This window comes from Domibacillus sp. PGB-M46, from assembly GCF_022668875.1.
Taxonomy (GTDB): Bacteria; Bacillota; Bacilli; order Bacillales; family Domibacillaceae; genus Domibacillus.
Genome location: NZ_JAKGCR010000002.1, coordinates 57,672 through 114,469, shown reverse-complemented (window position 1 = coordinate 114,469; position 56,798 = coordinate 57,672). Strand labels below are relative to the sequence as shown.

Genomic DNA, 56,798 nt, shown 5'->3' with positions numbered 1-56,798 from the left:
GAGTCCGCTTCTGCAAGGGGATATGAAAAAGAACCGTTCTTTGTTTCGATCACAATTTGGGAAGCGCTGTCTGACGGCACCGCATTTTTTAAAAAGGGTGAAAGCGGCACGCCAAATGTGCTGGTGAGCACTTTTTCTTTTTCATATTTTTTTTCAGATTTAATCGTCGGCGGAAAAACCGCACCTTCCCGAATTTCTTTTTCCCAAAATTTTGATGTGCTTTTTATGTATTCTTGCTCTGTGTCCCGTTCAGGCTGAGGTGATGAGGAAAAAAAGTCGTCTAAATCAATGCGGCGGTCGTCGAAAATCCACACACCGGGGTCAAGAGTGAGCGGAAACGAGACGTTTCCTTTGATGGGAATGATTTGCTCCATCGAATCATATCTCCTTTATGTAAGTGAACTATGTTTCCTCATAAGTATAGCGTGAAAATTTTGTGTTGTCAGTCTGCCTGTTAAAATTCCTTGCAAATTCCCTGTATTAACGATAAAATCTTTTAATATACAGTGATTCCATTCTTGGAACAGGGGGAGAAATTATGGCATCTGAAATGAAAATAGACCATCGGGAAAAGGCCTACTCTCTGTTGCAGGCGGATGCGGAAAAAATTTTGCGTCTCATCAAAGTGCAAATGGACAATTTAACGATGCCGCAATGTCCTTTATACGAGGAAGTGCTTGACACTCAAATGTTCGGCTTATCCCGTGAAATAGACTTCGCTATACGTCTCGGACTGGTAGATGAAGCAGATGGCAAACAGCTGATTGACTCGCTTGAACAAGAACTTTCAGCATTGCATGAAGCATCCGTTGACCGGTAAACAGACAGAAAACTCAAACAGCTGTTTGAGTTTTTTTAACTTAACGAGTATCGCTTATCGGTAAGCGCATGAATGGAAGGTTTGTATGTGGAAAAGAAATTTAAAATCATATGATTATCCGTTGGCGGCCGTGTTTTGTATTTTATGTTTATTTGGGCTGATGATGATTTTTAGTGCAAGTTCAGTAATGGCCGTTCAGCGGTGGGGACTTGAAAGTGGTTATTTTTATGATAAGCAGAAGATACATATTGTTATGGCTTTTATCGCTTTTGGCGTTGTATCCTTTTTTCCGTATCAGCGTTTAAGAGCGAAGCGGTTTCAGCAATGGATGCTGGCAGGCATGTTTGGAATGCTGCTTTTACTGTTTGCATTTGGACATGTATCAAACAATGCCCAAAGCTGGTTTCAAATAGGGGCGCGTTCGATTCAGCCGTCAGAGTTTGCTAAATTGGTTGTCATTCTTTATATGGCTGCCATATTTTCAAAAAAACAAAAAAAAATTAACTCGCTTAATAACAGTATTGCGCCGCCAGTTATTATGCTTTTTAGCATTTGTTTCCTTGTAGCGCTTCAGCCCGACTTCGGAACGGCTGCGATCATTTTTGCGATTGGGTTGACAATCGTCTTAACATCCGGTATAAAAATGAAAAAGCTTGTTAAGTTTATGCTGTTGATTGGTATTTTTGCCCTGTTTTTGTCACCGCTCTTCTTTTGGCAAAAAGATGAAATTTTGTCTGAAGAGCGAATGGGGCGTCTAACAAGTTATTTAGATCCTTTTAAATATGAGCAGGGTGACGGCTATCATCTAGTAAATTCCTATCTTGCGATTGGCTCGGGCGGACTGACCGGTCGGGGACTTGGCCAAAGTGTACAAAAGCTTGGCTACTTACCGGAGCCGCACACAGATTTTATCATGGCCATTATCGCTGAAGAACTGGGAATCTTGGGAGTCATTTTTGCCATAGGCGGTATTTTATTTATCGTGTTACACGGCTTACGTATTGCCGTGAAGAGTCCTGATTCGTTTGGTTCAATGCTTGCAGTCGGCGTCTCTTCGATGATTGGGATACAGGCATTTATCAATCTCGGCGGCATGTCAGGAGTTATCCCTATTACGGGAGTTCCGTTGCCATTTATCAGTTATGGCGGATCTTCTTTACTGCTGCTCTCAATTTCACTTGGTATTTTGGCTAACATATCGATGCAGTCAAAATACGAAAAAAACTATAAATCTTAAAAATAAAAAGGTTCAAAGATTTGAACCTTTTTATATATAATTTTATCAACAGATCAGGGGAGAGATGAAGATGAAAAAAATCAGCAAAGTGCTGGTGGCAAACAGGGGAGAAATTGCCATCCGCGTATTCCGCGCCTGCACAGAACTACATATCCGGACAGTAGCTGTTTACTCGAAGGAAGATTCAGGTTCATATCATCGCTATAAAGCCGACGAAGCATACCTGGTAGGAGAAGGAAAAAAACCAATTGATGCTTATCTGGATATCGAGGGGATTATTGAAATTGCCAAGCAGGCAGAGGTTGATGCCATTCATCCCGGCTACGGATTTTTATCTGAAAATATCGAATTTGCGAAACGTTGTGAAGAGGAAGGCATTATCTTTATTGGACCGAAATCCGCTCACCTTGATATGTTTGGCGATAAAGTAAAAGCACGGACACAGGCGATCAAAGCAGAGATCCCGGTTATTCCAGGTACTGATGGACCGGTTAGCAGCCTAGATGAAGTCATTGAATTCGGGAAAAATCACGGCTTCCCTATTATCATCAAAGCGGCTCTTGGCGGCGGCGGCCGCGGCATGCGGATTGTTCAAAACCTCGGAGAAGTGCGTGAAGCATACGACCGTGCGAAGTCTGAAGCCAAAGCAGCTTTTGGTAATGACGAAGTGTATGTAGAAAAATTTGTTCAAAATCCAAAGCACATTGAAGTGCAGATTATCGGCGACCATGAAGGAAATGTCGTTCATTTGTATGAGCGCGACTGTTCGGTTCAGCGCCGCCACCAAAAAGTAGTAGAGGTAGCACCAGCCGTTTCGATTTCAGAAGATCTACGTGACCGTATTTGTGAAGCAGCTGTGAAGCTGATGAAAAATGTGGACTACTTGAACGCGGGAACCGTGGAGTTCTTAACCGCGGGTGAAGACTTTTACTTTATTGAAGTCAATCCGCGCGTTCAGGTTGAACATACGATTACGGAGCTGATTACAGGAATCGATATCGTGCAGACGCAGATCCTTGTGGCAGAAGGCCACGGACTGCACAGCGACAAGGTCGGCATTCCTGAGCAGAAAGACATCCGCACTATGGGATATGCCATTCAGTCACGCGTTACAACAGAAGACCCTGAAAACGGCTTTATGCCGGATACAGGCCGGATCATGGCTTACCGTTCCGGCGGCGGCTACGGTGTCCGCCTGGATGCCGGTAACAGCTTCCAGGGTGCGGTCATCACGCCATATTATGATTCACTGCTTGTAAAAGTATCGACGTTTGCGATGACTTTTGAACAGGCCGCATCTAAAATGCTGCGGAACCTGCAGGAATTCCGGATTCGCGGAATTAAAACAAACATTCCGTTTTTGGAAAACGTGATGCGCCATGAGGATTTTATCTCAGGCAACTATGATACGTCTTTTATTGACAAATCACCTGAGCTGTTTGTTTTCCCGAAAAGAAAAGACCGCGGAACAAAAATGCTCAATTATATCGGCACCGTCACAGTGAATGGATTCCCGGGTGTGGAACAGAAGAAAAAGCCAGTCTTTGACACGCCGCGCATCCCGAAAGTCAAACTGTCCGAAAAACCGGCATACGGAACGAAGCAGATCCTGGACGAGCAGGGAGCAGACGGTCTTGTAAACTGGGTAAAAGAACAAAAAGAAGTACTGTTAACGGATACGACAATGCGTGATGCCCATCAGTCACTGCTTGCAACACGTGTCCGCACAACAGATCTGACTCATATCGCACCGGCAACGGCCCGCCTTCTTCCAGAATTGTTCTCAATGGAAATGTGGGGAGGAGCGACGTTTGATGTGGCATACCGCTTCTTGAAAGAAGATCCTTGGAAGCGTCTTGAAACGCTTCGCAAGCAGGTACCGAACATTCTATTCCAGATGCTGCTTCGCGCATCGAATGCGGTTGGCTACAAAAACTATCCGGATAACGTCATTAAAGAGTTTGTCCAGCAGTCTGCCGAGTCCGGCATTGACGTATTCCGTATTTTCGACAGCTTAAACTGGGTGAAAGGCATGGAGATTGCCATCGATGCAGTCCGCCAGTCCGGTAAAATTGCTGAAGCGACGATTTGTTATACAGGGGACATCGATGATCCATCCCGTGCGAAATACAATGTAGAATACTACAGAAACATGGCGAAAGAGCTGGAAGCACAGGGTGCCCATATTCTCGGCATTAAAGATATGGCCGGGCTTTTGAAGCCGCAGGCTGCCTACCGCCTGATTTCTGAATTGAAAGAAGCGGTTGATATTCCGGTTCACCTGCATACGCACGACACGAGTGGCAACGGTGTGCTGATGTACACGAAAGCGATTGAAGCAGGTGTGGATATCGTTGATACGGCTCTCAGCACAATGGCGGGGCTTACATCACAGCCAAGCGCCAATACGCTTCACTACGCGCTTGAAGGAACAGACCGCGCTCCGTCTGTCCGCATCGATGCGCTTGAAAAAGTCTCTTACTACTGGGAAGATGTCCGCAAGTTCTATGCGCCGTTTGAAAGCGGCATGCTTGCGCCGCATACAGAAATTTACGAGCATGAAATGCCGGGCGGCCAGTATTCAAACCTTCAGCAGCAGGCAAAAGGTGTCGGCCTTGGCGACCGCTGGGATGAAGTCAAAGACATGTACCGCCGCGTGAACCTGATGTTCGGTGATATTGTCAAAGTAACGCCGTCTTCTAAAGTAGTTGGGGATATGGCCCTCTTTATGGTTCAGAATGACCTGACGGAAGAAGAAGTGCTGCTTCGCGGCGACAAAATCGACTTCCCTGACTCTGTGATTGAACTGTTTGAAGGCTATCTTGGCCAGCCGGTTGGCGGCTTCCCAGAGCAGCTGCAGAAAGTGATCCTAAAAGGAAAATCACCGATCACCGTACGTCCGGGTGAACTTTTGGAAGACGTTGATTTCGGTGCCCTTCGCAAAGAGCTGGAGCAGGAAATCGGGGAAGAACCAACGGATCATGATGTGATTGCGTATGCCCTGTATCCAAAAGTGTTTACGGATTATGCAAAAGTAAAAGCACAGTATGGCGATATTTCGGTTCTCGATACACCGACGTTCCTGTACGGCATGCGTCTCGGTGAAGAAAAAGAAATCGAGATTGAAACAGGAAAAACACTGATTGTGAAACTTGTTTCGATCGGCCACCCGCAGGCGGATGGAACACGCATTTTAACTTTTGAGCTGAATGGCCAGCCGCGTGATGTAGTCATTAAAGACGAAAGCATTAAATCAGCTGTCAATGCGAAAGTGAAAGCTGATCCGAAAAATGAGGGTCATATTGCGGCCACAATGCCGGGTACAGTCATTAAAGTCATCCTTGAAAAAGGCGATAAAGTGAAGCGCGGGGATCATCTCATGATTACCGAAGCAATGAAAATGGAGACAACGGTACAGGCACCATTTGATGGAACTGTTAAAGCTGTCCATGTACAAAACGGTGAAGCCATTTCTACAGGCGATCTCCTGGTAGAACTTGAAAAATAAAATAGAAAACAAAAAGCACCGGCCTCAAAAGAGGCGGTGCTTTTTTGTTAAGCATTGATCCTGCTTCGGGAAACGAGCAGAATAAAGTAACACAATAGTCCAAACAAGCAGGATACAAATAAAGCGTGGGCGAGAGCGATATACAGATTTAAGCGGGTCCAAATAATAAACGCGCCTGCAATTGCCTGCAGTGAAACAAGAATGAAGGCAATCAGCCATCCGTAATACAAAACACGCTGGTGCTTATAGTATTTAAGGGCAAGGTAAGCGATACAAGCAATCCAGATGAAAATCAAACCGGCTGCCGCCCGATGACTCATTTGAATCCACTGGTACAAGTTTGAAGGCAGTATTTCATCATTTCCGCACAGCGGCCAGGCCCCGCATACCATGCTGGATTTTGTATGGCGGACGAGCGCCCCCGTATATACAACGATATAGCTGTACAGGGTAACGCCGACAGTATGCCACTTCATTCGGCTGTCAATCACGATGGAGGAAGCATCAAATCGCTGATCCACTTCAAAAATAAGAAGGGTCAGCAATAAAACGGCGGAAAACGAAATAAGAGAGATGCCAAAATGAAGAGCGAGCACAAAGTCGTTTTGCCCCCACAAAACAGCCGCCGCTCCAATTAATGCCTGGACAAGCAAAAACAAAAAAGCCAGAGCAGAGAGGAATTTTGTTTCTCGCTTATGGCCGATACAGCGCCAGGAAAAAACAGACAGCGCTAAAACAAGAAGTCCGGCTGCACCAGAAACAGCACGATGGGAAAGCTCAATAATGGTTTCTGCCTGAATGTTTTCGGGAATAACCTGTCCATGGCAAAGCGGCCAGTCGTTACCACAGCCAAGTCCGGAATCTGTTTTTGTCACAAGTGCACCGCCAATTAAAACTGCAAGCATAACCAATGTGGTCACAACTCCAAGCCATTTAAGCCAGCCATTCAACATGCTCACCTTCTTCTCTCTATCTATCTCTAGCCTTTTATACACGGGAAAGAAAGCCATTTCATTTTTGTTGATTCCCATATTTATTCTATTATCTTACAAAAAAGAATCACTGGAAACAATCGTTTTTACGAGACACAAATTCGACATAAATCGTTCATCAGCCGTTCACATAAAAACGGTGAATATGATTTAATATGGAAGAGAGCGTCTATTCGCTTGAAATGTTTTTAAATTGTGTAGAAAAGCGCAGCTATATCCTTTATAGTAAGATTAAGATAGTGTGTTTAAAGAAAGGGGGGGAATAGTGTTGCGCAGTACAACATTAGATAAAACAAGTGTGCCGGAAACAACGGCTGTAAAAGATTTTATGGCCTTGATTAAGATCGGCATCGTTAACTCCAATTTAATAACTGTTTTTACGGGTATGTGGCTGGCTTTTATTTTAAACGATATCCGGTTTTTAGCCAACCTTGATACCATTGCTTTAACACTCATTGGTTCCGCCCTTATCATCGCGGGCTCAGCAAGTTTGAACAACTATATTGACCGGGACATCGATCCTTTAATGGAGCGTACAAAAACAAGGCCGACAGTTACCGGGAAAATCAGCTATCCAAAAGTACTAACCATAGGACTTGCGCTTGTCATTGTCGGATCAGCATTTTTATTTATGACCACCTTTACAGCAGGGGTGATCGGAGTCATTGGGATCATCAGCTACGTAGTGATTTACACAATGTGGTCAAAACGCCGTCATGTAAGCAATACAATCGTTGGCAGCATCTCAGGTGCTGTGCCTCCTCTTATCGGTTGGGCTGCTGTGGACCCAACACTGGATATGCTGGCTTGGATGCTGTTTTTAATTATGTTTATCTGGCAGCCGCCGCACTTTTACGCATTGGCAATGAAGCGTGCTGATGAATATGGAAGAGCAGGAATTCCGATGCTTCCCACTGTAAAAGGATTTGCCGTTACAAAGCGTCATATGTTTGTTTGGACGCTGCTTCTTTTGCCGCTGCCGTTTTTCATGACAGAACTTGGCACGGCGTTTATCGTTCTGGCTGCCTTGCTAAACGTGGGCTGGGTTGCCCTGGCAGCAACAGGCTTTAAAGCAAAAGATGATTTGAAATGGGCCAGATATATGTTTATTTATTCATTGCAGTATTTAACCATTATTTTCGTTGCAATGGTTATCGTTACCGTTATTTAAACAGGGGAATTCTTCTTTTGAGAAATCCATATATATGCACTGTTTTAGTAAACATTTCAAACGAAAGAGGGGTTGTAATACGCTATGAAAAGGAAGCTGACAAACTGGCGTCTTTTTACGTTTACCAGCCTGACGGCGCTCTTTCTGTCCGGCTGCGGCGAACCATTTCTTTCAACGTTGACTCCTGCTGGTGAAGCAGGCCAAACCGCCTATGATCTCATGTTGCTCAGCACATGGATCATGGTCGGCGTGGTCATCGTTGTCTCTGTTTTATTTGCCATTGCGGTTTTGAAGTTCCGCCGCAAAAAAGATGACCCGGCTATTCCAAAGCAAGTGGAAGGAAGCCATGTACTTGAAATGATATGGACGATTATTCCGATCATTTTACTGATTATTTTAGCAATTCCAACAGTTTTGGCTACATTTGATTTAGCTGACACAAAAGCAATGGATAAGAAAAAGGAAGACGGTACAACAGATGCCATGGTTGTAAACGTACGGGCCAATTTGTATTGGTGGGAATTTGAATATCCAAACCAAAAAATTATTACAAGCCAGGAGCTCGTTGTTCCGACAGACCAGAAGGTGTACTTTAACGTAAAAGCATCCGATGTAAAACACTCTTTTTGGATTCCGGCGGCCGGCGGGAAAATAGACACAAATGTAGAGAACGTCAATCAAATCTGGCTTGAGTTTGATGGTGAAAAAGCAGAAGAAGCAGACAATCTATTTTATGGGAAATGTGCAGAGCTTTGCGGTCCTTCCCATGCTTTAATGGACTTTAAAGTGCATGCGCTTCCAAAACGGGAATTTGACCAGTGGGTAACAGCGATGCAGGCAATCGACGCGAAAGCAGCAGAAGCAAAACCAGAGGATCCAGCTGCAGCTGCAGGGCAGGAAATATTCAATCAAAAGTGTTTGAGCTGCCATGCTGTTACAACGGCTGATGCACGTCCCGAAGCAGCCCGTACCGCGCCAAACCTTGCAGGCTTTGGAGAGCGTGAAAGAATAGCAGGTATTCTTGAGCATAACGAAGAAGAATTGAAGAATTGGATTTCAAATCCGGAAGAGTACAAGCCAGGCAATAAAATGACAGGCACGTATGGAGAATTGTCTGATCAGGAAACAGATCAGCTTGCTGCGTACTTGATGAGCCTTAAAGTAGAATAAATATATAGAATCAGGGTAAAGGAGGTAAAACCGTTGAGTAGCATTGCACATACACAAAAACGGGGATTTACCAGCACAGTTTGGGAATACTTAACGACAGTGGACCACAAGAAAATCGCTATTTTGTATTTGCTTGCCGGCGGCTTTTTCTTTATTGTCGGCGGTATTGAAGCGATGATGATCCGCATTCAGCTGGCTGTGCCGAATAATGACTTTGTCAGTGCCGGTTTGTTTAACGAAATTATTACCATGCACGGTACTACCATGATTTTCCTGGCTGCTATGCCGCTTTTATTCGCTTTTATGAACGCTGTGATGCCGCTTCAAATCGGCGCACGCGATGTGGCTTTTCCTTTTGTAAATGCACTTGGTTTTTGGCTGTTTTTTTTCGGCGGACTGTTTTTAAATCTTTCTTGGTTCCTGGGCGGAGCTCCTGACGCAGGCTGGACGTCCTACGCCTCACTTTCACTTGCTTCCGAAGGGCATGGCATTGACTTTTATGCTCTTGGGCTTCAAATTTCCGGCTTTGGCACACTGATGGGCGGCATTAACTTTTTAGTAACAATTATCAACATGCGTGCACCGGGAATGACGTATATGAGAATGCCTCTTTTTACTTGGACAACATTTGTAGCGTCCGCTCTGATTTTGTTTGCGTTTCCTCCGCTTACCGTTGGATTGTTTATGCTCATTTTTGACCGGATGTTTGGCTCAGGATTTTTTGATGTAGCAATGGGCGGGAACACTATTATCTGGGAGCACTTTTTCTGGATTTTCGGCCACCCGGAAGTATACATTCTTGTCCTGCCGGCGTTTGGCCTTTTCTCGGAAATATTCCCGACTTTTGCGAGAAAGCGCTTATTTGGCTACTCATCCATGGTATTTGCTACGGTGCTGATCGGCTTCCTTGGATTTATGGTATGGGCACACCACATGTTTACAACCGGGCTTGGTCCTGTTGCCAATGCGATTTTCGCCGTTGCTACAATGGCTATTGCCGTTCCGACGGGCATTAAGATTTTCAACTGGATTTTAACGATTTGGGGAGGAAGCATTAAATTCACTGTGCCAATGCTGTACGCAGTTGCGTTTATTCCTTCTTTCGTAATGGGCGGCGTAACAGGAGTGATGCAGGCTGCTGCGCCAGCTGACTACCAGTTCCATGACAGCTACTTTATTGTTGCGCATTTCCACTATGTAATCGTAGGGGGAATCGTTCTCGGACTGCTTGGAGGCGCCCACTTTTATTGGCCGCTTATGTTTGGCACGATGCTTAGCGAAAAGCTGGGCAAGATTACGTTTGTGCTGTTTTTAGTCGGCTTCCATTTAACCTTCTTTATTCAGCATTTTCTTGGATTGATGGGAATGCCGCGCCGTGTATGGACATTCCTTGAAGGGCAGGGACTTGAGACAGGGAACTTAATCAGTTCGATTGGTGCTGGTTTGATGGCTCTTGGCATTCTCGTCCTGCTTGTGAATATCGTCATTACGCAGAAAAACAATATACAGGTAGGCAGGGACCCATGGAAAGATGGCCGTACACTTGAATGGGCGATTCCATCTCCGACTCCTTTCTATAATTTCAAGCAGCTTCCGCTCGTTCGCGGACTGGATGCTTTTTGGATCGAAAAGATGGAAGGAAAAACGGATATGACACCAGCTGAACCAATTGGTGACATTCACATGCCAAACAATTCGTTTGTGCCGTTTGTAATTTCCCTTGGGCTGTTTATCGCTGCATTTGGCGCCATGTATCATGCTGATGAAGGTAAGGACTGGGCCATTCCTGTGCTGATTATCGGTATGCTGATCACATTTGGCGCGATGCTGTACCGCTCCGTTAAAGATGATCATGGCTACCATATTCATAAAGAAGACTTGCTGGATGAGGCAGAAGGAGGAACACGGTAATGGCAGCTGAACAAAAATTCACTCCGCAGACGTGGCCCGAATCGCCTGAACAGGCAACGCTTGAAGGGAAAAATAAATTTCTTGGCTTCTGGTTTTTCCTGGGAGGAGAGACTGTTTTATTTGCTTCGTTATTTGCAACGTATTTAGCCCTGAAAGATAGTGTACCAAGCGATACGCATGCCAAAGCAAGTGACCTGTTTGAATTGCCGCTCGTTTTTTTAATGACAATGCTGCTTTTAACCAGCTCTTTAACATCGGTTTTTGCGATCTATCATATGAAAAACTATAGCTTTAAAAAAATGCAGCAATGGCTGTTTATAACCGTTGTGCTTGGCTTGGGCTTTCTTGCATGTGAAATTTATGAGTTTTATCATTACTATCATGAGTTCGAACACAAATTTACAAGCAGCGCATTTGGATCTGCTTTTTATACGCTTGTTGGTTTTCACGGAGGACACGTCGTCTTCGGTCTTTCCTGGATTATTGCGTTGATGGTCCGAAATGCAAAACGCGGTCTTAATCTGTACAATGCACCTAAATTTTATTTAGCAAGTCTTTACTGGCATTTTATCGATGTAGTATGGGTGTTTATCTTTACGGTTGTATACTTAATGGGAATGGTGGGATAGCGAATGGCGAATTTACACCCAAAGTCAGGAGATCCTAAAGTTACGTATGAATATCGCCGTAAAAAGAATGCAGAAGAAATGAGAATGCAGGTTATTACATTTACGATGATGATCTTTTTTACCGTCATTGCTTTTGCTGCAGTGGGAGCGGGTTTTTCTAAATGGTTTGTTGTTCCATTCGTATTGCTTCTAGCGGTCGTACAGGTCATCTTCCAGCTGTACTATTTTATGCATATGAGTCACAAAGGCCATGAAGCGCCGCAGTTATTTATGTACTCAGGCATCGTGGTAGCATTTGTGACGATTCTTGCTTTTTTAACGATTATTTGGCTCTGAGAAAAAAGTGCTCCCAGACATTGCCGGGGAGCACTTTTTCTGTCAAGAACTTGTCATTTGCTGTCGTTGTCAAGTATGTGGGCGAACGATATAATAAGAGAAGCAGTGAAATACAAATGAGGTGGGAAAGATGCCGATCCGTATATTTGGTTTTTCCGCTCTTTGGAGCCCCTATTTTCTGGCTGTGCTGTTGGTTATAACCATGCTGTTCTTTTGGGTGACAACGAAAGGGCGCAGGCATTTTCAAAACAGTGAACCGCTCACAAAGCGCCAAGCGCTGCTGTTTGTAAGTGCGGTGGTCATTTTGTATATGATCAAAGGCTCGCCGCTTGATCTGCTTGGGCATATTATGATGACCTACCATATGCTGCAAATGGCTGTGCTTTATCTTGTCGTGCCGCCTCTTTTTATTAAAGCAATTCCTTGGTGGATATGGCGGCCTGTTATGACTCTTCCTATAATAAAACCGCTTTTTTCATTTTCGTCGCGGCCCCTGCTTGCGCTTATTTTATTTAACGGCTTGTTTTCTTTTTACCACATTCCGCTCATTTTTGATTTTGTTAAGATGAACGAAGTATTTCACAGTTTATATACGGTTATGTTGTTTTTCTTTGCAGTTTGCATGTGGTGGCCGCTTGTGAATGAGCAGCCGGGAGAAAAAGGGCTGGATGGATTAAAAAAAGTCGGCTACATTTTTGCGAATGGCATATTGCTTACGCCTGCCTGCGCGCTGATTATTTTTGCATCCGCACCGCTTTATGCCACTTACTCTGATGGAACCGCATGGCTTAAAGCGATGGAGCTTTGTGTGCCTTCCTCCACGTTATCGAGCTTGCAGTTAAGCGGACCGGAACTATTTTCTAACATGGCGGTTGTTGAAGATCAAAAAACCGGCGGCATTGTCATGAAAGTTGTACAGGAAATTGTATTTGGTGTTGTTCTGGCCCAGGTCTTTTTTGAATGGGTGAGAAAAGAAGAAAAAGAGGCGGACAAACTAACAGAGGCCGCACTTGCCCGGCACAATAAAACAATGTAATCTATTAAAAGAAATGGTCTGCCATTTCTTTTGTTTTACATAATGGAAGTGAGGAAGAAAAATGTCATTACCAATTTTGCCGACGATCAGTACGTTTTTTATCGTTTTAAGCGCTGTTTTCGTAGCGATCGGCTGGGCACAAATCAAACAGAGAAAAATAGAGAAACATAAAAAAACGATGCTTTTAGCAGGGCTTTTTGCTCTTACGTTTTTCACCATTTACGTAAGCCGGACGCTGTTTATTGGCAATACGGCATTTGGCGGTCCAGACAACATTAAAATGTATTATACGATTTTTTTGGTTTTTCATATTTTTCTGGCTACAACAGGAGCTGTTTTTGGCATCGTCTCTATTGGAAGCGGCTTGAAAAGTAAATGGGTCCTTCATCGGAAAATAGGGCCTGTCACAAGTGTTATTTGGTTTTTCACGGCGATTACGGGTGTGGCGGTATACTTGCTTTTGTATGTTTTTTACACAGGCGGTCCAACTACATCTATGTTTAAAGCCATTTTAGGCGGTCATTAAAAAAGCTTTCCTCTTTGAAAAGAGGAAAGCTTTTTTTATACATAATAAAGGATTTCTCCTTTTATATCGGTCAGCAGCTTTTCACAGGTTTGAACAAGAGACTCTGGAAAATATTCATTTTCCCCATATTCTACGCCGTGTGGATAATAGTGTTTGCCGAGAAGCGGCGCCATTAACTCGATCAGGGCATCTTCAGCTCCCACGTCTCCTTTTGCGGCAAAACCAAAGATACGTAAATAGTATATACCTTCTTTTAATTCAAATTTGCGGTCATAGGTGACACGTTCATAATCCCACTGCCCTGCCAGAACCATCCCGTGCTGTTCCATGATATGAGTCAGCTGGTTCAAGTCAATTTGCATGCCTTCCAAGCCTGTATTCTCAAATTTCATACACAATACCCCTTTCCGCTATATCGTCCATTTATTTCTTCTTTTCATCATAGTCGAAAATGCGCTTTCACGCAATGGAGTTAAGGAGTGAAAGTGAACAAAATGCAATGCAGGCAAGGAAAGTTTTTGAAACATAGAAAGGGAATGATATACTGATGAAAGAAAGAGAAGGACTGGATAGGGAGATGATCGTCTGCGAGCTGTTTTTAAGATTTTGGTCATTTTTTTAATTATTATGCTGATTGGCATTTATGCTGACAAAGCAATAGATGAAAAGGGCGAGGAGCCGCCTGCACTGCCTCCCGTAAACAGCGGAAAGGTTGATCCCCGCCTGCCGGCAGATGTAGAACCGGCGCCGAAAGAAGGCGTGGGGACCCTGGTCGGTGCGTCACAGGAAGTGCTTATCAAAAAATACGGAGAGCCGGTTCGGAGAGAGCCATCTGCCTATGGCTATACATGGTGGGTATATAAAACGCCTGAAAGCTATATGCTTGCGGGAGTCCAAAACAGCCAGGTTGTCACGATTTTTGCAAAGGGAGAGATGAATACGTCTCCTTTCTTACTCGGCCGCTCTGCCAGCGAAATTTTCCGTTCCCGGTATCCAGAAGCTGAAATCGTAGCCCATGCAAATGACAGCTATTATCGCTTTGAATTGTCGGAAGAAGAGCTGAATATCAGGCCGCTTATTCCAATTGGCGATTTTTACGCCCAGCTTTATATTGATCAGCAGACTGGCATTTTATCGGGTATCCGATTTATGACATCGGACGTTTTACTGAAAATGAAGCCTTATGAGCTTGTGTATGAAGGGGTATTGCCGAAAGTTCCTTCACCGGGCAGGTCGGCATGGGTTCATATTGAGCGTGGAAGTGAAGCGCAGCTGGCTGATATAAGTCATTTCATCAGAGACAAAGAAGGCGTGCCGGCGCTTGTTTGGGCGCCTGAATTAAACAGCGCAGCCAAGTCACACAGCCAGGACATGTTTGAAGCTGACTTTTTTGGGCATCAATCACCTCGATTTGGAGATTTAAAGCAGCGTTTAACAAGAGCAGGTTTGTTCTTTGATCAAGCGGATGAAATGATTAGTGCCAATTATCCGGACGCACCCGCCGCGATGGAAGCATGGCTCAATTCACCGGATGAGCGGGAATTGTTGTTGAGCGATACGTTTACTTCATTTGGTACCGGTGCCTACCGAACGCATTTTACACAAATTTTCACCGGAAAGTAACGATATGTGGTAGAATAAACCGATGGAGGTGCACATATGATTGCAACAACAATGGAGCTTATTAACATTGCCGATGCAGCAGACGCACTTGGAGATATGATTCTTCAATCAGAGCAAGCCGTGCAGTACCGTGAATGTTACCAGAAACTTTATACGGAAGAATCCGTTAAACATAAAATTTTCGCTTTCAGCCGTCTGAAAGAGCAATATGAAGAAGTACAGCGTTTTGGGCGATATCATCCGGATTATAAGCGGATTATGATGGAAACACGTACAGCCAAACGAGAAATGGATATGGATGAACATGTCGCAGCCTTTAGACGAGCGGAAACGGAACTTCAGCAGCTGCTCGATGAAGTGAGCCTGCTTGTTGCCCGGTCTGTATCAGAGCAGGTAAAGGTGCCAGGAGCCGGCTCTATATTTTCGAGCGGATGTGGAAGCTGTGGAAGCGGCGGTTCTTGTGGCTGTTCGGCATAAAAAGTAAAAAGCGGGGGATGGACATGCTAACAGAAAGGCAGGCATTGATTGTATGGCTTCATTCATTAAAGCCAGCCAAATCATTACGCAAATACGGGAATATTCATTACGTCTCAAAAAAAATGAAGTATGCGGTTCTTTATTGCAACTATGCAGAAGCGCCGGAACTGGCGGAAAAGCTGACCGGATTTTCTTTTGTTAAGAAAGTTGATTTTTCCGAAAAGCCGTTTTTAAAGGTGGACTACGAAAACTCCCGTCCCGATAAAGCAAAAGAATACGATTATAAAATTGGTGTATAAAAAAGCCTGTTTTTAAACAGGCTTGAGATTGTAGACAAAATAAGAAAGCAGGCTGGTTGAAAACGCCTGACTTTCTAGGAACGCCGCTGGCCGGGAAGCGGAGTGACCTTTTCGGGTCATGAGCATTCACAGCCGGCAAGTGACGCTGAAAGCGGACGTTTGTCAACAGCCCGAAGCCTGTCTTTAGACAGGCTTTTTTATTTGGTTAAGTTACCAGGATGGGAAGGATAGAAGCGACCCATACTGGTAAGGCAAGGTGAACAAAAAGAGGGAGTGATTGAATCATGTCAAGCAGCAATCGCAACCGACTGTTGGTCTCTGGAGCCCGGCAGGCTATTGACCAATTGAAGGACGAAATCGCCTCTGAATTTGGTGTTCAGCCCGGGGCCGATGCCCCGTCGCGTGTCAACGGTGAAGTCACGAAACGCCTCGTGCAAATGGCGGAACAGCAATTGTCCCGCCGTTAGGAAACACGATGAAACTAAAAAGCAAAAGGCAGGGAATCCAAGGAGACTAGGTCCTCTGCCTTTTGTCGTCATTATCAATATTCGTCTTTAACAGAACCTTTTATTTAAAGCGGACGAAGATAATGGTTAAGGCGTAAAATGCCGATTAAATACTGGTAGTACAACGTTTTTTCGGCAAACTGGGAGGAAGGCTTGACTTCTAGCTCAATGAGCGGCTTGCCCGCTGAAGCTGCAGCCTGCTGAAACAAGCGAAACCGTTCATTTTCTTTTTGATAAGGATTGGGAATGCCTTCCCGGCATACATAAATCGGCTGGAAACTGCCTGTCTCCGTTGGATGTAGAATAACAGCACATGACGTACCGGCGGCAGAGTGCAGGGCAACAAATTGCGAAATCCGGCCGGCTGCGCGCTCCGCAATATCAAGAAGCTCATATAAATCTGAATATCCTTCACCAAGTTCAATAAATCGTTGAATCATCTATATACCTCCATTCATCTCCCTTATTATAAGCAATGTTCACTTGATTTTGACAAATTTCATCGTCAGCGAAAAATTTTTTTGATATGATAAAGATAGGTCATAGTTCTTAAGGAGTGTGAATTATGCATGAAGAAAGTCCTTGTGTTTCTTTTGCTTTTAACAGCGGCCTCCGGCGTATTGTTAACAGTTCAATGGATTGGCTATGAGAAACGGTCAAGCGCTTCCCAGAAAGTAATCGCAAACCAGACAATTGAAATAGATGTTAAAGAAAGCGGCTTTACGATCAAGCAAACGCTCGCTTCCGTATCGGAAGGCACGAATTTAACAATGAGGCTGCCTGCCGAAGCAGAAGAAGTATCCTGTTCAAAAGGAGATACGTGCATAACGAGCAGTCAGTCGGGAATCATTACGGTAAAAGGTGAAAATGTCTCGATTCAATACACGATTCCGGCTTCGCTTTCTCCTCGTTCTTTTTTATTGAACAATTGGCAGGCAGCGTTTGAAGAAATGACATCAGCCAAAACAACGCTGCTCTTAACGGATCATACAAAAAGAGGTGGACAATGGATATCCTCTATTGAGCAAAAAGCCGCCAAGCAGCTTTCAGAAATTGATTTTTATTCTTTTGAAGGGGAAGCAGAAAGGCCGCCGCTTTTCTGGCAAAAAGAACGTTTAAAAGAAACCCATTTTTCAGCAGGAACCATTTTTGCGCGAGACACCGTGCAGCTTTCGGCAGGGTTAATGGACATGCCATTTTCTACAGATGACCTTCCAAGGCAGACCGTTGTGATCTCTTCTAATATTAAACCGCAGCAGCTCGACGGATTGCTGTTTATCCGACAGAAAAGTGATTTAAACACCATCCACACAGATGCGGTGTATGCGTATGTTAAAAAACACTTTATTTTTCCGGCAGATGAACAATGGATGACTTCATTTCTTGCTGTGTCTTTATATAACGCAAAACCGATGTATATGAAAGCCGCCGAGATGAAGGAGCAAGTTACGGCCGTACTGACTGAACAAGAAGAAAAGAAATGGCAAGAAGCACTTTTGCAGCTTAAAGGCAAAGAAGTAAATGCCGTTAAGCTTGACCAGGTGCTGTCAGCAGTAAAAGGTGAGCAGACAAACTTTTTTAAAGAAAACAAAAGCAGCCGCCCTCCGTCTCTGCCTCTTGTTTTTTTTGATGGACGGCCTGTTACAGTAGAAGATCAGCCAGTATCTTTTCATGTTAAAACAAAAAATGGCCTGCTGTATATTCCGCTTGAAGACGCAGCCAAAGCGCTCGGATTTTCTGTTCAAAAAGTATCGCCGCAGCAATGGAGGATGAAAAAAGGAGTGGATGTATACCGGTTCGATGCAGCCCGAAACCAGGTATATGTAAATAACCATCCGTACCCTTTGTATGAACATGCTCTTGACCAAATCGACGGTATAACGTATATGGATAAAATTTGGTTTCAAAAAGTGTTTCTCTTTGAAGTAAAAGAATACAATGAAGCCATTGAGCTGACATCTTATGGACTGTAGAAACCTCGCGCCAAAGGCGGGGTTTCTTTTTCACCCTATAGATTTCATTTATACGTTTATGATACCATGAATGAAGAAAAACGAATGGCAGGTTAAAATATGAGAATCATTTCAGGTGAAAAAAAAGGGCTGCCTTTAAAAGCAGTGCCGGGAAAAGACACGCGCCCTACGACAGATAAAGTAAAGGAGTCCATTTTCAATATGGTCGGTCCTTATTTTGAAGGCGGCACTGGATTAGATTTATTTGCAGGCTCAGGAGGGCTCGGAATTGAAGCGCTCAGCCGTGGAATGGATCGAATGATTTTTGTTGATCGCGATATGAAAGCGATTCAAACAGTAAAAGAAAATATACGGAACGCTGGATTTACAGAGTGCTCAGAAGTATATCGAAATGAAGCGGAGCGGGCATTAAAAGCCATTACAAAGCGCGAGTTAGTATTCGATGGTATTTTTCTGGATCCGCCTTATAAAAAGCAAAAGCTTGAAGCCATGCTGCTGTTTATTGCGGAGCATAATCTGCTTGCACCACATGGATTTGTGATGTGTGAGCACGGATCAGATGTACGCCTTCCTGAACAGGTCGGCCCGTTTTCTTGCACACGCGCCGAAACGTACGGAATGATTTCTGTTTCCATTTACAAAGCGGCAGATGAGGAGGAAAGATCATGACAAGTATTGCAGTTTGCCCAGGAAGCTTTGATCCGATTACCAACGGGCACCTGGATATTATTCAGCGCGGGGCGAAAGTATTCGACAAAGTGTATGTCGTCATTTTAAGTAATTCATCTAAACAACCGCTGTTTTCGGCAGAGGAGCGGGCAGAGTTAATCCGCCAGGTTACGGCACATATTCCAAATGTGGAAGTGGACCATTATCAGGGCCTGCTCGTTGATTACGCAAAACAGGTAAAAGCAAAAGCCATACTGCGTGGACTGCGGGCCGTATCTGACTTTGAATATGAAATGCAGATTACGTCCATGAACCGCGTACTAAACGATGAGCTTGAAACGTTTTTTATGATGACCAATAGTCAGTATTCGTTTCTCAGCTCAAGCATTGTCAAGGAAGTGGCGAAATATGGGGCGGATATTTCAGAGCTTGTCCCGAGGGAAGTGGAAGAAGCGTTAATAAAAAAACGTCTTGCTGATTCCGTTTCAAAATAAAAAAGCCGGGCCGAAAGATTAAACTCTTTTGGTCCGGCTTTTTGAATAGCGGACTCCCAGCAAAAGAGAAGCGACACCCAGAACAACTACCGTGGTCAGCATGCCATGCTCTGGCGCAAACGATAGAGCGGCCTTCGGAAAAGAAACAGGCCATGATAACAAACAAAAAGTAATGACTGCTGCATATACACTATGAAGAATACGGCCGGCGAAAAAAGGGCCGAAACGAATATCCGTTTCACTAATAATCGCCGCTACCTGCGCGTGAACGCTTAAGCCGCTAAAGCCAAGAATAGCACTGATCAGCAGCAGGCTTACGGGTAAAGGAATCGATCCGGAAGAGGAGAGCTGCACACCAGACGTGAGTTCGAAAAAACCGGCAAAAAGTGCTTTAAACACAGGCATGCTTGTTTCATTGGAGCCAAGAAGAGAAAATAAAAAAGCGGCCACTCCATACTTATGCAGCAAAGTGGTTAGGACAGAAAAAAAGAGAATAAAGCCGCCAACCAGTACAAGTGTTTTAACAGAAGACAGTACTGCATCAGCGAGCAAGGTGCCAAAAACCCGTCCATCTTTTTCGCGTGCTTCTTTAAATGTCTGAAGAGGCCCGGCTGTTTTTATTTTTTTTCTCTCTATTTTTTCTTCTTTTCCATAAAAACGCATTGTAAGCCCGACCAAAAAAGCACCGCTGTAATGAGCTGAGGCAAGTAGCAGGCCGGTCTCCGGACTTTTTAAAAAACCGCTGGCCACCGCACTTAAAATAAATAATGGGTTAGAGGAATGGGCCATCGCAACGAGCCGTTCTGCTTCCGTACGGGTAATCGACTGCTCCGTGCGAAGCTGTGCAGCCATTCTTGCGCCGGCCGGAAATCCTGAAGCCAGTGACAGCATCCAGGTCACACCGGCTGGACCGGGAATGCGGAAAAAAAACCGCATCAAACCGCTTAGAATGGAGCCGAAAAAAGCAATCACGCCAAGACCTATCATTAACTCTGTTAAAATGAGAAAGGGAAGAAGGGATGGAAAAACAGTTTTCCACCATATATCCATACCATAGACTGCTGCCTTCAAGCCGGTTTGAGGTGAAAATAAAAGAGCGGCAGCCAGCAGCGTAATGGAGCAGGCAGCAGCATAAGTTTTCCACATAAAAAGCCCCCTGATTAGAATATAAAGCACGCCTTCTTAAAATTTTGTACAATAAAAGAGCCTGTACAAAAGGATATGTAAAGGCAGAAAGAATAGACTAATGAAACAATTCATACCAGTTATAGAGCTGGATGATTTCTGCATGGAAGGAAGAACAAATGTGAAAAATAAAAGAACAGGGCTCTTATATGCGATTCTGCTGCTGATTATTGTGGCAGCCTTTATCCCGCTGCCGTTTTACATTACAAGACCGGGAGAAGCGCATACGCTTAATCCAATTGTTGAGGTAGGTGAAGGAGACGACAATGATACAAGCACATTGATGCTGACCACGATACAGATGGGACCTGCTAACATTTATTCATACGCGTGGGCATTTCTTCGGGATTACGAAGAAATTCTCCCAAAAGAAACGGTTCGCTATTCACATGAATCGGAGAATGAATTTAACGTGAGGCAGGTTCATTTGATGGATACCTCACAGCAAAATGCCATAGCGGTTGCTTTTAGGGAAGCGGGCAAACCGTACAACTGGATATACAAAGGTATTTATGTGTTAAGTGTATTTCCTGATATGCCTGCGGAAGGGGTGCTTGAAGCAGGCGACCGCATCACATCTATTGACGGCCGTTCTGTTACATCGTCTAAACAAATGACGGATTATGTGCAGGCGAAAAAGCCAGGCAGCCGAATTACAGTTGCATTTACACGCGATAAAAAAAATTATGAAAAAACTGTTCAGCTCAGAGCATTCGCGGAGCTGGGCGGCAAGTCCGGCCTTGGCATCAGCCTGGCCGATGATCGAGCGCTCAAAAGCGACCCAAAGGTAACGCTGAAAGCAGATGACATTGGCGGTCCTTCTGCCGGTCTTATGTTTTCACTTGAAATTTACGACCAGCTGGTGGAAGAGGATTTGGCGGCTGGATTAAAGGTAGCTGGAACGGGAACAATTGCCCCCGACGGCACAGTTGGCCGGATTGGAGGCATTGCTCAAAAAGTCGTAGCGGCCGACCGGGCAGGGGCGCAGTTTTTCTTTGCACCGGATGATAAGCTGCCGGCGGGCCGTACAGATGCCAAAACCAATTATGAGGAAGCTAAAAAAGCTGCAGAGGATATTGGAACAAGCATGGTTATTGTACCGGTTCAAACTTTTTCGGACGCAGTGGACTATTTAAGAAACCTGTCTGCGTCAAAGTAAAATCGGCGGCGTGGAATATTCTTGCTCTAAAAGAGAACGTACGTAGCTTTCACTCGCGCTGGGGGCGGAAGCGAACACACGGGATGCTTTTATATCCAGCGCAAGCAGGCTGCCGGCAGCAGCTGTGCGGGAAAGCAGCGGCACTTCTATTTCTTTTTTCACGGACCGGATATATGCACGCCCACTTTCGGTCATACCAAGCAGCCGGACAAACGAAGTCTGCTGAGCCTTCTGCATGCTTGCTTTATCAGTATCAGTTAAAATGTGGGTCATCATTCGCTGAAGGCGGGTCCACGTGTAACGCTTCGTTTTAACTTGTTCCATAAAGCCAGCAAAGGAGCGGCTTTGCCGTGCTGCTTCTATGAGTCTTGGCCCGATGCCTTCCTCTACTTCATAAATCGAAGCAAGACGGCCGGGTTCAATGGACAGCAAGCGGTAGCGAAGCAGAGGCCAGTAAGATTCCCATGAATGCAGCGGACGGTTTTGCATGGCTTCAGCACTCAGCGAAGGCATGACATCATGAATCGGTTCTTCTGTAGTAAAGAGGCGCTGCCGAATCGCTGTCGCACTTGCAATCGGCCCTGTTGATTCAGTATCATGGAATCCTGCTCCTTTTCGCTGAATCGTCAGCGGCTGCATAGGCGTGGACAGCCCGAGGTTGGCTTGTACATAATGAAAGCCTAAAATGTTATTTGGCTTTGACAAATCAAGCGGCAGTGCATTTTCTCCGAACATTTCGTTTCTTGCTTTTGTCTGGGCGGACGGGTAGCTCATTCCTTCTTTCATAAGGGAGCGGACGCGGGCATTAAGCTCCATGCTGTTTTTTTTCAGTTGTTCTGCGGTGTAGAGGAAAGGAGCCATACCGCCATTTTCACTGCCAAAGCAAAAAAAGCGGCACTTTAAATGGGAAAGAATTTCAATGGCGCCCTGTGCAAATATTTCAGCCCGCTGCGTTGAAAAAGCGTATGGAAGTTCAACGACAATATCCACACCGTGCTGCAGGGCTACCTTTGTGCGGGTCCACTTATCAACAATGGCCGGCTCTCCACGCTGTAAAAAGGAGCCGCTCATTACCGCGATAATAGTGTCTGCATTTGACAAACGCCTCGTTTCATTTATATGGTAGAGATGTCCATTATGAAATGGATTGTATTCAACAACAATGCCGGCTGCGTTCATGTGAAACGTCCTTTCTTCAGGAGAATGTTCTTTCATTTTCAAAGATGGTGAATAAAAAGTCAAACCGGTATTTCACTGTAAAGAAAATATATTGACATTCAATCGGGAGAGGGCTATAATTACTTTTGTTGCCTTGAGGTGATTAAATGAAATGGTCAATAATTCAACTGCAAAAATACCGCGACCGCGGTCTTGAAATTGATGAAACAGTTGACGTAACAGACTTAACAACACTCGATAATGACATACGCCGCATTTCGCCTGTCCATGTAACAGGCAGAGCTGATATTCGTCATGATCAAATTGTTTTTCATGTAAAAGCAACGGGTGAAATGATTGTCCCTTGTTCTCGGACACTTGTAGACGTGCCTTACTCGTTTGAAATTCCGCTGACAGAACGGTTTTTATTAAAGCCGGAGGAAGGCGAATCATATGAGACAGAAGATGTTCACTTTCCGGAGGGGAATGTAATAGATCTCCGGCCGATTTTAAAAGAAGCGATCATTTTAGAGGTGCCAATGCAGATTTTCAGTGAGGAAGCGGATGAGCATGTTGTTCAGTCTGGGAAAGATTGGGCGTTTTTTGAAGAAGAAGAAGAGCTTCCCGAAAAAAAGAAGCCGGCTGTTGATCCAAGATTAGCAGGACTTCAAAACTTCTTTTCGTCCGATGATGAGTAATTGAGAAGTACAGCTATTCTGGCTTCATATAGTTTTTATTCCGTTAAGGAGGTGTATATCACATGGCAGTACCTTTTAGAAGAACTTCTACTACACGCAAAAACAAACGCCGTACGCACTTCAAACTTCAAGTGCCGGGTATGGTAGCTTGCCCGAACTGCGGTGAGATGAAACTTGCGCACCGCGTATGCAAAGAGTGCGGAACATATAAAGGTAAAGAAGTTGTTAGCAAATAACATCTTTTACATCTTTCAAAAAAAGCGAAGAGGCCATGGCTCTTCGCTTTTTTTGTCATTAGAGTATGAGTGAAAGAGAATAGATTGTGCGTGAGTTCAGCTTGTTTTCTGGGCGTTTTTCTTTTCAGGAAGCCAAATAAGGCGTGTGCTGTTTTCGGATACCGGCTTAAAATCTACTTTCTCCCAAAAAGACTGTGACTTTACACGCGGTTTTGTCATGATAGGGAGTTCAAACGACTTGGCAAACTGGACAAGCAATGCTCCAAGTCCCTTCTTTTGAAAAGCCGGCAGCACTTCGAGTTTCCAAATTTCTACATACTGATCGTTTCCGGGTACAAGATTTGATGTATCCTGCCGGATATACAGGCACATACGGGCAGCAAGCCGGTCCCCGTAATAAATGCCGTAAAAAGGCGAATCGGTATTGTCTTCCACCATGGAAGTTTGTAATTCCTCAATCATCGAAAGTTCTTCAAGTCCATACTCTTTGAAGGATTTAAACTCTTCCATCGTTTTGAAATTCATTTTCAGATTCTCAACTGCTAAGCCCATTTCCTCAATCTCCTTTGCAAACTCTCTCTTGATTTGTCTACTTTATTATATAATAAAGTAAATAAAAAAAGTAGCGACCCTGTTATCGCTTACAAACCGGGAGGGATACATGAATATTCATATTATTGGAGCAGGAGCCCTTGGGCTGTTTTTTGCTGCAGAGTGGAGCAGCCGCCACCGCATAACTATTCAAACGAGAACAAACGTACAACGGCAACGCCTTGAAGAGGAAGGCATTCGTGTCATTGAGCAGGGGCGGTCACATATTTATCCGGTTCAAACAGCCGCTGTTGCGCCTCCAGAAACGGATTTAATCGTTGCAGCGGTGAAGCAGTATCATTTGCCGGAGATCCTTCAGCACCTTCCAAAAGCATCATCTTTGCTGTTTATCCAAAATGGTTTAAGCCATCTTAAGCTGATTCGGCAGCTTCCTTTTTCAAATATTTATGCCGGCTCTGTGACGCATGGGGCAGCCAAAATAGACGAGCGTACGGTTCAGGTGAACGGGCGCGGCCAAACAAAAATAGCTCGTGTAAAAGGGGGAGAGGAAGCGGTTGTCCGCGAACTGGAGACGCCTGTTTTTTCTTTTCAATGGGAAGAAAGTGCATACGAAATGCTGGTTGATAAAATGGCCGCAAATGCGGTGATTAATCCGTTAACTGCCCTTTTATATGTGAAAAACGGAGAGCTGGCTGAAAATAGCGAATATGCTGCAGCGGCAGAGAAATTGTGTGCAGAAATTGCGGCCGTTTTTCCTTTTAAAACGAGGGAATCCGTTACGCAGTCTGTTTTCGATGTGTGCCGCCAGACAGCCGCCAATGAATCCTCGATGCTTCGAGACATAAAAGCGGGGCGGGAAACCGAATTAGACGCTATCGTAGGAGCCCTTTTGGAAGAAGCAGCCCAAAGGGGCGTTGAGACCCCCGCTTTTTCGCTCTTATACCATCTTATAAAAGGAAAAAAAGCCGAATTGGACAGATAAGGGAAAAGAATTGGAGCTGTGCAGGCACATTGTTTTCCCTTTCAATCCGACAGGTGGTATACTCGAACAAGAAAATTTGTCCGAAAGAAAGGAAGTACATCCATGGAACAAAAACGCATTTCTGTTCCCGCTTTGACCCCCTTTGCCAGGGAATATATAAGCGGCTCAAAGCAGGCAGGCGGCTTTTTTGACTACGATCCATTTTCGCAGCAGTCTTTTCAGCAGCGGTCAGAAGAGGTGCGGACACGAATGTTTAAGCGAAAAGAGCTGGCTGGCATCATTCGGAATTATATGGCGCCGCATCATGTGACAGCGCAAACAGAGCACTCTCTTCAGAAGCTTGAAGACGCTGAATCGGTTGTCGTGATCGGCGGCCAGCAGGCTGGACTTTTAACAGGTCCGCTTTATTCTATACATAAAATCATTTCGATTCTGCACCTGGCGAGAGAGCAGGAAGAGCAGCTGGGTATTCCGGTTGTTCCCGTTTTTTGGATTGCCGGTGAGGATCATGATCTGCTGGAAATCAACCATGTGTTTGTAGAAAAAAACGGGAATATGCAGAAAATAGGATATCCAGAGCGATTTGTGAAAAAACAGGCCGCATCAAGCACAGTCTACGATCAAGAGCAAATGCTCGGATGGGTGGCCTCTGTTTTTGCTTGTTTAAAAGAAACACACTATACGAATCAGCTTCTTCATGATGTGAAAAAAGCGGTGAAGGCAAGCCGCACATTTACCGATTTTTTTGCTTTTTTAACTGGATCCTTTTTTGCCAAGCACGGCCTGCTGCTGATTGATGCGGCAGACCCGGAGCTTCGAAAGCTCGAAGTGCCATTTTTCAAGAGACTGATTGTGGAAAGCGGCCCGATTGCGGAAGCGGTGCACTCCACGCAGCAGGAGCTTGAACAAGCCGGCTTTACGCCCGCAATTGAAACGAGCGGCCAGCCGGCGAATCTATTCCTGATTGAAGAAGGAGAGCGCCACCTGCTTGAAAGGGAAGGCGGGCTGTTTATCAGCAAAAGCGGGAGGTCGTACACAGAAGATGACTTATTGCAGCTTCTGGAAACATCGCCGGAATCCTTTAGTAACAATGTTGTGACGCGGCCGCTCATGCAGGAATGGCTGTTTCCTACACTTGCTTTTATCGCTGGTCCAGGCGAGATTGCTTATTGGGCGGAGTTAAAAGGAGCTTTTGAATATATCGGGCTTACGATGCCGCTTATTATGCCAAGGTTAAATATTACGATTGTAGACCGGACAGTGGCGGAGATTGTTTCAGAGATTGGGACACCGATTGAAACGGCGGTGCAGCAAGGCGTGCAAAATGAAAAATCTGCTTATATGGACTCTATTCGTGATCACCGCCTTGATGAGCTTGTTGCCCATATGAAGCAGGATTTGATGGCGAGCTACGAGAAAATTGAAGCGCGTGCGGCCGAGCTTCATAATGGCCTTGCGCCGATTGTTGAAAAAAACAAGCAGTATCATGAACGGCAAATTGAGCTGCTGCTTCAGAAAAGCGACGCTGTTTTGAAGCAGACACACGATGCAGCTTTACGCCGGTTTGACCGTGTACAAGCCGCTCTGCGCCCGGATGGACTGCAGGAAAGAGTATGGAACGTATATCCCTTTTTAAATGTGTACGGTCCTTCCTTTATTGATGACCTGTTGAATCAGCCATATAAACATGATGGCGGCCATTATCTTCTATATGTATAAATGAAAAGTCTGCTCTTAGGGCAGGCTTTTTTGTGTAAACGAAATGAAAAGATCTGCAGCATGAAATTGGTGGTGCAAAGTGGGGGGATGTGGTAAAGTTAGTGTAGAAAGTGGGGAAGCATTATGTTCATGGGTGAATACCGTCATTCGGTCGATGAAAAAGGCAGATTGATTATCCCCGCAAAATTCCGCGGTGAAGCCGGCCAAACTTTTGTGGTCACACGCGGATTGGACAAGTGCTTGTTTTTATATCCCCTGGACGATTGGAAAGTACTCGAGAAAAAACTCGCCGCTCTGCCTTTAACAAGGAAGGATTCACGTGCGTTTGCCCGTTTTTTCTTTTCGGGAGCAAACGAATGTACCCTTGACCGGCAGGGCAGAATCAATATCCCCGGCACGCTTCTGCAATACGCCTCACTTCAAAAAGAATGTGTGATTGTTGGAGTGTCAAACCGGATGGGAATCTGGTGTGCCGCAGCATGGGATGAGTATGCGGAAGCATCGGCGGATTCGTTCGCAGACATAGCGGAAAATTTAACTGATTTCGATTTATAATGCTGATTGGACTGATAAGAAAATGGAATTTAATCATACGACTGTCCTACTTCATGAAACAGTCGACGGGCTGAATATCCGCCCGGACGGAATTTATGTAGATTGTACACTCGGCGGAGCCGGACACAGTGAATATTTGCTGTCAAAGCTCGGGCCAAACGGAAAACTATATGCATTTGATCAAGATGAAACTGCGATTGAACATGCGAAAAAACGGCTTGCTCCGTTTCTTGAGCGTGTTGAATTTATAAAAAGTAACTTTGAACATGTGAAGGAAGAGCTTCACAAACGAAATGTTACGGGAATCGACGGCATTTTGTACGACTTGGGTGTTTCATCACCTCAGCTTGATACACCGGAGCGCGGTTTCAGCTATCATCATGATGCACCTCTTGATATGAGAATGGACAAAAGTGCTGCACTGACTGCTTATCACGTTGTGAATGAATGGTCTTTTGAAGAGCTTGTCCGCATTTTCTTCAGATATGGAGAAGAAAAGTTTTCCAAGCAGATTGCCAGGAAAATTGAAGCTGCGCGGGAAGTTCAGCCGATTGAAACGACAGGCCAGCTGACGGAACTGATCAAAGAAGGAATTCCGGCTCCGGCAAGAAGAAAAGGCGGCCATCCGGCCAAACGTATTTTCCAGGCCATTCGAATTGCGGTAAATGATGAACTGGGTGTGTTTGAACGGTCACTTCACGATGCGATCGATTTATTGAATGTCGATGGGCGTATTAGTGTCATCACCTTCCACTCGCTTGAAGACCGTATTTGCAAAACAGTTTTCAAGGAAGCGTCTGCAGGGCCGGAGCTGCCGCCCGGCTTACCTGTAATCCCGGAAGAATATGAACCTGTTTTAAAGCTGGTAACAAGAAAACCGATTGTCCCGACTGAAAAAGAGCTGACAGAAAACAATCGGGCACGTTCAGCTAAACTGCGTATTGCAGAAAAAAGAAAACAAACCAATTAGGGGGGGATCAAAATGAACAACACAGCGAGAAAGCCGATTGTGGAACAGCCTAAAAAGGCTTCTGTTAAACAGCGGAAGATCAGCAGGTCATTTTTTACTCCTGGAGAAAAGGTACTGTTTCTTGTTTTTGTATTAACAGTTTGCTTTATGAGTGCGAAGCTTATCTCTACACAGGCAGCGATCTATGAAACAAACAAACAGATTCAGGATATCGAAGTGAAAATCCAGGAGCAGGAAAAAGTAAATCATGATCTTGATGTCCAGATCAGCGAAGAAAGCACGTATGAAAAAATTTGGGAACGTGCCAAAGCGATGGGACTGGATTTAAGCAAAAACATTAAGGTTGTTGAGCCGAAATGATGGAAAATAGAAACAATCGGAAAATAGGAGTTGCGATCCTGTACGTCGGGTTCGCCCTCCTCTTTTTTATCTTATTTTCACGGGTATTTTACATTCAGGCGACCGGAACAGCAGACGGACATAAACTTAAAAACGAAGCGCTTGAAAAATACATGCGTACAGATGTTCTTGAGGCGAGCCGGGGAACGATTTATGATACAAATGGAGAAGTAATTGCAGAAGATACTACTTCATTTACAATGGCAGCGATTTTAGACGATTCTGTAACAACGAATCCAGAATCTCCAAATCATGTAGTAGATCCAGAGAAAACAGCAAAGGTACTGGCAAAATATATTGATATGGATGAGGAAGATATACTGGCGCGCTTAAAAAAAGAAGGAGCATTCCAAGTGGAGTTTGGCACGGCAGGACGCGGGCTGACGAACAGCGTGAAGCGAAAAATTGAAGCCGAAAAGCTGCCCGGTATTACGTTTACCCGACAGGCGAAACGGTTTTATCCGAATGGAAAGTTTGCTTCTCATTTAATTGGCTTTACACAGCAAATTGAACAAGAAGATAAAAATGGGAATGTTACGTTTGAAACAAAAGGCCAGATGGGCATTGAAAAATCCTATGAAAAATATTTGCAGGGCAAAAATGGGAAAATCCGTTATACGAGCGACTTATGGGGCTACCTGCTTCCTGAAAAACAAGAAATGGTCACTGAGCCGCAAAACGGCGATGATATGTATTTAACCATTGACTCTAAAATCCAGACGTTTATGGAAGACGCATTAAGTGAAGTAGAGGCGCAATACAATCCATCCAAAGCGTTTGCCATTGTAGCCGAAGCTAAAACAGGCAAAATTTTGGCGATGAGCCAGCGTCCTACTTTTCATCCAGGCACGCGGGAAGGGCTTGATGTAAACTGGATGAACGACCTCGTTGAATATTCATATGAGCCCGGATCTACAATGAAAATTTTTACGCTGGCAGCGGCGATTGAGGAAGGCACGTTTGAAGCCGATGCTTTTTATAAGTCAGGAAGATATAAAGTAAAAGGCGGAGGCAGTATTGGAGATCATAACGGCGGGGCCGGCTGGGGCAATATTACATATAAAGAAGGCATTCAGCGCTCTTCCAATGTAGCAATTGCGAATATGCTGGAACAAATGTCGCCGGGTGTTTTCAGGCAGTATCTTGAAGACTTCCATTTCGGGCGTAAAACAGGTATTGAACTCCCTAACGAAGCGACAGGCAGTATTTTATATAATTACCCGCTTGAACAAGTGACTACAGCATTTGGCCAAGGATCAACGGTAAATGCAATGCAGATGGTCCAGGCAGCGACGGCGATTGCCAACGGCGGAAAAATGATGAAGCCGTATATTATTGATAAAATTGTGGATGACACGACCGGCAAAACAATTGTCGATACAAAACCGGAAGTGGTTGGTGAGCCTATTTCTAAAGAAACGGCAGCCGAAACACTAGACATTCTGGAAACGGTCGTAACGGCAGAACATGGCACTGGCAAGCCGTATCATATTGAAGGATACGATGTGGCTGGAAAAACAGGAACCGCGCAGCTTGTCGGGAAAGATGGGCGCTACTTAACAGGATCAAACAATTACTTGTTTTCTTTTCTGGGCATGGCCCCAAAAGAAGATCCGGAGCTCATCGTATATGTAGCAGTTGCGCAGCCGCAGCTGGATGGAGAGTCCGGGTCGGGCCCTGTTTCAAAGATTTTCAATCCTGTTATGCGAAACAGTCTTCAATATTTAAATATCAAGCCGGATAAAACGATTATTTCTCAAACGGTAACGTTAAAAGATTTTACCGGCAAGAAAACATCAGAAGCACGTAAGGCGTACGAAGACGCCGGAATGGATCCGGTCGTGATCGGTACAGGCAGTAAAATTGAAAAGCAAGTGCCAGCGGCCGGCGAAAAGCTGCTGCAGGGAGAGAAAGCCATCCTGCTGACATCTGAGAAGTGGACGATGCCAAATATGAAAGGCTGGGCCATGCGTGATGTGATGAAAGTAGCTGAGAGTATGGGGCTTAAAGTAAGCTATTCAGGATCCGGCTATGTAGTATCTCAAAATATTGAACCAAACAAAGCCGTAAAAGAAGGCCAGAAGCTTATTATTAAGCTTGAAGAGCCTGGCAGTGCGGAAGAAGCTAACCAAAAAGCAAATGAAGACTCGGATCAATCCCGATAAAGGGAGCGGTCTCGCTTTTTAGTGCCAGTCACTAAATCGCCGGGACGGCTCTTTTTTTTGTCAATTTTCATTAAATGAAGCATATGATCATGAAGAAAAGGAGTGTGGACAATGCGGGTGCGAATGTTTTGGATCCTTCTTTTGTCTTTTTTGGCTTTTTCGGCATTGGTCATCCGCACCGGCTATATCCAGCTTGTTAATGGGGGTGAGCTGACAGATAAAGCAGAAGAACTGTGGGGAAGAAGCATCCCTGCTGAGCCGGAGCGCGGTCTGATCCTGGACCGAAATGGAAAAGTATTAGTGGGGAATAAAAATGCGCCGACGGTTTATGTGATTCCGGCTCAAATTGACGACCCGAAACAAACGGCCAAGAAGCTGGCCGCCGTTCTCGGGGAGAAAGAATCGGTTTTGTATGAACGAATGACAAAACGTTCTTCAATTGAACGTCTTTCTTCCAAAGGCAGGCATTTATCCGCTGAAACCGCGCAGGCGGTGAGGGATCTTCAATTAAAGGGAGTCTGGCTTGGGGAAGACTCGATCCGGGATTACGTAATGAAGGACAGGCTTGCCCATATTATTGGATTTACAGGAGCTGACAACCAGGGGCTTGCCGGGATCGAGGCCTATTATGATAAAAAGCTTTCTGGCAAACCAGGTTCGATCCAAATGTATACAGATGCGAAAGGAAACCAAATGCCGGGGCTTACCAATCATTATGAGGAACCGGTAAATGGAATGGATTTAAGTTTAACGATTGATGCGGATATTCAAGCTGTAATGGAAAGAGAGCTGGATCAGGCTGAAAAAACGTACAAGCCGGATGCGGCTATGAGTATCGCAATGGATCCGAACACAGGGGCTATTTTGGCGATGTCTTCACGCCCGTCTTATGACCCGGCCCGCTTTAGCAAATATGATCCAGATGTATATAATCGAAATCTTCCTGTATGGAGCACGTTTGAGCCGGGATCAACGTTTAAGATCATTACACTGGCAGCTGCTTTAGAAGAAAAGAAAGTAGATCTTGATAAGGATCACTTTAATGACCCCGGCTACGTGGAAGTGGATGGTGCGCGGCTGCGCTGCTGGAAGCGGGAAGGGCACGGCCATCAGACTTTCCTTGAAGTCGTGCAGAATTCTTGTAACCCGGGTTTTGTAGAGCTCGGTTCACGCCTTGGTGAAAAAAAGCTTTTTTCTTACATTCGCAAATTTGGATTTGGCGAAAAAACAGGCATTGACTTGTATGGAGAAGGAACTGGAATCCTTTTTACAGAGGAATCGGCCGGTCCGGTAGAAGCGGCAACGGCGGCTTTCGGACAAGGTGTAGCCGTTACACCTATCCAGCAGGTGACAGCAGTGTCCGCGGCGATAAACGGCGGCATATTGTATGAGCCGTATGTAGCCGAGAGCTGGACAAACCCGGAGACAGGCAAAACGGAAGAGGTTCGTAAGCCGAAAAAGGTACGCCGGGTTATTAGTGAAGAAACATCGAAAGAAGTGCGGCGCGCCCTCGAAAACGTAGTAGCCAAAGGAACCGGACGAAACGCTTTCGTAGACGGATACCGGGTTGGAGGGAAAACAGGTACCGCCCAAAAAGCGAAAGACGGCCGTTATCTTGAAAACAACCATATTGTTTCTTTTATCGGAATGGCGCCCGCAAATGATCCGAAGGTGGTCATTTACACGGCTATTGACAACCCAAAAGGCACGGTTCAGTTTGGCGGTACAGTCGCCGCCCCGATTGTCGGAAAAATGATGCAGGATGTTCTTCCGCTGTTAAACGTTGAAAAACAAACGAATCAGATCGAAAAAGAAAAAGCCTGGAATGACCCGGATTTCATTCAAGTGCCTAACTTGATTGGCCTGTCAAAAAAGAAATTAAAAGAACAGCTGATCAATGTTGAAATTGTAGCTGAAGGAGCGGGAGATAAGGTCGTGTACCAATCGCCGAAACAAGGGGTAAAAGTAGAGAGAGGAAGCAAAGTACGCGTTTTATTAAAATAAAAGAGCCTATGCCGCCAAATTTGATCGAAACAGGCTGAAAAGCATTCGCATCGGCGGCTTTTTTTCGTTACAATAGAAATCGCGGGAAATTGTACATAGTGTTTGCAGAAAAGAAAGGATTGAAAAAACGTGGATTTATCAACTGTGCTCCGAGCACTTCCATTTTATCAGCAAGATAAGGATGGAAATCCGGCGATTACGTCGATGGAAAACGATCACCGCCTCGTTCAAGAGGGATCAATATTTATTTGTATAAAAGGATTTACCTTTGATGGCCATAATGCTGCGGAAGAAGCAGTGAGAAAAGGAGCAGCTGCCATTGTAGCAGAACGGCCTGTGGACGTATCTGTTCCAGTTATTTATGTACCGGAAACAAAACGGGCAATGGCGCTTTTAGCGGCTCATTTTTACGGTTACCCGACAGATTCCTTCCACCTAATTGGGATTACAGGAACAAACGGAAAAACAACTACGAGCCATTTAATTGATCATATTTTACGGGTTCACGGAGAGACGACTGGTTTAATTGGAACAATGTATATGAAGATTGGCGACCAGACTATTGAAACGAAAAACACAACACCAGAGAGCCTTACGCTCCAAAAAACATTTTCAAATATGAAAGAAGCAGGTGTAACGGCTGCAGTTATGGAAGTATCTTCTCATGCTCTCCAAGAAGGGAGGACAAACGGCACTGCTTTTAATGTAGCAGTTTTCACCAACCTAACGCAGGATCATCTCGATTTTCATAAAACAATGGATGAATACCGGACAGCAAAAGGGCTGTTGTTTGCCCGCCTTGGAAATGTAATGCATTCCGACCGTCCGTCTTTTGCGGTGTTAAATGCCGATGATGCAGCTTCCGCTGTTTACCGTTCGATGACGGCGGCGCATGTTGTTACCTATGGCATTGACCATCCAGCTGACATTCGTGCAAAGGATATTCGGCTCACCTCAGGAGGAACAGCTTTTACCATTACGTATCCGGGTGGAGAGCTGCAAGTTCAGTCAAAATTAGCCGGCCGCTTCAATGTATACAATATGCTTGCTGCGTTTGCGGCCGGCTTCGTCTCAGGCATCAAGCCGGAAACCATTCAAACAGCGCTTGAGCAGGTGGAAGGAGTAGCAGGCCGTTTTGAAGTGGTGCCAAATGACCGTGATATTTCGGTGATTGTTGATTACGCGCATACACCGGACAGCTTAATTAATGTTCTTCAAACGGTTCGGCCATTAACAAAAGGGCGGGTAATTGCCATTGCCGGATGCGGCGGTGACCGTGATAAAACAAAGCGCCCGCTTATGGCACAGGCGGCTTGCAAGTATGCAGATGAAGCGATCTTCACATCGGATAACCCGCGCAGCGAAGACCCGAAAGCCATTTTGAAAGATATGGAAGCAGGTGTGCCGCAGGAGCGTTATACGGTGATTGAGGATCGAAAAGAAGCCATTTTTGAAGCGATTCGTACGGCGAAGCCTGGCGACGCGGTTGTGATTGCAGGGAAAGGCCATGAAACATATCAGCTTATTGGAAAAGATGTTTTTCATTTTGATGATCGGGAGATTGCGAAAGAAGCACTTCTTCAGAAGGACGGTGGACAGGCATGAATGAGTGGCAGATAGCGTTAATTATTGCGGTTTCGTTTTTAATTACGGTTTTTATTGCCCCGTTATTTATTCCTTTTTTAAGGAGACTGAAGTTCGGGCAGAGCATTCGTGAAGAAGGACCGAAGTCTCACCAGCAAAAATCGGGCACACCGACAATGGGCGGAATCGTCTTTTTGCTATCTATTATTGTGACGACGTTGTTTTTTGCCCAATTATTTGATTCAATCGGTACAGAAACAACCTTGCTTTTACTTGTAACCATTGGATTTGGACTTCTTGGGTTTTTAGATGATTTTATTAAAGTCGTGATGAAGCGCAACCTTGGTCTGACATCCTTGCAAAAATTAATCGGCCAAATTATTATTTCTATTATCTTTTATGTGATTTATGCGCAGCAAGGATTATCAACGGAGCTTTCATTTGGTTTTTTCTCCGTTGACCTGGGCATTTTATATGCGCTGTTTGTTCTTTTCTGGCTGGTCGGTTTTTCAAACGCAGTGAACTTAACCGACGGACTTGATGGCCTCGTATCGGGTACGGCAGCTGTTGCATTTGGAGCATATGCGGTCATTGCCTGGAGCCAGGGGCTTGATGAAACAGCCATTTTCGCCTTTTCAGTTGTTGGGGCTGTCATCGGTTTTCTTGTATTTAACGCTTATCCGGCCCATGTATTTATGGGAGACACAGGATCGCTTGCGCTGGGCGGTGCGATCGCGGTACTATCTATTTTAACGAAGTTTGAGTTTTTGCTACTTCTTATTGGGATTGTATTTGTAGCAGAAACACTATCGGTTATTTTGCAGGTCTGGTCATTTAAAACTAGAGGGAAACGAATTTTTAGAATGAGTCCGCTGCACCATCACTTTGAACTAGGCGGCTGGTCTGAGTGGCGTGTAGTGGTCACTTTTTGGTCCGTCGGTGTGATTGCAGCAGCGGTCGGTCTATGGATTGGAGTATGGAACATATGAAGCAGATTAATCAATTTAACGGAAAAAAAGTACTTGTATTAGGTTTAGCAAAAAGCGGGCTCGCAGCTGCCCGTTTGCTGAAAAAACTAGGCGCTGATATCACAGTCAATGATGGAAAGCCGCTTGGAGAAAATGAAGCTGCCCGCTCACTTTCGGCAGAAGGAATTAAAGTGATATGCGGAAGCCACCCGGTAGAACTGCTGGATGAAGGGTTCGAGCTGATCGTGAAAAACCCGGGTATTCCCTACTCAAATCCGATCATATCCAAGGCGGTCTTAGACGGACTGCCGGTGATTACGGAAGTAGAGCTTGCCGGACTGATTTCTGAAGCGCCGTTTATTGGCATCACCGGCACTAATGGCAAAACAACAACGACGACACTGATCGATGAAATGATGAAAAAAGGCGGCAAAAGTACTGTGCTTGCCGGTAATATCGGCAAGGTAGCATCTGAGGTCGTACAGCAAGCCAAGCTGGAGGATCATGTGGTGATTGAGCTTTCCTCTTTTCAGTTAATGGGGATTCAGGAATTTCGTCCTCGCATTGCGATTATCACCAATATTTATGATGCCCACTTAGACTATCACGGATCACGGGAAGAGTACGTTGGAGCAAAGATGAAAATCACGCAAAACCAGACTGGCGAAGACTTTTTAATTATTAACGCGGACCAGGAAGCTCTTCTGTCTTTGGCCGGGGCGAGTATGGCGAATGTCATTCCATTTTCCGTGCGCCAAAAAGTAGAAAATGGGGCTTATATCGAGAATGGAATGGTGTATTTTCAAGAAGAAGGAATTATGCCGACAGCAGATATCGCATTGCCGGGCAGCCATAACCTTGAAAATATTTTGGCGGCCATTGCGGCAGTTAAACTATCAGGTGTGGCAAATGAAGCGATTATCCATGTTCTTAAGACTTTTTCAGGTGTGAGACACCGGACCCAGTTTGTACGCGAATGGAACGGCCGGAAGTTTTATAATGACTCTAAAGCAACCAATACGCTTGCGACAAAAAGTGCCCTCACAGCCTTTCAAGCTCCTATCATTCTGCTCGCGGGAGGGCTCGATCGGGGCAACGGCTTTGATGACCTGCTTCCGTACCTGCACGATGTCAAAGCAGTTGTGACGTTTGGAGAAACAGCGGAAAAATGGAGAGAAACGGCGGAAAAAGCCGGCATTACCTGTATTGAAAAAGCGGAATATATGACTGATGCGGTACAAAAAGCAGCTGCACTGTCAAAAGCAGGAGATGTTGTTTTATTGTCTCCAGCTTGTGCAAGCTGGGATCAATATAAAACCTTTGAAGAACGCGGAGACATATTTATCGACTGTGTGAATACGTTATAAGAAAGAGCCGGGGCCTTGATGGCTCCGGTTTTTTAATGCGCATGAGAGGGGTGGCTGCTGTTTCTACTCGTGGAACGGACAAACTGTTTTTGCTGCTTGTCTTGTTGTTAACAGGAAGCGGCCTTCTGATGGTCGCAAGCGCTGGAGAAGTATGGGGGCAATTTAACTATGGGAATTCTTTTTATTTTGTAGAAAGACAAGCCGTATTTGCTGTAGCCGGGATCGTGGTGATGACGGTATTCTCACGCTTTGATTATAGGATTTTCAAGACCTATTCAAAGCATGCGCTTATCGTCGCATTTTTGCTGCTGATCGCTGTACTCATTCCGGGGATTGGGATGGTGCGCAACGGGTCACAAAGCTGGATTGGCGTAGGCTCTTTGTCCTTCCAGCCCTCTGAGTGGATGAAAATGGCTCTTGTTTTTTTTCTGGCATCCATCCTGTCTGAACGAAAAAAAACCATTCACTTGTTTTGGAAAGGGCTCTTTTTTCCGCTTTCTGTTATCGGGGCTGCTTTTGGCTTAATTATGCTGCAGCCGGATCTTGGAACAGCGGCCGTTATGGGGGGAACTGCTTTTCTTTTGCTGTTCAGTGCGGGAGCACCGATTCGCTTTTTTATGACGATCGGTATAACAGCAGTGATTGGATTGGTTGGACTCATTGCATCGGCACCCTATCGAATGAAGCGTATTACGGCTTATTTGGATCCATGGTCGGATCCGCTTGGAAGTGGGTTTCAAATAATTCAGTCTCTTTATGCGGTTGGACCGGGAGGGCTTTTTGGGCATGGCTACGGAGAAAGCCGGCAGAAATATTACTATCTTCCTGAACCACAGACTGATTTTATTTTTGCCATATGGTCAGAAGAAACGGGCTTTCTTGGTGCTGTATGGATTATTCTTTTATTTTTCCTGCTTATTTGGCGCGGAGTATATATAGCCATGCGGATTGACGATCCATTTGGCATGCTGCTCGTTTTCGGCTTGACGGCTATGATTAGCCTGCAGTCTTTCATTAACCTTGGGGTCGTAGTAGGACTTCTTCCAGTAACAGGGGTAACCCTGCCGTTTTTAAGCTACGGAGGCTCTTCTTTAACTATGACACTGGCATTGGCGGGAATTGTTTTAAGTGCAAGCCGTCATATGCGGTAGTATTGAAGGAAATTTACGGGTTTTTCAAGATAATATTTGATTCTCGTGACACATTGATTTAAGATGAAAATGCATTGGACAGCTGTTTAAACAACAAAAGCTGCCAGATGAATTATTGAGGTGACAGAATTGAAAATAGTAGTCAGCGGCGGAGGAACGGGCGGACATATTTACCCGGCACTCGCACTTATTCGGATGATTAAACAGAAACACCCGGACACATCGTTCCTATACATCGGAACAGAAAAAGGACTAGAATCCAAGCTTGTTGTACGGGAAGGGATTCCCTTCCAATCAATCGACATTACGGGATTCCGCCGGGCAGTTTCATTTGAAAACGTGAAAACGGTTATGCGCTTTTTAAAAGGCGTTAACGACTGTAAAAAAATGCTGAAAGAATTTCAGCCGGATGTTGTGATTGGTACAGGTGGCTACGTATGCGGACCAGTCGTGTATGCAGCTGCGAAAATGGGAATCCCATCAATTGTCCATGAACAGAACAGCGTGCCGGGACTGACAAATAAATTTCTAAGCAAGTATGTGGATAAAGTGGCGGTTTGTTTTGATGCAGCAAAAACACACTTTCCGGCAGCAAAAACCGTTCTTACCGGCAATCCTAGAGCTTCCGAAGTGATCGAAGCGAGCGGGGCGGGTGTGCTGCAAAAGTACGGGTTTACATCTGGACGAAAAACCGTTCTTATTTTTGGGGGAAGCCGCGGCGCCCGTCCTATTAATGATGCGGTAATCGAGGCATTGAACAACTTGGCGGACCGCAGCTACCAGGTGCTGTACGTCACAGGTGATGTTCACTATGAACGCGTTTCGACGGAGCTGCAGACTGCAGGGAAGCCTGATAATGTGGCGGTTGAGCCGTTTATTCATAACATGCCGGATGTGCTGGCTGCTTGTGATCTGGTAGTAGCAAGAGCAGGGGCCACTACCCTTGCAGAGCTGACAGCGCTCGGTATTCCGTCCATTTTAATTCCAAGTCCGTACGTAACAAACAATCATCAAGAGAAAAATGCACGCTCTCTAACGGACCAGGATGCAGCAGTGCTGCTGCTTGAAAAAGATTTAACAGGCGCGTTGCTCGTGAAAGAGTTGGATGCTATCCTGATGAATGAGCCGCGGCTCGGCAAAATGAAAGAACAAGCAAAACGTTTGGGCATTCCGGATGCGGCAGATCGTTTATATAATGTAATGGTGGAATTAACAGAAAGAACCAGCCGTTCATCTTGAACACATGGCAGTCAGCCGCGTTAAAAGAAACCACGCGCGGCTGGTTTGCAGCATGGGCAGAGGTGTGAACATGACAAAGGAAAAAATCATTTCAATTGAGGATCGCATTCCAAAGCTGAAACAAATCAGAAAAAAGAAAGCGAACCGCCGGCTGCTGCTTTTACTATCTTTGTTTTTCGCGCTTATTCTTCTTGTTGTGTATCTGCAGTCTCCCTTAAGCAAAGTGGCAGACATTCATGTGCAGGGAAACAGTCTTGTGACAAAGCAGGAAGTAATTGAGAAAAGCGGGCTTGTAAAAGGAAGCAGTATTTGGGCAGCCGGGAAGGGGAGGGCAGAAGAAGCTCTTTTAAAAGACGACCGCATTAAAAAAGCGGAGGTTACAATTGGGTTCCCAAATGATTTGATGATTTCAGTGGAAGAGCATAATGAAATTGCTTACGCTGCTCAAAAAGGCGGGTTGTATCCTGTTCTTCAAAACGGGAAAATTTTAAGCCAGCCTCTGAGCGGTGCACCATTACAGCTTCCGATTTTGTATAACTTCAAAGAAGGAAAGGCGCTCGATTTGTTTACAAAAGCAGCCCAAACACTTCCGGATGAAGTGTATAACACAATTTCTGAAGTGTACTATGATCCAAAGAAAAATAACTCTCTTCATATAAAGGCGTTTATGACAGATGGGTTTGAAGTGTCTGCCACTCTCTCCACATTTGCTGAGAAAATGGTTTACTACCCTTCCATTTCTACGCAGCTTAATCCCGATGTAAAAGGTGTAATCGACATCGAAGTTGGTTCGTATTTTAAAGCCTATGATCCAGCTCAGCAGCAGGAACTAGCAGAAGAAGCCGAAGAGGAAGCGGCAGGAGAAACAACAGAGGAAAGAACACAAGAAGCAGATACTCCATAAAGTTTTCTTAAAACTGAATAACTTAGCCTTTTCGAGCTTCTTATCTTAGTGTAGACTTGTATGAGAGAGTTTAAGAAAAACATCAAAAATACTAAACTTTAAAAGGGAAACACGCTGAATATGACGAATTACGTTCTTAAACATGTATTCGTAGAGTAAATGTGCGAATGTTTGTTCGATTATTCACGCTTTTATGGTAAAGGAGGTGCCGCAGCATGAATAATAATGAAATTTTAGTTAGTCTCGACATCGGTACATCCGCGATTAAAGTGATTATTGGCGAAATGGTTAATGATTCCTTAAATATAATTGGTGTCGGAAATGTAAAATCAAAAGGCATTCGAAAAGGAGCGGTCGTCGATATTGACGATACCGTTTATTCGATTAAAAAAGCGATTGAACAGGCGGAGCGTATGGTAGGCCTAGAGATTGGCTCCGTGATTGTTGGTATTGCTGCCAACCACGCCATTTTGCATCCGTGCAATGGCGTTGTAGCTGTTTCAAGCGAAAATCGGGAGATTACAAGTGAAGACGTGATCCGGGTTAAAGATGCGGCACAAGTGATGTCTATTCCACCCGACCGGGAAATTGTTAATGTAATTGCCAAACAATTTATTGTAGATGGCTTTGATGAAATTAATGATCCCCGCGGTATGCTCGGTGTACGTCTTGAAATGGAAGGGATCATCGTAACAGGTTCAAGAACATTTTTACATAACACGCTGCGCTGTGTAGAGCGTGCGGGTCTTGAGATTAATGAAATTGTTCTGCAGCCGCTTGCGAGTGGGGAAATCGCTTTATCTATGGATGAGAAAAATCTAGGCACTGTACTAGTCGACATCGGTGGCGGCTCCACGACAATTTCTTACTTTAGAGATGGCTATATTCAGCAGACCTCTGTCCTGCCTGTTGGCGGCGATCATATTACAAAAGATTTATCCATTGGTCTGCGTACGTCAACAGAGGAAGCCGAAGGAATTAAAATTAAGCATGGACATGCTTTTTATGATTTAGCTTCTGAAGAAGAAGTGTTCAGTGTTCCGGTGATTGGCAGTGACCAGCATGATCAATTTAACCAGCTTGAAATTTCAGAAATTATCGAGGCAAGACTAGAAGAATTGTTTATGATGGTTGTGGAAGAACTTCGCCAGTCGGGTATTCATGATATTCCGGGTGGATTTGTTTTAACCGGCGGATCATCCGCAATGAATGGCATTCTTGATTTGGCACAGGATGTATTTCAAAATCGTGTACGCGTTGCGATTCCTGATTATATCGGTGTACGTGAGCCGCAATTTACAACGTCTGTAGGCCTGATCAAGTATGCATATAAAAATGCCCGGTTAACGGGACGGAAATTAAGTGAATCCAATCAAGCGGCTCCGGCGGCGAAAGAAGTTAGAAGAGAGCGCCAGGAAGTCAAGCAGGAACCGAAGCCTGTGAAAAAAGAGCAGCCTCATGACGGAGAAGAAAAAGGCGTCAAAGGAAAAATGAAAAGACTTTTCGGGTACTTCTTTGAAGAATAGAAAAAGAACGCATTAAATAGGAGGATTTGCCATGCTGGAATTCGATACAAGTTTAGATTCGTTGGCAACGATTAAAGTTATCGGCGTAGGTGGTGGCGGTAACAATGCCGTCAACCGAATGATTGAGCACGGAGTGCAGGGAGTGGACTTTATTGCCGTCAATACGGATGCGCAAGCTCTTAATTTGTCAAAAGCAGAAGTGAAAATGCAAATCGGCAACAAGCTGACGCGCGGACTAGGTGCCGGTGCTAACCCTGAGGTTGGAAAAAAAGCGGCCGAAGAAAGCAAAGAGCAAATTGAAGAAGCGCTTAAAGGCGCTGACATGGTGTTCGTAACAGCTGGTATGGGCGGAGGCACAGGAACAGGTGCAGCTCCGGTTATTGCACAAATTGCAAAAGATCTTGGCGCCCTGACAGTAGGGGTTGTGACACGTCCATTTACATTCGAAGGCCGTAAGCGTGCAACGCAGGCAGCTGGTGGAATCGAATCAATGAAAGCGGCAGTAGATACATTAATCGTCATTCCAAATGACCGCCTGCTTGAAATTGTCGACAAAAGTACACCAATGCTTGAAGCATTCCGTGAAGCAGACAATGTTCTTCGCCAAGGGGTACAGGGTATCTCTGACTTGATCGCAACACCGGGTTTAATCAACTTAGACTTTGCTGATGTAAAAACTATTATGTCGAACAAAGGTTCTGCTTTGATGGGAATCGGGGTTGCTTCGGGTGAAAACCGTGCAGTGGAAGCGGCGAAAAAAGCCATTTCCAGTCCTTTGCTTGAAAAAGCTATTGACGGTGCGCAAGGTGTGCTAATGAACATTACCGGCGGCACAAACTTAAGTCTTTATGAAGTACAGGAAGCAGCTGATATTGTATCTTCAGCTTCAGACCAAGACGTAAATATGATCTTCGGTTCTGTTATTAATGAAAATTTAAAAGAAGAAATTGTTGTTACAGTTATTGCGACTGGTTTTAAAGAGGTGCCAGGTGAAGCAGGCCAGCAGGTTCGTCCCGGCCTTGGCCAAGTAAAACCACAGCCTTCGCAGCCAGCTTCGCAACAGCAGCCGAAACCGCGTGAACTGAAGCGTGAAGATACGCCGGCGCCGGAGCAGCCAATGCGCCAGCATCAACAGCCTTCAGCGGATGATACGTTGGACATTCCTACATTTTTACGTAATCGCAATAGAAGAAGATAAAAAGCAGACCCGCCACTTATGTGGCGGGTTTTTTTGTGCATGCTAATTCTTACAGGCAAAGGGCGCACCGTACTATGTAAAGGGCGTAACAGGCTTTTTCCATGCCCGAATTAGACATGATTCGGAAAAACTACTGTAAAAATTCACTTACATTCCGACATACATCCCCTATTGAATCCGGTACACTAATGCACATAGGACAGGCAGCCGGAAAAAAGGAGGGATCAATTGGCCGGTTACGCAGAAGGGATTATTTTTTTTAATTTTGCTGCGGATGCACTGCTTCTTTTCGTAACAGGAAAGCTGAGCGGGCGTACATTCAGGGTGCCCCGGCTGCTTGCGGCTTCGTTAGCTGGAACTATCCCCGTATGTATCTATTTAGCAGCAGGCCCGACCGGACTTTTGCATAAATCGCTAACGGTCATCATGCCTGTGTTCATGATTCGTATTGCGTTTCAAACAACCGGTATAAAAAGCCTTGTTTCTATGGTTCTTACCTTTTACTTTACTGTTTTTTTAACAGGCGGCATTTTATTCGGATTTCAATCTATGTACAGGCAATATGCCGATGCGGGAAAATGGTCTCTCATATTCTTTTTTATTGTATCAGTGGCCATTTCCTTTTACTTTATTCAACGCCGCTTATTAGGTTTAAATGCTTCAAGGCGGGTAATCAGTCAGACAGTTCCCGTTTCTTTTACACTTTGCGGAATTAACTGGTCAGGGCACGGATTGATTGATACGGGCAATGCGCTGTGTGATCCTATTTCAAAAAAAGAAGTGGCAGTCTGCCAGATTCAGCCCTCCGAGGAGTGGCCTGAAGCGCTTTTTAAAGAAGACATCAGTGATCTGCTCCATCTCCCGGACACTTGGACTGAAAAACTCGTTTGGGTACCATCTAAATCTATTCATGCTGAAAGCAGGCTGCTTGCCTCCTTTCGTACAGACAGCTTTACTATATGGATAAATGGAAAAAAACAAGAAACGAACAGGACGCTTGTCACGTTTACGGACAAGATGTTATCGGATGACGAAGCGTTTGCGTGCATCTTGCATCCGAATATGGTTCGGGAATGAATTGAAAGGTGAGTGGACAATATGCGGCAGGTAAAAACGAAATGGATGTACGTAATGTATAATATGATTCAAAAAGCCGGGCTTAAATCCAAGGCGATTTACTATATCGGCGGCAGTGAAGCACTTCCGCCGCCGCTTACACGTGACGAGGAAGCGCATCTTTTAACGAAGCTGCCTTCCGGAGACAAAGCAGTACGCGCTATGCTGATTGAGCGAAATTTGCGCCTTGTTGTGTATATTGCCCGGAAGTTTGAAAACACTGGCATTCATATTGAAGATCTCATCAGCATCGGAGCAATCGGGCTTATCAAAGCCGTAAACACTTTTGATCCCGAAAAGAAAATCAAACTTGCGACTTATGCGTCCCGTTGTATTGAAAATGAGATCTTAATGTACCTGCGCCGCAATAATAAAATCCGTTCGGAAATCTCATTTGACGAACCGCTTAACATCGATTGGGACGGAAATGAACTGCTTTTATCCGACGTGCTGGGGACCGAAAGTGATATTATCACAAAAGGCATTGAAGAAGAAGTGGACAAACACCTTGTAGCAGAAGCGCTTGAAGACTTAGAAGGCCGTGAAAAACAAATTATTGAAATGCGGTTTGGACTGAATGGACAGGAAGAAAGAACACAAAAAGATGTCGCAGATTTGCTGGGCATCTCACAGTCTTATATTTCACGGTTGGAGAAAAAGATTATCGGAAGACTAAAAAAGGAACTTAATAAACTGCGCTGAATAATTTCTTTCGGGCCGGCAATACTGTTTTGAGAAACAGACATCATGAGGAGGAACAGTGATGGCCCGAAATAAAGTTGTTCTGTGCGGCGTCGACACATCGACGCTTCCTGTATTAACAAATCCTGAGATGAAAGTGCTGTTTGTAAAATACCAAAATGGGGATAAAGAAGCCCGTGAAGAACTGGTTACCGGAAATTTACGCCTCGTTTTAAGTGTAATTCAACGATTCAACCACCGTAATGAACAAGCCGATGACTTGTTTCAAGTAGGCTGCATCGGTTTGATGAAATCCATTGATAATTTTGATTTAAGCCACAATGTCCGCTTTTCCACTTATGCGGTTCCGATGATTATCGGTGAAATCCGCCGGTATCTGAGGGATAATAATCCTATTCGAGTATCACGCTCGCTGCGCGACATTGCTTATAAAGCTTTGCAGGCAAGAGAAAGGCTGACAGCCGAACGGTCTGTCGAGCCGGCAGCGGAAGACATTGCACGTGAAATCAATGTGCCAAAAGAAGAAATGGTTTTTGCTCTTGATGCGATTCAAGATCCCGTTTCATTGTTTGAACCCGTTTTCCAGGACGGAGGCGACCCTATTTACATGATGGATCAAATCAGCGACGGAAAAGACAGGGAAAAAGAATGGGTAGATACAATGACGGTGACCGATGAGCTGAGTAAATTATCAGACCGGGAACGAATGATTATCGAAAAACGCTTTTTTACCGGACGTACCCAGATGGAAGTAGCAGATGAAATCGGTATTTCTCAAGCACAGGTATCCCGGCTCGAAAAAGGGGCCATCAAACAAATGAAAAAGAAAATAAATGGTTAATCAGAAAAACAGAAGAGAAGATCTTCTGTTTTTTCTTTGGTTTGGCGCATACATTGATACAAAGGAGGGGCTGTTATGCGAATTTCAGAATTCCAGCTCAAGGATATCGTCAATGTCACAAACGGAAAAAAGCTTGGCCGGCTGGCTGATATTGAGTTAAATAATGCAACGGGTGCTATATCTGCTCTGATCATTGAACAAAGCGGAAAAAAATTTGGTTTATTCGGCAGGGAAGAAGAATTGGTAATTCCCTGGATGCATATTGTGAAAATCGGCGGTGACGTTATTTTAGTCCGCCATAGTGACACTGAACCGAAAGAGGAAGAACGGTGACGAAAAAGAGGGCATGTGGTACACTAAAAGAAAATGAGCGGGAGCATGCCATGACAGAACCTTTTAAAAAATCGAATGACGGTTTGTTTCATCTGGAAAAATGGGAGCTGGAAGAACCAGGTCTTGTGGCTGGATTTACGTCGAAAGCTGGCGGAACCGGCCGCTATAATGGCTTGAACATGGCTTTTCATGTGCAAGAGGAAGCTTCTTTTGTTCAGGAAAATCGAAAAAATACAGCCAAATTAATTGATTTTCCGACAGCTGGCTGGATTGGGTGTGAACAAACACATGAGGTACACATTGCCCATGTGTCAAAGAGGGATGCCGGCAGGGGCGCACTTGATTACGAAACGGCTCTGGCGGCCACTGATGGACTGTACAGCGAGGATGCCGGCGTGCTCCTTACTCTTTGTTATGCGGATTGTGTACCTCTTTTTTTTCTTGACCGGGCAGCGAAGCTCATTGGTACTGCCCACGCCGGCTGGAAGGGTGCAGTTGGCGGAATAGGGCCGAAGATGCTTGAGAAATGGAAGCAGCAGGGCAGCCGCCTGCAGGATATTGAAGCAGCCATTGGCCCTTCTATTTGTGGATCATGCTACAAGGTGGGAGCGGGTGTGGCAGAAGAAGTACAGAAATGGTATCGTCCGGGAGAAAAGCTGCCGCTCTCTCCCGTGCCGGATGAAGCAGATGCGTATTTTTTCTCCCTGCAGGATTTTAATAAAGACCTTTTAATCAAAGCAGGACTCCCGTCGGAAAATATTTATGTAACATCCTTATGTTCAAGCTGCTCTCCGGACTTTTTTTCTCATCGGCGTGACCGGGGAAGTACGGGCAGAATGATGGGTTATATCGGCTGGAAGGAAGGGAAACATGAAAGTTAGTGAAAATGTAAAAAGTATTAAACAGCGGATTGAAGAAGCGGCCCGCCGGTCAGGCCGGCAGGCGGAAGATGTGCAGATTATCGCCGTCACAAAATACGTGACAACGGCTCGCGCCCAGGAATCAGTGGAAGCGGGTATTACACATCTTGGTGAAAACCGGGCCGAAGGGCTAAATGAAAAGTATGAAAGTATTGGAGATCGTGCCGTATGGCATTTTATCGGGTCTCTGCAGACAAGAAAAGTAAAGTCAATTATTCACCAGGCTGATTTTATTCATTCACTTGACCGGGCATCGCTCGCTAAAGAAATAAACAGCCGTGCTGAAAAACCTGTCCAATGTTTTGTGCAGGTAAATGTATCAGGTGAAGAGTCAAAGCACGGGCTGGCACCGGATGAAGTCGTTCCGTTTATTCAATCGCTTCATGTATACGAAAAAATTCGTGTGTGCGGCTTGATGACAATGGCTCCGCTGACAGAAGACCGCGATGTTCTGCGGTCCTGCTTTCGGAAGCTTGCTTTATGCAAAGAAGAAGTGGCAGCATTAAATCTTCCCTATGCTCCGTGCCAGGAGCTATCGATGGGTATGAGCAATGATTTTGAAATAGCTGTAGAAGAAGGAGCTACAATGATTCGTATTGGCACGGCGCTTGTTGGAGAGTAAAAAGAAAGCGGAGGTGGAATGATGGGCGTGAAGTCGAAGTTTAAGTCATTTTTCCTGCTGGATGAAGAAGATTACGATATGGTGGAAGAAGAAGTGTATGAAGAAGAGCCGCCTCCAGCGGCAGCGCCTCGCAAAAAAAATGTTGTGAGTTTAAAAAGTGCGCAAAAGCCATCAAAAGTCGTTATGGCAGAACCGCGTGTGTATGCAGAAGCACAAGAGATTGCCGATCATCTAAAAGCAAAAAAAGCAGTTGTTGTAAACCTGCAGCGCATTCAAACAGATCAGGCGCGCAGAATTGTTGATTTTCTAAGCGGAACGGTCTACGCCATCGGCGGTGAAATTCAGCAAATTGGGGAAAAAATCTTTTTCTGTGCGCCGGAAAACGTGGAGATTTCAGGAAATATTACACAGTTTGGGCAGCAGGATCAAGAAAGAACGGGGTGGCAATAGAAGAGATGGATGTTGTACTTTATTATTTGATCCGGGCAATTGATTTATATTCCTGGGCACTCATTATTTATATTTTAATGTCTTGGTTTCCCGATGCACGTAATACATCAATCGGGCGCTTTTTAACAAGAATTTGTGAACCGTACCTAGACCCGTTCCGCCGTATTATTCCGCCGCTTGGCATGATTGATATCTCGCCAATCGTTGCTTTTATTACACTGAATCTAGCAACGCGCGGACTTCATCAGCTGATGATCTGGGTATAACATGAGTGATATTTATCAGCATTTCAGGCCGGAAGAGCGGGACTTCATTGATAAAACCGTAAAGTGGAAGCAGCAAGTGGCGGATATGTATGCGCCTAAACTAACCGGCTTTTTAGACCCCCGGCAGCGGCAGATTCTTCGGTCAGTTGTCGGATCAGGGGAGGAAGTGCTCGTTTCATTTTTCGGAGGCTACCCGAACGCAGAACGAAAAAGAGCGCTTATTCATCCTTCTTATTTCGAACCGAAGGAAACGGATTTTGATGTTAGTCTCTTTGATATTGAATACCCGCATAAATTTGCTTCTATTAGCCACCCCCATATTTTGGGGAGTATGATGGGGCTTGGCTTAAAGAGGGAGAAATTTGGCGATATTTTAAACGAGCAGGAATGCTTTCAGGTAATTGTGGCAAAAGAACTTGTCGATTACCTGCACAGCCATTTTGACCATGTTGGCAAAGTACCTGTTTCGTTGGAAGAAAAGCCATTTTCAGAAGCTCTTTACACAGCTGAAGAGTGGCGCGAGCAAGCGGTTACGGTTTCGTCACTGCGCCTTGATGTGATCATCAGCGCGCTGCCGTCGATGTCACGTCAAAAGGCTCAGCAGCTTATTAAAGGCGGTGCCGTGAAAGTAAACTGGCGGGCTGTAGACCAGCCTTCCTTTGAATGTGCAACCGGGGATATGCTGTCTATTCGTGGAACAGGACGTGTGAAAATTTTATCCCTTGATGGACAAACCAAAAAAGAAAAATGGCGAATGACCTTGGGCATTTTGAAATAAATTTGTGAAAATGCCGGGATTTTCCCACAAGCGTTCGAAAAACCTTTATAATGAAAATCAATGATCATGTAATGCTTTGGAGGTGGCTGTATGCCCTTAACGCCGTTGGACATACATAAAAAAGAATTTGGCCGTTCATTTCGTGGGTATGATGAAGATGAAGTGAACGACTTTCTAAATCAAATTATTAAAGATTACGAGTTGATTATTCGCGAGAAAAAAGAATTAGAAGCGCAGCTGGCCGGCCAGACGGAACGGCTTAGTTATTTTGCCAATATTGAAGAAACATTAAATAAATCCATCGTTATTGCGCAGGAAACGGCAGAGGATGTAAAACGAAATGCTTTAAAAGAGTCTAAACTCTTGATTCGTGAAGCAGAAAAAAACGCCGACCGCATTGTCGAGGAGTCATTATCAAAAGCCCGCCGCATCGCTGTTGAAATTGAAGAACTAAAAAAGCAGTCTAAAGTATTTCGTACGCGCTTTAAAATGCTGATGGAAGCTCAGTTAGACTTATTAAACAATGATGACTGGGATACACTTCTTGAATTTGAAGTAGATACGGAAGAAGTTGAGCGCTTCAGCGACGAAGAGAGATAAGCTTGACGAATGAATCGTTCATTTTTATAATGTAACCATCTGAATAAATTGTAAAACGCGATGAAAGGGACAGTAGAGCGCAGATAGTCGGCTATAAGCGAACCAGGGACGGTGAAAGCCTGGTGCCGATATGCAGCTCCAAAATCACCCTTGAGCATTTTTCGTGAACATTGGAGTAGCGGAAAACGATCAATCCACGTTACGGGTTTTGAGCGGGCAGCCATTGGCTGTCAATCAGGGTGGTACCGCGGAAACCTTTCCGTCCCTTTTGAGGGATGTGAAAGGTTTTTTTATTTTCATTTAAAAAAGGAGATTATAGAATGAATTATAAAGATACGTTATTAATGCCGAAAACAGACTTTCCGATGCGCGGCAATCTGCCAAAGCGCGAGCCGGCCATGCAGAGCACATGGAATGAAGAAAACATCTATCAACAGGTGTTGGATCGCACAAAGGACCGGCCGATGTTTGTCCTGCACGATGGCCCTCCATATGCAAATGGTGATATTCATATTGGGCACGCGCTGAATAAAATCTTAAAAGACTTCATTGTCCGCTTTAAATCGATGAGCGGTTTTTATGCACCGTATATTCCAGGCTGGGATACTCACGGTCTTCCAATTGAGCAGGCACTAACAAATTCCGGTGTAAATCGGAAAGAGCTGACGGTAGCCGAGTTCCGTCAGCTTTGTGAAGAGTATGCCTACAAGCAAGTCGACAGCCAGCGGGAGCAGTTTAAGCGTCTTGGCGTCCGCGGTGACTGGGAAAATCCTTATATTACATTAAAGCCTGAGTATGAAGCAGCCCAAATTAAAGTGTTTGGTGAAATGGCAAAAAAAGGGTTTATCTATAAAGGGTTAAAACCTGTTTATTGGTCTCCGTCTTCTGAGTCTGCTCTTGCAGAAGCAGAAATTGAGTACCAGGATAAAAGATCAGCTTCTATTTATGTTTCTTTCGAAGTGAAAAAAGGAAACGGTGTGCTTGAAGAAGGCACAAAAATTATCATTTGGACCACGACTCCATGGACGATTCCGGCAAACCTTGGTATCTCCGTTCATCCGGAACTGAATTATGCCGTTGTCAATGCAGCGGGCGAGAAGTTCGTTGTGGCTGAAGCACTCCTAGAAGAAGTAGCATCAAAAATCGGCTGGGAATCCTATACGACTGACAAGCTGGTAAAAGGGGAACAGCTTGACCGTATCATCGCCGCACATCCGCTTTACGGACGGGATTCTCTTGTAATGCTTGGTGAGCATGTAACAACGGATTCTGGTACAGGAGCGGTTCATACAGCACCAGGACACGGGGAAGATGACTTTATCGTTGGGAAGAAATATGGCCTTGATGTTCTTTGCCCGGTAAACGACCGCGGTGTGATGACAGAGGAAGCTCCAGGATTTGAAGGACTGTTTTATGACAATGCCAACAAGGCGATCACTGAAAAATTGACAGAAGCCGGCGCACTGTTGAAAATGGAGTTTATTACCCACTCGTATCCGCATGACTGGCGGACGAAAAAGCCGGTTATTTTCCGCGCGACAGCTCAATGGTTTGCGTCGATCGACAAGTTCCGCCCGGAATTACTCCAAGCTGTAAAAGAAACAAAATGGGTGCCGGCATGGGGCGAAACACGCTTGTTTAATATGATCCGTGACCGTGGTGACTGGTGTATTTCCCGCCAGCGGGCATGGGGGGTGCCAATCCCGGTATTTTATGCGGAAAACGGTGAAGCGATTATTACTGATGAAACGATTTCGCATGTTTCGGATTTATTCCGCCAGCACGGATCAAATATTTGGTTTAAGCGGACAGCAAAGGAGCTGCTTCCGGAAGGATTTACGCATCCTGGCAGCCCGAACGGAGAATTTACGAAAGAAAACGATATTATGGATGTTTGGTTCGATTCAGGCTCTTCACATGAAGCTGTTTTAGAGCAGCGCGAGGATGCCCAGCGCCCGGCTGATCTTTACCTGGAAGGTTCTGACCAGTATCGCGGCTGGTTTAACTCTTCTTTGATCACGGCAGTAGCAGTAACGGGAAATGCTCCATACAAAGGCGTGCTAAGCCACGGATTTGCACTTGACGGTGAAGGCCGCAAGATGAGTAAGTCACTTGGCAACACGGTTGTTCCAGCCAAAGTAATGGAGCAGCTTGGTGCTGATATTCTGCGTCTTTGGGTATCATCGGTTGATTTTCAAGCAGATGTGCGTGTATCAGATGCGATTTTAAAACAAGTGGCCGAAGTTTACCGCAAAATACGTAACACGTTCCGCTTCCTTTTAGGAAACCTGGATGGCTTTAAGCCGAGTGAGCATGCGGTAGCATATGAAAACCTGCGTGAAGTTGACCAGTTTATGCTGGTGAAATTAAACGAATTAATCAAAGCGGTACGCGGCCATTACGAAAACTATGAATTCGCGGCTATTTACCATGCGATCAACAATTTCTGTACAGTTGATTTAAGCTCCTTCTACCTTGACTTTACAAAAGATGTTTTATATATCGAAGCGGAGAATCATGCCGACCGCCGTGCTATTCAAACGGTTCTTTTTGAAACGTTAACAGCACTTGCAAAATTGGTATCGCCAATCCTTCCGCATACAGCGGACGAAGTATGGGTGGAAGTGCCGGAAGCTGAAGAGAAATACGTACAGCTGACAGATATGCCGGAGTACAAAGAACTTCCGGACGCCGAGGCTTTAACACAAAAATGGACAGCGTTTATGGCGGTTCGTGACGATGTGCTCAAAGCGCTTGAAGAAGCCCGCAACGAAAAAGTCATTGGGAAATCATTGACAGCCCATGTGAAGTTGTTTGCCGGAGCGGAAACAACAGCATTGCTTGCGTCTATCGAAGAAGACTTGAAGCAGCTGTTTATCGTTTCTGGATTTGAAATTGCTGGAACAGACGCTGAAGCACCTGAACATGCGGTTCAGCTTGAAACAGCCTCTGTTGTAGTAGAAAAAGCGTCTGGTGAAACATGCGAACGCTGCTGGACTGTAACGGACGAAGTAGGAAAGGATGCTGAGCATCCGACGCTTTGCCCACGCTGTGCGTCTGTTGTAAAAGAGCATTATTCAGAAGTGAACTAAAACAAACGAAAAAGAGGTTAGCTAAGAAAACCGCTAACCTCTTTTCAGCGTTGGAGGTAAAATATGTATTACTACGTATTGTCGCTGCTCATCATTCTGCTTGACCAATGGACAAAGTGGCTTATTGTGAAATCAATGGAAATAGGGGAAAGTGTGCCGGTTATGGACAATTTGTTCCATATTACTTCGCACCGAAACAGGGGAGCAGCATGGGGAATGCTTGAAGGTCAATTTTGGCTGTTTTATCTGATTACAGCTATTGTAGTGGTTGGCATCATTTACTTTATGCAAAAAGAAGCAAAGGGAAAACCTTTAATGAAAATCTCCCTAGCTGTTTTACTCGGGGGAGCATTAGGCAATTTTATTGACCGGCTGTTCCGCGGGGAAGTGGTTGATTTTGTGCAGACGTTTATTTTCGGCTACCGGTTTCCCATTTTTAATATTGCCGATGCGGCGTTAACGATCGGTGTTATTTTGCTGTTTGCTGCCATGCTAATAGAAGATCGAAAAGGAAAGAAGGCATAATATGAAATCATTACAGTTTACAGTAAGTGAAGAAGAAAACGGGAGCCGGATTGATAAACTCGCCGCAGCTCAAGAGGAGCAGTATTCCCGTTCGCAGGTGCAGGAGTGGCTTAAGGAAGGGCGCGTTCTAGTTAATGGTCAGCCGGTCAAAGCGAACTACAAAGCGGCAGCAGGAGACGAAGTGACCATTGACATTCCAGACCCTGAAGAACTGAATATTGAAGCAGAAGATCTGAAGCTGGACATTTACTACGAGGATGAAGACGTCATTGTGGTCAACAAGCCGCGCGGCATGGTTGTGCATCCGGCCCCCGGGCATACGACGGGAACGCTTGTGAATGGTTTAATGTACCATTGTAAAGACTTATCCGGTATAAACGGTGTGATGCGTCCGGGTATTGTCCACCGGATTGACAAAGATACATCTGGTCTTCTCATGGTCGCTAAAAATGATATGGCACATGAAAAATTAGTGAATCAGCTTGTCGAAAAGTCGGTGACACGTAAGTACCAGGCGATCGTGCACGGTATTATTTCTCATGATTATGGCACTATCGATGCCCCGATCGGCCGGGATACGAAAGACCGGCAAAAAATGGGCATTGTAGATCACGGTAAAGTAGCTGTGACGCATTTTCAGGTGCTTGAGCGTTTCCGGGACTTTACGCTGGTGGAATGTGAGCTCGAAACAGGGCGTACCCACCAAATCCGTGTTCATATGAAGTATATCGGTTTCCCGCTTGCCGGAGATCCAAAATACGGACCGCGAAAAACACTTGACATTGACGGCCAGGCACTTCATGCAGGCGTATTGGGCTTTGTTCACCCGCGTACGAATGAATATATGGAGTTTGAAGCACCGGCACCTAAAGAGTTTACAGATTTAGTTGATGACTTACGGAAAAAGATTTGACTTTTGTCGAATTTATCGATACAATGAACTCAGTTGAATAAGAACCTTTAAGAACAGTCCCGTGAGGCTGGGAAGGAATCGGATATGAAATGGTATGAGTATGCCATTTTCAAGGAACCATTATGCCTTCTCGCCCACAACCGGGTGAGGAGGCTTTTTTCATGGAAAAAGCGGTTGTACTTGATCAGCAGGCGATTCGCCGGGCATTAACAAGAATCGCACACGAAATTATCGAAAGAAATAAAGGCATTGAAGATTGTGTGCTTATTGGCATTAAAACACGGGGCATTTACCTGGCACAGCGGCTTGCCGAGCGCATTTTTCAAATTGAAGGACAGCGCATCCCTGTCGGAGAGCTTGATATTACGCTGTATCGGGACGATTTAACAGTAAAAACAAAAAACGATGATCCTGAAGTAAAAGGATCCGACATACCGGTTGATTTAAACGGCAAAACGGTGATTCTTGTAGATGATGTTTTGTATACGGGCCGCACTGTCCGGGCTGCAATGGATGCCATCATGGACATTGGACGCCCTTCCCACATTCAAATGGCGGCACTTATTGACAGAGGGCACCGTGAACTGCCAATCCGGGCCGACTATATCGGGAAAAACATTCCATCAGCGAAAACTGAGCGGATTGTGGTCACACTTGAAGAAGTGGATGAAGAAGATCGTATAAGTATTTATGAATAAAGAATGAATGTTTAGTAATAGCCCTGTGAGGCTGGATGAACATTGACAACCTTTTAAAAATGCACGAGAGGCATTTAAGGGTGAAATCGGTCTGCGCCTATGCGCAGAACAGCTTCGTTATGCTGTAAAACGAAAAAACACCCTGAAACCAGGGTGTTTTTTTTATGAAAACGGAGGTAAAAATCGATGCTGAGAAATTTAGTTTCAATTAGGGATTTGCATAAAGATGAAATTTTGTTAATATTAATGCAGGCGCAGAAATTTGCGGAAGGCGAAGTTTGGACACCGCATGAAAAACAATATGTCGCGAATTTGTTTTTTGAAGCAAGCACGCGGACAAAAACAAGTTTTGAAATGGCAGAGAGAAAACTCGGCTTGGATGTGATCCCGTTTGATGTTGGGAGTTCAAGTGTTTTAAAAGGAGAAACATTATACGACACAGTTCGCACACTCGAAGCCATTGGCGTTAACGCAGTGGTGGTCCGTCACGAAGCAGATGCTTACTACGACGAACTGGTTGGCCATATCGATATTCCGGTCATTAACGCAGGAGACGGATGCGGCCAGCACCCAACCCAATGCCTGCTTGACCTTCTAACCATTCAGCAGGAGTTTGGCACGTTCGAGGGCTTGAAAATCGGCATTGTCGGCGATATCCGGCACAGCCGGGTAGCCCGCTCCAACGCAGAGGCACTGAGACGACTTGGTGCAGATGTGAAATTTTCAGGTCCTCCTGAATGGTTTGAAGAGGATTTCCTCCAGTCAGGAGGGTTCGTTGAAATCGACGAATTAGTTGAGCAGGTGGACGCTTTAATGCTGCTGCGTATCCAGCACGAACGGCATCAGGTCGCTTCGTCGATGACAAAAGAAGAATATCATATCCGTTACGGTTTAACAGAGGAACGGGAGAGCCGGATGAAGCCGGGGAGCATTATTATGCACCCGGCTCCGGTAAACCGGGATGCAGAAATTGCCGACAGCTTAGTTGAATGCGAACGGTCGCGCATCTTTAAACAAATGGAAAACGGTGTATATGTCCGCATGGCGGTCTTAAAAGAAGTGCTTGAGGGGAGATTGGCAAATGAACTGGTTAATTAAAAATGGACAAGTCTTAACAGAAAACGGTGAATTAACCGGAGCAGATGTCCGCATTCAAGATGGGAAAATTACTGAAATCGGCGCTGGCCTCGCAGAAAACGGCGAAGAAACAATCGATGCGGGCGGCAAGCTCATTGCACCTGGCCTGATTGATCTGCACGTGCACCTGCGTGAGCCAGGCGGCGAGCACAAAGAAACAATTGAAACTGGAACGAAAGCGGCCGCTAAAGGCGGATTTACAACGATCGCGGCTATGCCAAATACCCGGCCGGTACCAGATACAGAAGCAAATCTTCAAAAAGTGAATACACTTATTGAGGAAAATGCACAAATTCGTGTGCTGCCGTATGCATCTATTACAATCCGCCAGGCAGGCAAAGAGCTTGTTGACTTTAAAGCACTCAAGGAAAACCAGGCATTTGCTTTTACAGATGACGGAGTCGGCATTCAAGAGGCAGGCATGATGCATGCTGCAATGAAGCAGGCAGCTGCTCTTGATATGGCAGTTGTAGCACATTGTGAAGACAACAGCTTAATTTATGGGGGCGCTGTTCATGACGGTGAATATGCTAAACGTGAAGGCGTGCCGGGCATTCCATCCATTTGCGAAGCCGTTCAAATTGCAAGAGACGTGTTGCTTGCAGAAAATACAGGCTGTCACTACCATGTCTGCCACGTCAGCACAAAAGAATCGGTCCGTACGATTCGCGATGCAAAAAGAGCGGGCATTCGGGTAACTGGCGAAGTA

58 protein-coding genes and 1 other annotated feature (2 of these 59 cut by a window edge) are annotated in these 56,798 nt (G+C 45.1%); of the genes, 51 read left to right on the top strand and 7 right to left on the bottom strand.

Annotated elements, in window-relative coordinates:
- Positions 1–374, bottom strand: the 5' portion of a protein-coding gene (locus L2D08_RS02515) for a peptidyl-prolyl cis-trans isomerase (protein ID WP_242232156.1). It extends 127 nt beyond the left edge of the window; the window shows 374 of its 501 coding nt (coding positions 1–374); the start codon lies at positions 372–374; its stop codon lies beyond the left edge, outside the window.
- A gap of 164 nt (positions 375–538) precedes the next feature.
- Here L2D08_RS02515 and L2D08_RS02510 point away from each other — a divergent pair, with 164 nt between their 5' ends.
- The 3 genes from L2D08_RS02510 (at position 539) to pyc (ending at position 5,565) form a co-directional block, all read left to right on the top strand.
- Complete coding sequence (locus tag L2D08_RS02510) at positions 539–820, top strand: Fpa/YlaN family protein (RefSeq protein ID WP_050181559.1); 282 nt, start codon at positions 539–541, stop codon at positions 818–820.
- Positions 821–905: 85 nt separating this feature from the next.
- Positions 906–2,057: an FtsW/RodA/SpoVE family cell cycle protein gene (locus L2D08_RS02505; protein WP_242232155.1), complete on the top strand. Its 1,152-nt coding sequence runs from the start codon at positions 906–908 to the stop codon at positions 2,055–2,057.
- Between the two features lie 70 nt (positions 2,058–2,127).
- Positions 2,128–5,565: a pyruvate carboxylase gene (gene pyc, locus L2D08_RS02500; protein WP_242232154.1), complete on the top strand. Its 3,438-nt coding sequence runs from the start codon at positions 2,128–2,130 to the stop codon at positions 5,563–5,565.
- A 47-nt stretch (positions 5,566–5,612) separates the two neighbouring features.
- Here the strand turns inward: pyc and L2D08_RS02495 are convergent, their stop codons facing one another.
- Positions 5,613–6,518 carry a COX15/CtaA family protein gene (locus L2D08_RS02495; protein ID WP_375337555.1) on the bottom strand — a complete coding sequence of 302 codons (906 nt, stop codon included), beginning with the start codon at positions 6,516–6,518 and terminating at the stop codon, positions 5,613–5,615.
- Between the two features lie 367 nt (positions 6,519–6,885).
- On the opposite strand from L2D08_RS02495, the gene cyoE reads away from it, so the two are divergent.
- From cyoE to L2D08_RS02460, 7 genes are all read left to right on the top strand, one after another.
- Positions 6,886–7,728 carry a heme o synthase gene (gene cyoE, locus L2D08_RS02490; protein ID WP_304653921.1) on the top strand — a complete coding sequence of 281 codons (843 nt, stop codon included), beginning with the start codon at positions 6,886–6,888 and terminating at the stop codon, positions 7,726–7,728.
- Positions 7,729–7,812: 84 nt separating this feature from the next.
- Positions 7,813–8,898 (top strand): cytochrome c oxidase subunit II, encoded by a 1,086-nt coding sequence (coxB, locus tag L2D08_RS02485; RefSeq protein ID WP_242232153.1) that lies wholly within the window; start codon positions 7,813–7,815, stop codon positions 8,896–8,898.
- 33 nt (positions 8,899–8,931) lie between these two features.
- Positions 8,932–10,809 carry a cbb3-type cytochrome c oxidase subunit I gene (locus tag L2D08_RS02480; RefSeq protein ID WP_242232152.1) on the top strand — a complete coding sequence of 626 codons (1,878 nt, stop codon included), beginning with the start codon at positions 8,932–8,934 and terminating at the stop codon, positions 10,807–10,809.
- A complete protein-coding gene (locus L2D08_RS02475; protein WP_242232151.1) occupies positions 10,809–11,438 on the top strand; it encodes a cytochrome (ubi)quinol oxidase subunit III in 630 nt (209 codons plus the stop codon). The genes L2D08_RS02480 and L2D08_RS02475 overlap by 1 nt, the downstream gene beginning before the upstream one ends.
- A 3-nt stretch (positions 11,439–11,441) precedes the next feature.
- Positions 11,442–11,774, top strand: coding sequence for a cytochrome c oxidase subunit IVB (gene ctaF / locus L2D08_RS02470; protein ID WP_242232150.1), 333 nt, complete (start codon positions 11,442–11,444; stop codon positions 11,772–11,774).
- A 130-nt stretch (positions 11,775–11,904) separates the two neighbouring features.
- Positions 11,905–12,810, top strand: coding sequence for a cytochrome c oxidase assembly factor CtaG (gene ctaG, locus L2D08_RS02465; protein WP_242232149.1), 906 nt, complete (start codon positions 11,905–11,907; stop codon positions 12,808–12,810).
- Positions 12,811–12,871: 61 nt separating this feature from the next.
- Positions 12,872–13,336 (top strand): DUF420 domain-containing protein, encoded by a 465-nt coding sequence (locus tag L2D08_RS02460; protein WP_242232148.1) that lies wholly within the window; start codon positions 12,872–12,874, stop codon positions 13,334–13,336.
- Positions 13,337–13,371: 35 nt separating this feature from the next.
- Here the strand turns inward: L2D08_RS02460 and L2D08_RS02455 are convergent, their stop codons facing one another.
- Complete coding sequence (locus tag L2D08_RS02455) at positions 13,372–13,728, bottom strand: YugN family protein (protein ID WP_242232147.1); 357 nt, start codon at positions 13,726–13,728, stop codon at positions 13,372–13,374.
- A 214-nt stretch (positions 13,729–13,942) separates the two neighbouring features.
- On the opposite strand from L2D08_RS02455, the gene L2D08_RS02450 reads away from it, so the two are divergent.
- The 4 genes from L2D08_RS02450 to L2D08_RS02435 all read left to right on the top strand — a co-directional run bounded on the left by L2D08_RS02450 (position 13,943) and on the right by L2D08_RS02435 (position 16,202).
- Positions 13,943–14,959, top strand: coding sequence for a CAP domain-containing protein (locus L2D08_RS02450; RefSeq protein WP_242232146.1), 1,017 nt, complete (start codon positions 13,943–13,945; stop codon positions 14,957–14,959).
- Positions 14,960–14,995: 36 nt separating this feature from the next.
- Positions 14,996–15,436: a YlbF/YmcA family competence regulator gene (locus L2D08_RS02445; RefSeq protein ID WP_242232145.1), complete on the top strand. Its 441-nt coding sequence runs from the start codon at positions 14,996–14,998 to the stop codon at positions 15,434–15,436.
- 23 nt (positions 15,437–15,459) lie between these two features.
- On the top strand, positions 15,460–15,735 hold the full coding sequence (locus tag L2D08_RS02440; protein ID WP_050181693.1) for a YlbG family protein: 276 nt from the start codon (positions 15,460–15,462) through the stop codon (positions 15,733–15,735).
- A 284-nt stretch (positions 15,736–16,019) separates the two neighbouring features.
- The gene (locus L2D08_RS02435) at positions 16,020–16,202 is read left to right on the top strand and encodes an alpha/beta-type small acid-soluble spore protein (protein ID WP_242232144.1); all 183 of its coding nucleotides are present in this window, start codon (positions 16,020–16,022) and stop codon (positions 16,200–16,202) included.
- Positions 16,203–16,306: 104 nt separating this feature from the next.
- Here the strand turns inward: L2D08_RS02435 and L2D08_RS02430 are convergent, their stop codons facing one another.
- Complete coding sequence (locus L2D08_RS02430) at positions 16,307–16,681, bottom strand: DUF7147 family protein (protein ID WP_242232143.1); 375 nt, start codon at positions 16,679–16,681, stop codon at positions 16,307–16,309.
- 129 nt (positions 16,682–16,810) lie between these two features.
- Here L2D08_RS02430 and L2D08_RS02425 point away from each other — a divergent pair, with 129 nt between their 5' ends.
- The 3 genes from L2D08_RS02425 (at position 16,811) to coaD (ending at position 19,377) form a co-directional block, all read left to right on the top strand.
- Positions 16,811–18,214: a copper amine oxidase N-terminal domain-containing protein gene (locus tag L2D08_RS02425; protein WP_242232142.1), complete on the top strand. Its 1,404-nt coding sequence runs from the start codon at positions 16,811–16,813 to the stop codon at positions 18,212–18,214.
- Positions 18,215–18,313: 99 nt separating this feature from the next.
- Entirely contained in the window at positions 18,314–18,883 is a 570-nt protein-coding gene (gene rsmD, locus L2D08_RS02420) for a 16S rRNA (guanine(966)-N(2))-methyltransferase RsmD (RefSeq protein ID WP_242232141.1), read from the top strand.
- On the top strand, positions 18,880–19,377 hold the full coding sequence (coaD, locus tag L2D08_RS02415) for a pantetheine-phosphate adenylyltransferase (RefSeq protein ID WP_242232140.1): 498 nt from the start codon (positions 18,880–18,882) through the stop codon (positions 19,375–19,377). Before rsmD ends, coaD begins: the two co-directional genes overlap by 4 nt.
- 18 nt (positions 19,378–19,395) lie before the next feature.
- On the opposite strand, the gene ylbJ is transcribed toward coaD, so the two are convergent.
- On the bottom strand, positions 19,396–20,523 hold the full coding sequence (ylbJ, locus tag L2D08_RS02410; protein WP_242232139.1) for a sporulation integral membrane protein YlbJ: 1,128 nt from the start codon (positions 20,521–20,523) through the stop codon (positions 19,396–19,398).
- A 100-nt stretch (positions 20,524–20,623) separates the two neighbouring features.
- On the opposite strand from ylbJ, the gene L2D08_RS02405 reads away from it, so the two are divergent.
- Entirely contained in the window at positions 20,624–21,721 is a 1,098-nt protein-coding gene (locus tag L2D08_RS02405) for a SepM family pheromone-processing serine protease (protein WP_242232138.1), read from the top strand.
- On the opposite strand, the gene L2D08_RS02400 is transcribed toward L2D08_RS02405, so the two are convergent.
- A complete protein-coding gene (locus L2D08_RS02400; protein WP_242232137.1) occupies positions 21,713–22,900 on the bottom strand; it encodes a nucleotidyltransferase in 1,188 nt (395 codons plus the stop codon). The two genes, L2D08_RS02405 and L2D08_RS02400, sit on opposite strands and share 9 nt — an antisense overlap.
- Before the next feature lie 146 nt (positions 22,901–23,046).
- On the opposite strand from L2D08_RS02400, the gene L2D08_RS02395 reads away from it, so the two are divergent.
- Complete coding sequence (locus L2D08_RS02395) at positions 23,047–23,577, top strand: YceD family protein (RefSeq protein WP_242232136.1); 531 nt, start codon at positions 23,047–23,049, stop codon at positions 23,575–23,577.
- A 62-nt stretch (positions 23,578–23,639) separates the two neighbouring features.
- Positions 23,640–23,813, top strand: coding sequence for a 50S ribosomal protein L32 (gene rpmF / locus L2D08_RS02390; protein ID WP_046175141.1), 174 nt, complete (start codon positions 23,640–23,642; stop codon positions 23,811–23,813).
- 96 nt (positions 23,814–23,909) lie between these two features.
- Here rpmF and L2D08_RS02385 read toward each other — a convergent pair whose 3' ends face one another.
- Positions 23,910–24,365: a GNAT family N-acetyltransferase gene (locus tag L2D08_RS02385; protein WP_242232135.1), complete on the bottom strand. Its 456-nt coding sequence runs from the start codon at positions 24,363–24,365 to the stop codon at positions 23,910–23,912.
- A 109-nt stretch (positions 24,366–24,474) separates the two neighbouring features.
- On the opposite strand from L2D08_RS02385, the gene L2D08_RS02380 reads away from it, so the two are divergent.
- From L2D08_RS02380 to L2D08_RS02230, 31 genes are all read left to right on the top strand, one after another.
- Positions 24,475–25,347 carry a 2-dehydropantoate 2-reductase gene (locus L2D08_RS02380; RefSeq protein ID WP_242232134.1) on the top strand — a complete coding sequence of 291 codons (873 nt, stop codon included), beginning with the start codon at positions 24,475–24,477 and terminating at the stop codon, positions 25,345–25,347.
- A 102-nt stretch (positions 25,348–25,449) separates the two neighbouring features.
- Positions 25,450–27,066 (top strand): bacillithiol biosynthesis cysteine-adding enzyme BshC, encoded by a 1,617-nt coding sequence (bshC, locus tag L2D08_RS02375; RefSeq protein ID WP_242232133.1) that lies wholly within the window; start codon positions 25,450–25,452, stop codon positions 27,064–27,066.
- Between the two features lie 123 nt (positions 27,067–27,189).
- Complete coding sequence (gene mraZ / locus L2D08_RS02370; RefSeq protein ID WP_242232132.1) at positions 27,190–27,621, top strand: division/cell wall cluster transcriptional repressor MraZ; 432 nt, start codon at positions 27,190–27,192, stop codon at positions 27,619–27,621.
- Between the two features lie 22 nt (positions 27,622–27,643).
- A complete protein-coding gene (gene rsmH, locus L2D08_RS02365) occupies positions 27,644–28,591 on the top strand; it encodes a 16S rRNA (cytosine(1402)-N(4))-methyltransferase RsmH (protein WP_242232131.1) in 948 nt (315 codons plus the stop codon).
- A gap of 12 nt (positions 28,592–28,603) precedes the next feature.
- Positions 28,604–28,951, top strand: a complete 348-nt coding sequence (gene ftsL, locus L2D08_RS02360; RefSeq protein WP_242232130.1) for a cell division protein FtsL — start codon at positions 28,604–28,606, stop codon at positions 28,949–28,951.
- On the top strand, positions 28,948–31,155 hold the full coding sequence (locus L2D08_RS02355) for a penicillin-binding protein (RefSeq protein ID WP_304653920.1): 2,208 nt from the start codon (positions 28,948–28,950) through the stop codon (positions 31,153–31,155). The genes ftsL and L2D08_RS02355 overlap by 4 nt, the downstream gene beginning before the upstream one ends.
- 111 nt (positions 31,156–31,266) lie before the next feature.
- On the top strand, positions 31,267–33,159 hold the full coding sequence (locus L2D08_RS02350; protein ID WP_242232129.1) for a stage V sporulation protein D: 1,893 nt from the start codon (positions 31,267–31,269) through the stop codon (positions 33,157–33,159).
- A 129-nt stretch (positions 33,160–33,288) separates the two neighbouring features.
- Positions 33,289–34,764 (top strand): UDP-N-acetylmuramoyl-L-alanyl-D-glutamate--2,6-diaminopimelate ligase, encoded by a 1,476-nt coding sequence (locus tag L2D08_RS02345; protein ID WP_242232128.1) that lies wholly within the window; start codon positions 33,289–33,291, stop codon positions 34,762–34,764.
- Positions 34,761–35,732 (top strand): phospho-N-acetylmuramoyl-pentapeptide-transferase, encoded by a 972-nt coding sequence (mraY, locus tag L2D08_RS02340; protein WP_242232127.1) that lies wholly within the window; start codon positions 34,761–34,763, stop codon positions 35,730–35,732. Before L2D08_RS02345 ends, mraY begins: the two co-directional genes overlap by 4 nt.
- Positions 35,729–37,078: a UDP-N-acetylmuramoyl-L-alanine--D-glutamate ligase gene (murD, locus tag L2D08_RS02335; protein WP_242232126.1), complete on the top strand. Its 1,350-nt coding sequence runs from the start codon at positions 35,729–35,731 to the stop codon at positions 37,076–37,078. Before mraY ends, murD begins: the two co-directional genes overlap by 4 nt.
- Before the next feature lie 41 nt (positions 37,079–37,119).
- Entirely contained in the window at positions 37,120–38,229 is a 1,110-nt protein-coding gene (gene ftsW / locus L2D08_RS02330; protein WP_242232455.1) for a putative lipid II flippase FtsW, read from the top strand.
- A gap of 129 nt (positions 38,230–38,358) precedes the next feature.
- On the top strand, positions 38,359–39,468 hold the full coding sequence (gene murG / locus L2D08_RS02325) for an undecaprenyldiphospho-muramoylpentapeptide beta-N-acetylglucosaminyltransferase (RefSeq protein WP_242232125.1): 1,110 nt from the start codon (positions 38,359–38,361) through the stop codon (positions 39,466–39,468).
- Positions 39,469–39,538: 70 nt separating this feature from the next.
- A complete protein-coding gene (locus L2D08_RS02320; RefSeq protein ID WP_242232124.1) occupies positions 39,539–40,372 on the top strand; it encodes a cell division protein FtsQ/DivIB in 834 nt (277 codons plus the stop codon).
- Positions 40,373–40,587: 215 nt separating this feature from the next.
- Positions 40,588–41,898 (top strand): cell division protein FtsA, encoded by a 1,311-nt coding sequence (gene ftsA / locus L2D08_RS02315; protein ID WP_242232123.1) that lies wholly within the window; start codon positions 40,588–40,590, stop codon positions 41,896–41,898.
- Positions 41,899–41,929: 31 nt separating this feature from the next.
- Positions 41,930–43,096, top strand: coding sequence for a cell division protein FtsZ (gene ftsZ / locus L2D08_RS02310; protein ID WP_242232122.1), 1,167 nt, complete (start codon positions 41,930–41,932; stop codon positions 43,094–43,096).
- A gap of 228 nt (positions 43,097–43,324) precedes the next feature.
- Positions 43,325–44,173, top strand: a complete 849-nt coding sequence (locus tag L2D08_RS02305; RefSeq protein WP_242232121.1) for a sigma-E processing peptidase SpoIIGA — start codon at positions 43,325–43,327, stop codon at positions 44,171–44,173.
- Positions 44,174–44,194: 21 nt separating this feature from the next.
- The gene (gene sigE, locus L2D08_RS02300) at positions 44,195–44,914 is read left to right on the top strand and encodes an RNA polymerase sporulation sigma factor SigE (RefSeq protein ID WP_242232120.1); all 720 of its coding nucleotides are present in this window, start codon (positions 44,195–44,197) and stop codon (positions 44,912–44,914) included.
- A 61-nt stretch (positions 44,915–44,975) separates the two neighbouring features.
- The gene (sigG, locus tag L2D08_RS02295; RefSeq protein WP_242232119.1) at positions 44,976–45,755 is read left to right on the top strand and encodes an RNA polymerase sporulation sigma factor SigG; all 780 of its coding nucleotides are present in this window, start codon (positions 44,976–44,978) and stop codon (positions 45,753–45,755) included.
- A 75-nt stretch (positions 45,756–45,830) separates the two neighbouring features.
- Positions 45,831–46,088 carry a YlmC/YmxH family sporulation protein gene (locus L2D08_RS02290; RefSeq protein ID WP_242232118.1) on the top strand — a complete coding sequence of 86 codons (258 nt, stop codon included), beginning with the start codon at positions 45,831–45,833 and terminating at the stop codon, positions 46,086–46,088.
- A complete protein-coding gene (gene pgeF / locus L2D08_RS02285) occupies positions 46,085–46,969 on the top strand; it encodes a peptidoglycan editing factor PgeF (RefSeq protein ID WP_242232117.1) in 885 nt (294 codons plus the stop codon). Before L2D08_RS02290 ends, pgeF begins: the two co-directional genes overlap by 4 nt.
- Positions 46,959–47,630 (top strand): YggS family pyridoxal phosphate-dependent enzyme, encoded by a 672-nt coding sequence (locus L2D08_RS02280; RefSeq protein WP_242232116.1) that lies wholly within the window; start codon positions 46,959–46,961, stop codon positions 47,628–47,630. Before pgeF ends, L2D08_RS02280 begins: the two co-directional genes overlap by 11 nt.
- 21 nt (positions 47,631–47,651) lie before the next feature.
- Complete coding sequence (locus L2D08_RS02275; protein ID WP_242232115.1) at positions 47,652–48,080, top strand: cell division protein SepF; 429 nt, start codon at positions 47,652–47,654, stop codon at positions 48,078–48,080.
- Between the two features lie 5 nt (positions 48,081–48,085).
- Entirely contained in the window at positions 48,086–48,346 is a 261-nt protein-coding gene (locus L2D08_RS02270; RefSeq protein ID WP_242232114.1) for a YggT family protein, read from the top strand.
- A gap of 1 nt (position 48,347) precedes the next feature.
- Positions 48,348–49,124, top strand: coding sequence for a YlmH family RNA-binding protein (locus L2D08_RS02265; protein ID WP_242232113.1), 777 nt, complete (start codon positions 48,348–48,350; stop codon positions 49,122–49,124).
- 90 nt (positions 49,125–49,214) lie between these two features.
- Positions 49,215–49,724 carry a DivIVA domain-containing protein gene (locus tag L2D08_RS02260; RefSeq protein ID WP_242232112.1) on the top strand — a complete coding sequence of 170 codons (510 nt, stop codon included), beginning with the start codon at positions 49,215–49,217 and terminating at the stop codon, positions 49,722–49,724.
- A 51-nt stretch (positions 49,725–49,775) separates the two neighbouring features.
- Positions 49,776–49,994, top strand: a binding site (T-box leader).
- 50 nt (positions 49,995–50,044) lie between these two features.
- Entirely contained in the window at positions 50,045–52,816 is a 2,772-nt protein-coding gene (gene ileS, locus L2D08_RS02255; protein WP_242232111.1) for an isoleucine--tRNA ligase, read from the top strand.
- Positions 52,817–52,879: 63 nt separating this feature from the next.
- On the top strand, positions 52,880–53,341 hold the full coding sequence (gene lspA, locus L2D08_RS02250) for a signal peptidase II (protein ID WP_242232110.1): 462 nt from the start codon (positions 52,880–52,882) through the stop codon (positions 53,339–53,341).
- A gap of 1 nt (position 53,342) precedes the next feature.
- The gene (locus tag L2D08_RS02245; protein WP_242232109.1) at positions 53,343–54,254 is read left to right on the top strand and encodes an RluA family pseudouridine synthase; all 912 of its coding nucleotides are present in this window, start codon (positions 53,343–53,345) and stop codon (positions 54,252–54,254) included.
- A 161-nt stretch (positions 54,255–54,415) separates the two neighbouring features.
- Positions 54,416–54,952, top strand: coding sequence for a bifunctional pyr operon transcriptional regulator/uracil phosphoribosyltransferase PyrR (gene pyrR, locus L2D08_RS02240; protein WP_242232108.1), 537 nt, complete (start codon positions 54,416–54,418; stop codon positions 54,950–54,952).
- Between the two features lie 189 nt (positions 54,953–55,141).
- A complete protein-coding gene (locus tag L2D08_RS02235; protein ID WP_242232454.1) occupies positions 55,142–56,050 on the top strand; it encodes an aspartate carbamoyltransferase catalytic subunit in 909 nt (302 codons plus the stop codon).
- Positions 56,034–56,798, top strand: partial view of a dihydroorotase gene (locus L2D08_RS02230; protein ID WP_242232107.1) — the 5' portion only. 522 nt of this gene lie beyond the right edge of the window; only the first 765 of its 1,287 coding nucleotides appear in the window; it begins with the start codon at positions 56,034–56,036; its stop codon lies off the right edge, out of view. The genes L2D08_RS02235 and L2D08_RS02230 overlap by 17 nt, the downstream gene beginning before the upstream one ends.

Excerpts from the sequence above, each read along its gene's own strand:
- L2D08_RS02350 (WP_242232129.1), top strand. The coding sequence starts at position 31,267 with ATGCGGGTGCGAATGTTTTGGATCCTTCTTTTGTCTTTTTTGGCTTTT.
- L2D08_RS02280 (WP_242232116.1), top strand. The coding sequence starts at position 46,959 with ATGAAAGTTAGTGAAAATGTAAAAAGTATTAAACAGCGGATTGAAGAA.
- L2D08_RS02270 (WP_242232114.1), top strand. The coding sequence starts at position 48,086 with ATGGATGTTGTACTTTATTATTTGATCCGGGCAATTGATTTATATTCC.
- L2D08_RS02510 (WP_050181559.1), top strand. The coding sequence starts at position 539 with ATGGCATCTGAAATGAAAATAGACCATCGGGAAAAGGCCTACTCTCTG.
- bshC (WP_242232133.1), top strand. The coding sequence starts at position 25,450 with ATGGAACAAAAACGCATTTCTGTTCCCGCTTTGACCCCCTTTGCCAGG.
- ctaF (WP_242232150.1), top strand. The coding sequence starts at position 11,442 with ATGGCGAATTTACACCCAAAGTCAGGAGATCCTAAAGTTACGTATGAA.
- L2D08_RS02505 (WP_242232155.1), top strand. The coding sequence starts at position 906 with ATGTGGAAAAGAAATTTAAAATCATATGATTATCCGTTGGCGGCCGTG.
- L2D08_RS02320 (WP_242232124.1), top strand. The coding sequence starts at position 39,539 with ATGACAAAGGAAAAAATCATTTCAATTGAGGATCGCATTCCAAAGCTG.
- L2D08_RS02435 (WP_242232144.1), top strand. The coding sequence starts at position 16,020 with ATGTCAAGCAGCAATCGCAACCGACTGTTGGTCTCTGGAGCCCGGCAG.
- sigG (WP_242232119.1), top strand. The coding sequence starts at position 44,976 with ATGGCCCGAAATAAAGTTGTTCTGTGCGGCGTCGACACATCGACGCTT.
- ylbJ (WP_242232139.1), bottom strand. The coding sequence starts at position 20,523 with ATGTGGAAAACTTATGCTGCTGCCTGCTCCATTACGCTGCTGGCTGCC.
- L2D08_RS02245 (WP_242232109.1), top strand. The coding sequence starts at position 53,343 with ATGAAATCATTACAGTTTACAGTAAGTGAAGAAGAAAACGGGAGCCGG.
- lspA (WP_242232110.1), top strand. The coding sequence starts at position 52,880 with ATGTATTACTACGTATTGTCGCTGCTCATCATTCTGCTTGACCAATGG.
- L2D08_RS02440 (WP_050181693.1), top strand. The coding sequence starts at position 15,460 with ATGCTAACAGAAAGGCAGGCATTGATTGTATGGCTTCATTCATTAAAG.
- rpmF (WP_046175141.1), top strand. The coding sequence starts at position 23,640 with ATGGCAGTACCTTTTAGAAGAACTTCTACTACACGCAAAAACAAACGC.
- pyc (WP_242232154.1), top strand. The coding sequence starts at position 2,128 with ATGAAAAAAATCAGCAAAGTGCTGGTGGCAAACAGGGGAGAAATTGCC.
- L2D08_RS02355 (WP_304653920.1), top strand. The coding sequence starts at position 28,948 with ATGATGGAAAATAGAAACAATCGGAAAATAGGAGTTGCGATCCTGTAC.
- murD (WP_242232126.1), top strand. The coding sequence starts at position 35,729 with ATGAAGCAGATTAATCAATTTAACGGAAAAAAAGTACTTGTATTAGGT.
- L2D08_RS02425 (WP_242232142.1), top strand. The coding sequence starts at position 16,811 with ATGAAGAAAGTCCTTGTGTTTCTTTTGCTTTTAACAGCGGCCTCCGGC.
- cyoE (WP_304653921.1), top strand. The coding sequence starts at position 6,886 with ATGGCCTTGATTAAGATCGGCATCGTTAACTCCAATTTAATAACTGTT.
- L2D08_RS02290 (WP_242232118.1), top strand. The coding sequence starts at position 45,831 with ATGCGAATTTCAGAATTCCAGCTCAAGGATATCGTCAATGTCACAAAC.
- L2D08_RS02385 (WP_242232135.1), bottom strand. The coding sequence starts at position 24,365 with ATGGGCTTAGCAGTTGAGAATCTGAAAATGAATTTCAAAACGATGGAA.
- coxB (WP_242232153.1), top strand. The coding sequence starts at position 7,813 with ATGAAAAGGAAGCTGACAAACTGGCGTCTTTTTACGTTTACCAGCCTG.
- L2D08_RS02460 (WP_242232148.1), top strand. The coding sequence starts at position 12,872 with ATGTCATTACCAATTTTGCCGACGATCAGTACGTTTTTTATCGTTTTA.
- L2D08_RS02430 (WP_242232143.1), bottom strand. The coding sequence starts at position 16,681 with ATGATTCAACGATTTATTGAACTTGGTGAAGGATATTCAGATTTATAT.
- ftsZ (WP_242232122.1), top strand. The coding sequence starts at position 41,930 with ATGCTGGAATTCGATACAAGTTTAGATTCGTTGGCAACGATTAAAGTT.
- L2D08_RS02395 (WP_242232136.1), top strand. The coding sequence starts at position 23,047 with ATGAAATGGTCAATAATTCAACTGCAAAAATACCGCGACCGCGGTCTT.
- L2D08_RS02495 (WP_375337555.1), bottom strand. The coding sequence starts at position 6,518 with ATGTTGAATGGCTGGCTTAAATGGCTTGGAGTTGTGACCACATTGGTT.
- ftsL (WP_242232130.1), top strand. The coding sequence starts at position 28,604 with ATGAACAACACAGCGAGAAAGCCGATTGTGGAACAGCCTAAAAAGGCT.
- coaD (WP_242232140.1), top strand. The coding sequence starts at position 18,880 with ATGACAAGTATTGCAGTTTGCCCAGGAAGCTTTGATCCGATTACCAAC.
- ctaG (WP_242232149.1), top strand. The coding sequence starts at position 11,905 with ATGCCGATCCGTATATTTGGTTTTTCCGCTCTTTGGAGCCCCTATTTT.
- L2D08_RS02455 (WP_242232147.1), bottom strand. The coding sequence starts at position 13,728 with ATGAAATTTGAGAATACAGGCTTGGAAGGCATGCAAATTGACTTGAAC.
- rsmH (WP_242232131.1), top strand. The coding sequence starts at position 27,644 with ATGGAATTTAATCATACGACTGTCCTACTTCATGAAACAGTCGACGGG.
- mraZ (WP_242232132.1), top strand. The coding sequence starts at position 27,190 with ATGTTCATGGGTGAATACCGTCATTCGGTCGATGAAAAAGGCAGATTG.
- L2D08_RS02405 (WP_242232138.1), top strand. The coding sequence starts at position 20,624 with ATGAAACAATTCATACCAGTTATAGAGCTGGATGATTTCTGCATGGAA.
- L2D08_RS02380 (WP_242232134.1), top strand. The coding sequence starts at position 24,475 with ATGAATATTCATATTATTGGAGCAGGAGCCCTTGGGCTGTTTTTTGCT.
- ftsA (WP_242232123.1), top strand. The coding sequence starts at position 40,588 with ATGAATAATAATGAAATTTTAGTTAGTCTCGACATCGGTACATCCGCG.
- L2D08_RS02445 (WP_242232145.1), top strand. The coding sequence starts at position 14,996 with ATGATTGCAACAACAATGGAGCTTATTAACATTGCCGATGCAGCAGAC.
- pyrR (WP_242232108.1), top strand. The coding sequence starts at position 54,416 with ATGGAAAAAGCGGTTGTACTTGATCAGCAGGCGATTCGCCGGGCATTA.
- L2D08_RS02265 (WP_242232113.1), top strand. The coding sequence starts at position 48,348 with ATGAGTGATATTTATCAGCATTTCAGGCCGGAAGAGCGGGACTTCATT.
- L2D08_RS02260 (WP_242232112.1), top strand. The coding sequence starts at position 49,215 with ATGCCCTTAACGCCGTTGGACATACATAAAAAAGAATTTGGCCGTTCA.
- L2D08_RS02475 (WP_242232151.1), top strand. The coding sequence starts at position 10,809 with ATGGCAGCTGAACAAAAATTCACTCCGCAGACGTGGCCCGAATCGCCT.
- rsmD (WP_242232141.1), top strand. The coding sequence starts at position 18,314 with ATGAGAATCATTTCAGGTGAAAAAAAAGGGCTGCCTTTAAAAGCAGTG.
- L2D08_RS02275 (WP_242232115.1), top strand. The coding sequence starts at position 47,652 with ATGGGCGTGAAGTCGAAGTTTAAGTCATTTTTCCTGCTGGATGAAGAA.
- ileS (WP_242232111.1), top strand. The coding sequence starts at position 50,045 with ATGAATTATAAAGATACGTTATTAATGCCGAAAACAGACTTTCCGATG.
- sigE (WP_242232120.1), top strand. The coding sequence starts at position 44,195 with ATGCGGCAGGTAAAAACGAAATGGATGTACGTAATGTATAATATGATT.
- L2D08_RS02400 (WP_242232137.1), bottom strand. The coding sequence starts at position 22,900 with ATGAACGCAGCCGGCATTGTTGTTGAATACAATCCATTTCATAATGGA.
- ftsW (WP_242232455.1), top strand. The coding sequence starts at position 37,120 with ATGAGAGGGGTGGCTGCTGTTTCTACTCGTGGAACGGACAAACTGTTT.
- mraY (WP_242232127.1), top strand. The coding sequence starts at position 34,761 with ATGAATGAGTGGCAGATAGCGTTAATTATTGCGGTTTCGTTTTTAATT.